At 59.2% G+C, this 56,144-nt stretch carries 60 protein-coding genes, 5 tRNA genes and 2 rRNA genes (2 of these 67 running past the window's edge); 5 read left to right on the top strand and 62 right to left on the bottom strand.

Annotation, left to right across the window (positions count from 1 at the left end; all coding sequences use genetic code 11):
- Together JYG36_RS03700 and JYG36_RS03695 are read left to right on the top strand one after the other, a co-directional pair.
- Positions 1-190, top strand: the 3' portion of a protein-coding gene (locus JYG36_RS03700) for a TSUP family transporter (protein WP_045199995.1). It extends 605 nt beyond the left edge of the window; only the last 190 of its 795 coding nucleotides appear in the window; its start codon lies beyond the left edge, outside the window; the stop codon is at positions 188-190.
- A 9-nt stretch (positions 191-199) separates the two neighbouring features.
- A complete protein-coding gene (locus JYG36_RS03695) occupies positions 200-1,039 on the top strand; it encodes an alpha/beta hydrolase (RefSeq protein ID WP_093379020.1) in 840 nt (279 codons plus the stop codon).
- Between the two features lie 5 nt (positions 1,040-1,044).
- On the opposite strand, the gene JYG36_RS03690 is transcribed toward JYG36_RS03695, so the two are convergent.
- Positions 1,045-1,863 carry a helix-turn-helix domain-containing protein gene (locus tag JYG36_RS03690; protein ID WP_045199998.1) on the bottom strand — a complete coding sequence of 273 codons (819 nt, stop codon included), beginning with the start codon at positions 1,861-1,863 and terminating at the stop codon, positions 1,045-1,047.
- Between the two features lie 175 nt (positions 1,864-2,038).
- On the opposite strand from JYG36_RS03690, the gene JYG36_RS03685 reads away from it, so the two are divergent.
- Together JYG36_RS03685 and JYG36_RS03680 are read left to right on the top strand one after the other, a co-directional pair.
- Complete coding sequence (locus JYG36_RS03685; protein WP_045200000.1) at positions 2,039-3,481, top strand: alanine/glycine:cation symporter family protein; 1,443 nt, start codon at positions 2,039-2,041, stop codon at positions 3,479-3,481.
- 1 nt (position 3,482) lies between these two features.
- Positions 3,483-4,475 carry an asparaginase gene (locus JYG36_RS03680; protein ID WP_093379017.1) on the top strand — a complete coding sequence of 331 codons (993 nt, stop codon included), beginning with the start codon at positions 3,483-3,485 and terminating at the stop codon, positions 4,473-4,475.
- A gap of 3 nt (positions 4,476-4,478) precedes the next feature.
- Here JYG36_RS03680 and JYG36_RS03675 read toward each other — a convergent pair.
- The 9 genes from JYG36_RS03675 to JYG36_RS03635 all read right to left on the bottom strand — a co-directional run bounded on the left by JYG36_RS03675 (position 4,479) and on the right by JYG36_RS03635 (position 15,695).
- A tRNA-Sec gene (locus JYG36_RS03675) sits at positions 4,479-4,574 on the bottom strand.
- A gap of 9 nt (positions 4,575-4,583) precedes the next feature.
- Entirely contained in the window at positions 4,584-6,503 is a 1,920-nt protein-coding gene (selB, locus tag JYG36_RS03670; RefSeq protein ID WP_213603130.1) for a selenocysteine-specific translation elongation factor, read from the bottom strand.
- The gene (gene selA / locus JYG36_RS03665) at positions 6,500-7,915 is read right to left on the bottom strand and encodes an L-seryl-tRNA(Sec) selenium transferase (RefSeq protein ID WP_213603128.1); all 1,416 of its coding nucleotides are present in this window, start codon (positions 7,913-7,915) and stop codon (positions 6,500-6,502) included. Before selA ends, selB begins: the two co-directional genes overlap by 4 nt.
- Positions 7,916-7,977: 62 nt before the next feature.
- On the bottom strand, positions 7,978-8,901 hold the full coding sequence (gene fdhE / locus JYG36_RS03660) for a formate dehydrogenase accessory protein FdhE (RefSeq protein WP_213603126.1): 924 nt from the start codon (positions 8,899-8,901) through the stop codon (positions 7,978-7,980).
- Positions 8,902-8,905: 4 nt separating this feature from the next.
- Entirely contained in the window at positions 8,906-9,559 is a 654-nt protein-coding gene (locus tag JYG36_RS03655; RefSeq protein ID WP_045200010.1) for a formate dehydrogenase subunit gamma, read from the bottom strand.
- Positions 9,556-10,506, bottom strand: a complete 951-nt coding sequence (gene fdxH, locus JYG36_RS03650; RefSeq protein WP_045200013.1) for a formate dehydrogenase subunit beta — start codon at positions 10,504-10,506, stop codon at positions 9,556-9,558. Before fdxH ends, JYG36_RS03655 begins: the two co-directional genes overlap by 4 nt.
- Positions 10,506-13,571 (bottom strand): formate dehydrogenase-N subunit alpha, encoded by a 3,066-nt coding sequence (gene fdnG / locus JYG36_RS03645; RefSeq protein ID WP_213603124.1) that lies wholly within the window; start codon positions 13,569-13,571, stop codon positions 10,506-10,508. The genes fdxH and fdnG overlap by 1 nt, the downstream gene beginning before the upstream one ends.
- A 207-nt stretch (positions 13,572-13,778) precedes the next feature.
- Positions 13,779-14,291, bottom strand: coding sequence for a single-stranded DNA-binding protein (locus tag JYG36_RS03640; RefSeq protein WP_045200019.1), 513 nt, complete (start codon positions 14,289-14,291; stop codon positions 13,779-13,781).
- Between the two features lie 9 nt (positions 14,292-14,300).
- On the bottom strand, positions 14,301-15,695 hold the full coding sequence (locus tag JYG36_RS03635; RefSeq protein ID WP_045200021.1) for an MFS transporter: 1,395 nt from the start codon (positions 15,693-15,695) through the stop codon (positions 14,301-14,303).
- Between the two features lie 129 nt (positions 15,696-15,824).
- Between JYG36_RS03635 and uvrA the strand changes: the two genes are divergently transcribed.
- On the top strand, positions 15,825-18,659 hold the full coding sequence (gene uvrA / locus JYG36_RS03630) for an excinuclease ABC subunit UvrA (protein ID WP_213603122.1): 2,835 nt from the start codon (positions 15,825-15,827) through the stop codon (positions 18,657-18,659).
- Positions 18,660-18,719: 60 nt separating this feature from the next.
- On the opposite strand, the gene bfr is transcribed toward uvrA, so the two are convergent.
- From bfr to JYG36_RS03370, 52 genes are all read right to left on the bottom strand, one after another.
- On the bottom strand, positions 18,720-19,184 hold the full coding sequence (gene bfr / locus JYG36_RS03625; protein ID WP_045200027.1) for a bacterioferritin: 465 nt from the start codon (positions 19,182-19,184) through the stop codon (positions 18,720-18,722).
- Positions 19,185-19,339: 155 nt separating this feature from the next.
- Positions 19,340-20,788, bottom strand: coding sequence for a catalase (locus tag JYG36_RS03620; RefSeq protein WP_213603120.1), 1,449 nt, complete (start codon positions 20,786-20,788; stop codon positions 19,340-19,342).
- Between the two features lie 173 nt (positions 20,789-20,961).
- A complete protein-coding gene (rplQ, locus tag JYG36_RS03615) occupies positions 20,962-21,348 on the bottom strand; it encodes a 50S ribosomal protein L17 (protein WP_002555463.1) in 387 nt (128 codons plus the stop codon).
- Between the two features lie 43 nt (positions 21,349-21,391).
- Entirely contained in the window at positions 21,392-22,393 is a 1,002-nt protein-coding gene (locus JYG36_RS03610) for a DNA-directed RNA polymerase subunit alpha (protein WP_003186012.1), read from the bottom strand.
- 22 nt (positions 22,394-22,415) lie between these two features.
- On the bottom strand, positions 22,416-23,036 hold the full coding sequence (gene rpsD, locus JYG36_RS03605) for a 30S ribosomal protein S4 (protein ID WP_010220321.1): 621 nt from the start codon (positions 23,034-23,036) through the stop codon (positions 22,416-22,418).
- 15 nt (positions 23,037-23,051) lie between these two features.
- A complete protein-coding gene (rpsK, locus tag JYG36_RS03600; RefSeq protein WP_002555466.1) occupies positions 23,052-23,441 on the bottom strand; it encodes a 30S ribosomal protein S11 in 390 nt (129 codons plus the stop codon).
- 30 nt (positions 23,442-23,471) lie between these two features.
- Positions 23,472-23,828, bottom strand: coding sequence for a 30S ribosomal protein S13 (gene rpsM, locus JYG36_RS03595; RefSeq protein ID WP_010220320.1), 357 nt, complete (start codon positions 23,826-23,828; stop codon positions 23,472-23,474).
- A 131-nt stretch (positions 23,829-23,959) separates the two neighbouring features.
- On the bottom strand, positions 23,960-24,076 hold the full coding sequence (gene rpmJ / locus JYG36_RS03590; RefSeq protein ID WP_002555468.1) for a 50S ribosomal protein L36: 117 nt from the start codon (positions 24,074-24,076) through the stop codon (positions 23,960-23,962).
- Positions 24,077-24,104: 28 nt separating this feature from the next.
- Positions 24,105-25,436 carry a preprotein translocase subunit SecY gene (gene secY, locus JYG36_RS03585; protein WP_010220319.1) on the bottom strand — a complete coding sequence of 444 codons (1,332 nt, stop codon included), beginning with the start codon at positions 25,434-25,436 and terminating at the stop codon, positions 24,105-24,107.
- Positions 25,437-25,871, bottom strand: a complete 435-nt coding sequence (gene rplO / locus JYG36_RS03580) for a 50S ribosomal protein L15 (protein WP_010220318.1) — start codon at positions 25,869-25,871, stop codon at positions 25,437-25,439. It abuts the gene before it with no gap.
- 3 nt (positions 25,872-25,874) lie between these two features.
- Positions 25,875-26,051, bottom strand: coding sequence for a 50S ribosomal protein L30 (gene rpmD / locus JYG36_RS03575; protein ID WP_010220317.1), 177 nt, complete (start codon positions 26,049-26,051; stop codon positions 25,875-25,877).
- Between the two features lie 2 nt (positions 26,052-26,053).
- Positions 26,054-26,554 carry a 30S ribosomal protein S5 gene (rpsE, locus tag JYG36_RS03570; protein ID WP_010220316.1) on the bottom strand — a complete coding sequence of 167 codons (501 nt, stop codon included), beginning with the start codon at positions 26,552-26,554 and terminating at the stop codon, positions 26,054-26,056.
- Positions 26,555-26,557: 3 nt separating this feature from the next.
- Positions 26,558-26,908: a 50S ribosomal protein L18 gene (gene rplR, locus JYG36_RS03565; RefSeq protein WP_009397496.1), complete on the bottom strand. Its 351-nt coding sequence runs from the start codon at positions 26,906-26,908 to the stop codon at positions 26,558-26,560.
- Positions 26,909-26,918: 10 nt separating this feature from the next.
- On the bottom strand, positions 26,919-27,452 hold the full coding sequence (gene rplF, locus JYG36_RS03560) for a 50S ribosomal protein L6 (protein ID WP_010220314.1): 534 nt from the start codon (positions 27,450-27,452) through the stop codon (positions 26,919-26,921).
- Positions 27,453-27,464: 12 nt separating this feature from the next.
- Positions 27,465-27,857 carry a 30S ribosomal protein S8 gene (gene rpsH, locus JYG36_RS03555; RefSeq protein ID WP_010220313.1) on the bottom strand — a complete coding sequence of 131 codons (393 nt, stop codon included), beginning with the start codon at positions 27,855-27,857 and terminating at the stop codon, positions 27,465-27,467.
- A 209-nt stretch (positions 27,858-28,066) separates the two neighbouring features.
- Positions 28,067-28,372: a 30S ribosomal protein S14 gene (gene rpsN / locus JYG36_RS03550; RefSeq protein ID WP_010220312.1), complete on the bottom strand. Its 306-nt coding sequence runs from the start codon at positions 28,370-28,372 to the stop codon at positions 28,067-28,069.
- Between the two features lie 13 nt (positions 28,373-28,385).
- Positions 28,386-28,925 carry a 50S ribosomal protein L5 gene (gene rplE, locus JYG36_RS03545; protein WP_010220311.1) on the bottom strand — a complete coding sequence of 180 codons (540 nt, stop codon included), beginning with the start codon at positions 28,923-28,925 and terminating at the stop codon, positions 28,386-28,388.
- A 20-nt stretch (positions 28,926-28,945) separates the two neighbouring features.
- Positions 28,946-29,260 (bottom strand): 50S ribosomal protein L24, encoded by a 315-nt coding sequence (gene rplX / locus JYG36_RS03540; RefSeq protein WP_009397501.1) that lies wholly within the window; start codon positions 29,258-29,260, stop codon positions 28,946-28,948.
- Positions 29,261-29,271: 11 nt separating this feature from the next.
- Positions 29,272-29,640: a 50S ribosomal protein L14 gene (gene rplN, locus JYG36_RS03535; RefSeq protein WP_002555479.1), complete on the bottom strand. Its 369-nt coding sequence runs from the start codon at positions 29,638-29,640 to the stop codon at positions 29,272-29,274.
- A gap of 23 nt (positions 29,641-29,663) precedes the next feature.
- The gene (rpsQ, locus tag JYG36_RS03530; RefSeq protein WP_008374160.1) at positions 29,664-29,930 is read right to left on the bottom strand and encodes a 30S ribosomal protein S17; all 267 of its coding nucleotides are present in this window, start codon (positions 29,928-29,930) and stop codon (positions 29,664-29,666) included.
- 2 nt (positions 29,931-29,932) lie between these two features.
- Complete coding sequence (gene rpmC / locus JYG36_RS03525; protein WP_002555481.1) at positions 29,933-30,124, bottom strand: 50S ribosomal protein L29; 192 nt, start codon at positions 30,122-30,124, stop codon at positions 29,933-29,935.
- Positions 30,124-30,537, bottom strand: coding sequence for a 50S ribosomal protein L16 (gene rplP / locus JYG36_RS03520; RefSeq protein WP_003255479.1), 414 nt, complete (start codon positions 30,535-30,537; stop codon positions 30,124-30,126). Before rplP ends, rpmC begins: the two co-directional genes overlap by 1 nt.
- A gap of 12 nt (positions 30,538-30,549) precedes the next feature.
- Positions 30,550-31,236, bottom strand: a complete 687-nt coding sequence (gene rpsC, locus JYG36_RS03515) for a 30S ribosomal protein S3 (RefSeq protein ID WP_010220308.1) — start codon at positions 31,234-31,236, stop codon at positions 30,550-30,552.
- Positions 31,237-31,249: 13 nt separating this feature from the next.
- Entirely contained in the window at positions 31,250-31,582 is a 333-nt protein-coding gene (gene rplV, locus JYG36_RS03510) for a 50S ribosomal protein L22 (RefSeq protein ID WP_003103908.1), read from the bottom strand.
- Between the two features lie 11 nt (positions 31,583-31,593).
- On the bottom strand, positions 31,594-31,869 hold the full coding sequence (gene rpsS / locus JYG36_RS03505) for a 30S ribosomal protein S19 (RefSeq protein WP_002555486.1): 276 nt from the start codon (positions 31,867-31,869) through the stop codon (positions 31,594-31,596).
- 16 nt (positions 31,870-31,885) lie between these two features.
- On the bottom strand, positions 31,886-32,710 hold the full coding sequence (gene rplB / locus JYG36_RS03500; RefSeq protein ID WP_038606161.1) for a 50S ribosomal protein L2: 825 nt from the start codon (positions 32,708-32,710) through the stop codon (positions 31,886-31,888).
- Positions 32,711-32,724: 14 nt separating this feature from the next.
- Positions 32,725-33,024 (bottom strand): 50S ribosomal protein L23, encoded by a 300-nt coding sequence (rplW, locus tag JYG36_RS03495; protein ID WP_010220306.1) that lies wholly within the window; start codon positions 33,022-33,024, stop codon positions 32,725-32,727.
- Entirely contained in the window at positions 33,021-33,623 is a 603-nt protein-coding gene (rplD, locus tag JYG36_RS03490) for a 50S ribosomal protein L4 (protein ID WP_010220305.1), read from the bottom strand. The genes rplW and rplD overlap by 4 nt, the downstream gene beginning before the upstream one ends.
- A 12-nt stretch (positions 33,624-33,635) precedes the next feature.
- On the bottom strand, positions 33,636-34,271 hold the full coding sequence (gene rplC, locus JYG36_RS03485) for a 50S ribosomal protein L3 (protein ID WP_010220304.1): 636 nt from the start codon (positions 34,269-34,271) through the stop codon (positions 33,636-33,638).
- A gap of 80 nt (positions 34,272-34,351) precedes the next feature.
- Positions 34,352-34,663, bottom strand: a complete 312-nt coding sequence (gene rpsJ / locus JYG36_RS03480; protein ID WP_003186070.1) for a 30S ribosomal protein S10 — start codon at positions 34,661-34,663, stop codon at positions 34,352-34,354.
- A 142-nt stretch (positions 34,664-34,805) separates the two neighbouring features.
- The gene (gene tuf / locus JYG36_RS03475) at positions 34,806-35,999 is read right to left on the bottom strand and encodes an elongation factor Tu (protein ID WP_010220303.1); all 1,194 of its coding nucleotides are present in this window, start codon (positions 35,997-35,999) and stop codon (positions 34,806-34,808) included.
- A gap of 30 nt (positions 36,000-36,029) precedes the next feature.
- Positions 36,030-38,177: an elongation factor G gene (gene fusA / locus JYG36_RS03470; RefSeq protein ID WP_045202252.1), complete on the bottom strand. Its 2,148-nt coding sequence runs from the start codon at positions 38,175-38,177 to the stop codon at positions 36,030-36,032.
- Between the two features lie 30 nt (positions 38,178-38,207).
- Positions 38,208-38,678 (bottom strand): 30S ribosomal protein S7, encoded by a 471-nt coding sequence (gene rpsG / locus JYG36_RS03465; RefSeq protein WP_008089143.1) that lies wholly within the window; start codon positions 38,676-38,678, stop codon positions 38,208-38,210.
- 120 nt (positions 38,679-38,798) lie between these two features.
- Positions 38,799-39,170, bottom strand: a complete 372-nt coding sequence (gene rpsL, locus JYG36_RS03460; RefSeq protein ID WP_003186084.1) for a 30S ribosomal protein S12 — start codon at positions 39,168-39,170, stop codon at positions 38,799-38,801.
- Between the two features lie 210 nt (positions 39,171-39,380).
- The gene (gene rpoC / locus JYG36_RS03455; protein ID WP_045202248.1) at positions 39,381-43,580 is read right to left on the bottom strand and encodes a DNA-directed RNA polymerase subunit beta'; all 4,200 of its coding nucleotides are present in this window, start codon (positions 43,578-43,580) and stop codon (positions 39,381-39,383) included.
- A 64-nt stretch (positions 43,581-43,644) separates the two neighbouring features.
- A complete protein-coding gene (gene rpoB / locus JYG36_RS03450; protein ID WP_045202245.1) occupies positions 43,645-47,718 on the bottom strand; it encodes a DNA-directed RNA polymerase subunit beta in 4,074 nt (1,357 codons plus the stop codon).
- Positions 47,719-47,937: 219 nt separating this feature from the next.
- The gene (rplL, locus tag JYG36_RS03445; RefSeq protein WP_043861936.1) at positions 47,938-48,303 is read right to left on the bottom strand and encodes a 50S ribosomal protein L7/L12; all 366 of its coding nucleotides are present in this window, start codon (positions 48,301-48,303) and stop codon (positions 47,938-47,940) included.
- Between the two features lie 78 nt (positions 48,304-48,381).
- Complete coding sequence (gene rplJ / locus JYG36_RS03440) at positions 48,382-48,882, bottom strand: 50S ribosomal protein L10 (protein ID WP_045190247.1); 501 nt, start codon at positions 48,880-48,882, stop codon at positions 48,382-48,384.
- 199 nt (positions 48,883-49,081) lie between these two features.
- The gene (gene rplA, locus JYG36_RS03435; RefSeq protein ID WP_045202241.1) at positions 49,082-49,777 is read right to left on the bottom strand and encodes a 50S ribosomal protein L1; all 696 of its coding nucleotides are present in this window, start codon (positions 49,775-49,777) and stop codon (positions 49,082-49,084) included.
- Positions 49,777-50,208 (bottom strand): 50S ribosomal protein L11, encoded by a 432-nt coding sequence (gene rplK / locus JYG36_RS03430; protein ID WP_010220295.1) that lies wholly within the window; start codon positions 50,206-50,208, stop codon positions 49,777-49,779. Before rplK ends, rplA begins: the two co-directional genes overlap by 1 nt.
- A 119-nt stretch (positions 50,209-50,327) precedes the next feature.
- The gene (gene nusG, locus JYG36_RS03425) at positions 50,328-50,861 is read right to left on the bottom strand and encodes a transcription termination/antitermination protein NusG (protein ID WP_010220294.1); all 534 of its coding nucleotides are present in this window, start codon (positions 50,859-50,861) and stop codon (positions 50,328-50,330) included.
- Between the two features lie 9 nt (positions 50,862-50,870).
- Positions 50,871-51,239: a preprotein translocase subunit SecE gene (secE, locus tag JYG36_RS03420; RefSeq protein ID WP_045202238.1), complete on the bottom strand. Its 369-nt coding sequence runs from the start codon at positions 51,237-51,239 to the stop codon at positions 50,871-50,873.
- Positions 51,240-51,284: 45 nt separating this feature from the next.
- Positions 51,285-51,360 (bottom strand) — tRNA-Trp (locus JYG36_RS03415).
- Positions 51,361-51,413: 53 nt separating this feature from the next.
- Positions 51,414-52,607 (bottom strand): elongation factor Tu, encoded by a 1,194-nt coding sequence (gene tuf, locus JYG36_RS03410; RefSeq protein ID WP_010220303.1) that lies wholly within the window; start codon positions 52,605-52,607, stop codon positions 51,414-51,416.
- 85 nt (positions 52,608-52,692) lie between these two features.
- Positions 52,693-52,768, bottom strand: a tRNA-Thr gene (locus tag JYG36_RS03405).
- A 26-nt stretch (positions 52,769-52,794) separates the two neighbouring features.
- Positions 52,795-52,868, bottom strand: a tRNA-Gly gene (locus tag JYG36_RS03400).
- Between the two features lie 24 nt (positions 52,869-52,892).
- Positions 52,893-52,976: transfer RNA gene (locus JYG36_RS03395), tRNA-Tyr, on the bottom strand.
- Positions 52,977-53,128: 152 nt separating this feature from the next.
- Positions 53,129-53,557: a hypothetical protein gene (locus JYG36_RS03390; protein WP_045202405.1), complete on the bottom strand. Its 429-nt coding sequence runs from the start codon at positions 53,555-53,557 to the stop codon at positions 53,129-53,131.
- Between the two features lie 7 nt (positions 53,558-53,564).
- Positions 53,565-54,311 (bottom strand): pantothenate kinase, encoded by a 747-nt coding sequence (locus JYG36_RS03385; protein ID WP_045202403.1) that lies wholly within the window; start codon positions 54,309-54,311, stop codon positions 53,565-53,567.
- Entirely contained in the window at positions 54,301-55,260 is a 960-nt protein-coding gene (gene birA, locus JYG36_RS03380) for a bifunctional biotin--[acetyl-CoA-carboxylase] ligase/biotin operon repressor BirA (protein ID WP_213603118.1), read from the bottom strand. The genes JYG36_RS03385 and birA overlap by 11 nt, the downstream gene beginning before the upstream one ends.
- Positions 55,261-55,424: 164 nt before the next feature.
- Positions 55,425-55,540 (bottom strand): 5S ribosomal RNA (gene rrf / locus JYG36_RS03375).
- A gap of 134 nt (positions 55,541-55,674) precedes the next feature.
- Positions 55,675-56,144, bottom strand: a 23S ribosomal RNA gene (locus tag JYG36_RS03370); it runs 2,420 nt beyond the window's last position.

Below are 56,144 nucleotides of genomic sequence, written 5' to 3'. Positions count from 1 at the left end.
CTGGCCGCTGGCCCTGGCGATGGCTTGCGCGGCCTTCGTCGGCGCGCAACTGGGGGCTCGCTGCGCGGTGCATTTCGGTCCTAAACTGATCAAGCCGCTGCTGGTCTGCGTGTGCTGCATCATGGCCCTCAAGCTGCTGCTCAGCGCCGGCAACCCCCTTGGCGAATGGCTGCAACATCAGTTTCTATAGGCGGTGTCCATGCACCTGGAAGCAATTTCGACTCAACGCTCCACCTGGCAGTACGACGAACCCGCGCCGGCTACCGAGCGCTTCATCAGCGAAACCTTCGACGGTTTCCAGCAACAGGCGCGGCTGCTTATACCTGACCAGGAGCGCGCTGCGCCGATGTTCGTGATCGGTGGCGCGCGCTCGGACTTCACCCGCCTCAACCCGCTGCTGTATCGCCTGCAGCAGCAGGGGATCGGCTCACTGACCGGCAACCTCTCCGGCCACAGCCTGGCCGCCGAGCCCGGCGCGCCGCAGCCGTCGCTGACCACCAACCTGGAAGAAGCGCAGCGCTTTCACCGGCATATCGCCGAGCGCTGCCAGACCCTGCTCGGCCACAGCCTGGGCGGCGCCATCGCGCTGAAACTGGCAGCGCAAACGCCCGCCATCGACAAACTGGTGCTGATCTGCCCGGCGGTTTACCCGGACGCCGCCCACCAGGCGCCGTTCGGCCCGGCCTTCAGCGCAGCGATCCGCCAGCCCTACGGCTTTCTCGACTGCGACAGCTACGAGTTTCTGCGCTCGTTTGCGGGCCGGGTGCTGCTGGTGATCGGCGAATTCGACGGGCTCAACTCCAAAGCCTACGGGCAAGCCGAAGGCACCTCGGCCGGCACCTTGTGGCTGGCCGGCGCCCAGCGCTATAGCCCGATCCCTGAAGAAGTCACCCAGGCCCTGCTGCGCGCCGTGCCGGCACCGCACCTGGAATGCCTGCTGCTGACCGACTGCGATCACGGCATTGCCGCACACCTGCGCGACAAGCCGGCGGTGGCCAATCAGGTGGCGCAGGTGGTGGCCGAGTTCATTCTCGGCTAAGCGGGTTATTCAATCTCGAACAGGCCGTTGCGGATCGGCCCGGCGCTCAGGCGTTCACGCACGTCGTCGTCGATCCGTGGATCGTCCGGGCGGTACAGCTTGACCTGGCGGTAGGCGCTGATGCGGTTGATCTCGGTGCCGAGGAACTCCCACACCACCCGGGTGCAGGCCGGGGTGCGCCGGTCACCGCTGGAAACCCCGGTCTTGAGACCGTTGAGGCGGGTGATGCGACTCTTGAAGCTGGGAATGAGGATGGTCTGGCTCATCTCGTTGACCGTCAGCGATTCGTAATCGAGCAGAAACAGGCGGTCCTGCAACTGGAACGCCGCGCCCAGGTAACGGCAGCGCACCCAGTCTTCGGCCTGCACATCGGTACTGCTGGAGCGCTCCTGACGCTCCTGGCGCTCGAACAGAAAACTGCCGCGCTCTTCGCGCAGGTGCACCAGCGACAGCAGGATGGAGCCGGGTACCGACATGCAGTTGGAGTATTCGAAGTAGTAACCGCAATAGCGCGACAGGTTGCCGGCGTGTTCGCGCAACGGCCGCAGCAGCTCGGCCAGCGGATCGTTGTGGCTGAGCGCCTGGTTGGCGGTACTGCGCGCACCAATCAGGCGCGCGAACTGCTCCGGCGGCAAACCCAGTTCGTAATCCTCGACACCGAAGAAATCGCCGATGCGCTTGAGGTTGTACGCCGTCGGCTGGCTTTGCCCGCTCAGGTACTTGTTGAACTGTGCACGATTGATCGACAGCTGCCGGCAAACTTCCGAGATAGAGCGGTAGTGGCTGCAGGCGAGCTTGAGATTGGCGCCGAGATGTTCGCTCATGTGAGCTGTTCCAGGTGATGCGACAGGCGCCAGTTTAGCATCAAGTCGCATCAACTGAGAGCAACCCGCGAAATTGTAACCAGTCTTGTCATGACCAACCATGCGCCCCACGGACACGGCGCATCGACGCCGGCCTGTCGTCTTTCATGCGAAGAATAAGAATCGAGGTCATTTCATGCTCGAAGCGCTCAACGATTTCCTCTCGGGGAAACTCCTCATCGTGCTTATCGTCGGACTCGGCAGCTACTTCACCCTGCGCTCCCGTTTCGTCCAGTTCCGCCATTTCGGCCACATGTTCAGCGTCTTCAAGGAATCCCTGCGCGGCCAGGCAGGCCAGCTGAGCTCGTTCCAGGCGCTGATGCTGAGCCTGGCCGGCCGCGTCGGTGCCGGTAACATCGCCGGTGTCGGCATCGCCGTGACCCTCGGCGGCCCGGGCGCGGTGTTCTGGATGTGGGTGACCGCGCTGGTGGGCATGTCCAGCAGCTTTTTCGAGTGCACCCTGGCCCAGGTCTACAAACGTAGCGACGGCGACGGCCTGTACCGTGGCGGCCCGGCCTACTACATCCAGCACGGCCTGAAGCTGCGCTGGATGGCGATGGTGTTCGCGATTCTGCTGCTGGTGACCTACGGCTTTACCTTCAATGGCCTGCAGTCCTACACCGTGACCCACTCGCTGCAGAACGCCTTCGGCTTCGAGCCGAAATACACCGGTATCGCCCTCGCCGCCCTGCTCGGCCTGGTGTTCATCGGCGGTATCAAGCGTATCGCCTCGGTGTCCGACCTGCTGGTCCCGGTCAAGACCCTGGCCTACATCGGCGTGACCCTGTACGTGATCTTCACCCAGATCGAACACGTGCCGGCCATGCTCGAAACCATCGTCAAGAGCGCTTTCGGCCTTGATCCGGCCTTTGCCGGCCTGCTCGGCAGCGCTATCGTCATGGGCGTCAAACGTGGCGTGTTCGCCAACGAAGCCGGCCTTGGCAGTGCGCCGAACGTCGCCGCCGTGGCCGCGGTGAAACACCCGGCCGCCCAAGGTGTGGTCCAGGCGTTCAGCGTGTTCCTCGACACCTTCGTGATCTGCACCTGCACCGCACTGCTGATCCTGCTGTCGGGCTTCTACACCCCAGGCTTTGAAGGTGACGGCATTGCCCTGACCCAGAACTCCCTGGCTGCGGTAGTCGGTGACTGGGGACGGATTTTCGTCAGCGTCGCGCTGTCGCTGTTCGTCTTCACCTGCATCCTCTACAACTACTACCTGGGCGAAACCAGCCTGCAGTTCTTCACCCGCAACCGCCTGGTGCTGCTGGGCTACCGCGGCCTGGTACTGCTGCTGATTCTCTGGGGTTCGGTGCAAAACCTGTCGACCGTGTTCGCTTTCGCCGACATCACCATGACCTGCCTGGCGTTCGTCAACCTGGTAGCCCTGGCGCTGCTGTTCAAGGTCGGCCTGCGGGTGATGCGCGACTACGACGAACAGCGCCGCGCCGGTATCGCCCAGCCAGTGTTCGATGCGTCGAAGTTTTCCGACCTGGACCTGGACCCGGCCGCCTGGCCAGTGAATCCGCAGGTCGAGACCCGGACCGACGTCAACGTCGCCAACGCACAGACGCAGAGCTGACATGCGCGCCGTCAACAACCTTCTGGTGCTGTACACCGGCGGCACCATCGGCATGCTGCAAACCCCGCAGGGTCTGGCGCCTGCCGGCGGCTTTGAAGCGCGTATGCGCGAGCACCTGGAGCAAATGGCCGATGCACCGCTGTTGAGCTGGCGGCTGCGCGAACTGCGGCCATTGATCGACAGCGCCAACATGCAGCAAAGCAACTGGCTGGCCATGCGCGAGGCGATTGTCGAAGCGGTGGAGCGCGATGGCCACGACGGTATCCTGCTGCTGCACGGCACCGACACCCTGGCCTACACCGCAGCGGCGCTGTCGTTTTTGCTGCTCGGCCTGCCAGTACCGGTACTGCTGACCGGCTCGATGTTGCCGGCCGGCACCGCCGACAGCGACGCCTGGGACAACCTTTGCGGCGCCCTGCGGGTGATGGCATCCGGTATCGACAATGGCGTGCAGCTGTATTTCCACGGCCAGCTGCTGCACGGCGCGCGCACGTCGAAGCTGCGCAGCGAAGCCTTCGATGCCTTCGCCGCGCTGCCGCGTGAGCGCGATGGACAACGCGCCGAGTCGCTCCCGGCCTGCCTGGATTACCGCCAGCCACGCCAACCGGTAAACCTGATGGTGCTGCCGGTGTTCCCCGGGCTGCAGGTCGGCCATCTGCGCGGCCTGCTCTCTAGCGGCGTGCAGGGCTTGCTGCTGGAGTGCTACGGCAGCGGCACCGGGCCATCGGACGATCAGGACCTGCTCGATGCGCTGCACGACGCCCGCCAAGGCGGGGTGTTGATTGCGGCCATCAGCCAGTGTCCGGAAGGCGCGGTGCACTTCGACACCTATGCGGCCGGCAGCCGCCTGCGCGATACCGGCCTGGTCAGCGCCGGCGGCATGACCCGCGAAGCGGCGCTGGGCAAGATGTTCGCTTTGCTCGGTGCCGGGCTCGATGTGCAAGCGGCGGAACACTGGTTCGCCCAGGACCTGTGCGGCGAGCGCGCCCAGTAGAAATGGCGGAAGGCAGCGGGAGTCGAACCTGCCCGGGAACGGCTGCCGTCCCCAACCGGGTTTGAAGCCCGGCCGCGCCACCGGGCGCGATTGCCTTCCTTGAACGGGTTACTGCCCCGGCGCCTGGGCCAGGGCATTGTCGGCGCGAACCTGGCGTCGGTCACCGACACGCCGGGTCAGGCCGATGCGGTCGAAGTACTCGAGTATCTGCACACTGCGCTTGCGCCCGATCCCCAGCACATCGCGAAACGCCGCCACCTGCACCACCGGATCGTCGCTGGCCAGCTGCAAGAGCATAGCCGCCATTTGCCGGATCGTGGCCTCAGGATAGAACAGATCGCGCACCACCTGGTGCACCTGGCCCAAACGCCCAAGCTTGCGCAGCAACAGGCGCACCTCGGCTTCATCGACTTGTAGCGACCTGGCCAGGTCGCGTACCCAGGGCGGGTCGAACAGCCCCTCGACCAGCAATGGCTGCACCTGGCTCCACAGCTGCGAGTCAGCATCGCTCAAGCGTATCTGGTGCTCGGGCAGGTGCAGCCAGGGCCCGCTGCTGACCAACCTGCCGCTGGCGAGCAGTTCATCCACCAGGCTGATGAAGGCCGGGCGCTCAAGGGTCAGGCCAACAAAGCGGCGCAAGCGATCACGATCAGGACCGAGCTGGTCCGGCTCCTGTTCATGAAACCGCGCCAGCCCCTCCAGCAACGCCGTTTGCAATGTTTGCCAATGCTCATCGGTGAACAGCAGCGGGCCTTGGCGAGTGGCGATTACCTGGACATTGGCCGGCAGTTGCCAGCGGCTGCGCAGGCGATTGAACTGGCGCTCCAGGCGTTGCGGGTCGAGGCCCAGGTCATCACTGGCCAGCAGCGCCGGCAAGGCCTGCTCAAGGCTGTCGGCGCCAGCCAGGGCCTGCAACTGGGCAATGCGCGCCTCGCTGCGGCGCTGGCGCGCAGGTGCAAAGGGATCGAGCACCCGGCCGCCACCGAGGGTACGTTGCGCACGCTGGTCACGCAGCACCAGGCGATCACCGTGCACCGCCTGTACCGGTGCATTGGTGAGCAGTTGGGCGAACATGCGCTTGCCCGGTAGCACATGCTCGCCCTGCAACAACGCTACCCGGGCGGTGACATCCTGGGTGCCCAGGTGCACATGCACCGGGCTGAAGTGCTCGAAGGCGCGCAGTTCGCTGGCCAGCAGTTGCAGCTCGATGTCCACGCGCTGGGTCGGCGCATGCAGCCACTCGGCAAGCAGCCAGTCACCGCGGTGAATCTGCTCAAGGGCCAGGCGCTCGGCACTGATGTTCAAGGCCACCCGCTGCCCGGCTTGGGCCTCGACGGCGGCCTGGTTCTGCGCATGCAGGCCACGCACCCGCACCGGCTTGCCGGCTTTGCCGAGCAGCAGGCTGTCGCCCAGTTGCACACGCCCGTCCAGCGCCGTGCCGGTGACCACGATGCCGGCACCGGCAACCGCAAAAGCGCGGTCAATGGCCAGGCGAAAACCGCCCTGGCTGCTGCGCTGGCTAACCTCAGCCTGAGCCGCCAGCAAGGCCTGGCGCAGCGCCTCGATGCCCTCGCCAGTGACGCTGGAAACTGCAAACTGCAATGCCCCCGCATACGGCCCGGCAGCCAGCAGCACGCTGACCTGGGCTTGCACTTCCTGCAGCCGCTGCGGCTCGACCCGGTCGCATTTGCTGATCACCACCAAGGCCTGGGGAATGCCCAGCAGCTCGACAATCGCCAGGTGCTCGCGGGTCTGCGGCATCACCCCGTCATCGGCGGCCACGACCAGCAGCACCAGGTCGATGCCCTGGGCGCCAGCGAGCATGTTGTGGATAAACCGCTCGTGACCGGGCACGTCGATAAAGCCGGTTAGAGCTGCGCCAGGGCTGAGGGCGGCATAACGATAACCGAGGTCGATGGTCATGCCGCGCTCGCGCTCTTCCCGGCGCTGGTCGCCCGCCTGGCCGGTCAGGGCCTCGAGCAAAGCGGTCTTGCCGTGGTCGATATGCCCGGCGGTACCGATAATCACGCCTGCACCTGCGCCAGTTGCGCCAGCCACGCGGCTTCATCATCGAGCTGGCGCAGGTCCAGCCACAGCGCATCGTCATCGATGCGCCCGAGCACTGGAATCGGCAAGGCCCGCAGCGCGCGTTCCAGGCCATGCAAGGCGCGACCGCGCAGGCGCTTGGACACCTGCGGGCGCACACACAAGGCCGCACTAGGCAAGCGCGCCACCGGCTGGCTGCCACTGCCGATCATGCCCAATGCAAGCTCTGCGCTGACCGTCCACTGCTCGCCCAGCTGTTGCGCCAACGCTGGCTGCAAGCGCTCGGCCTGCTGGTGGATCTCGGCCTGCGGCCGGGTCAGCAGGCGCAGGCTGGGCAGGCGCTCGGCCAGTTGATCAGGATTACGGTACAAGCCCAGCACCGCCTCAAGCGCTGCGAGGGTGAGCTTGTCGACCCGCAAGGCGCGCTTGAGCGGGTTCTTTTTGATCCGCGCGATCAAGTCCTTGCGCCCGACAATGATGCCAGCCTGTGGCCCGCCCAACAGCTTGTCGCCGCTGAAGGTGACAAGATCGGCGCCATCGGCCAGGGCCTGGCGCACAGTCGGCTCGGCCGGCAGGCCCCAGCGGCTCAAGTCGAGCAGGCTGCCGCTGCCGAGGTCTTCGAGCAGGGGCAAATCATGGCGATGAGCCAAGCGCGCCAGTTCTGCGGTCGGCACCTGGGTGGTGAAGCCTTGAATGCTGTAATTGCTGCAATGCACGCGCATCAACAGGCCGCTGCGCGGGCCGATGGCCGCCTCGTAATCGCGGGCATGGGTGCGATTGGTGGTGCCCACCTCATGCAGCTTGACCCCGGCGCGGGCCATGATGTCGGGAATGCGAAAAGCGCCACCGATCTCGATCAACTCACCGCGCGAGATGATCCCCTCTTTGCGCGCACCGAGGCTATTGAGCGCCAGCAGTACGGCAGCGGCGTTGTTGTTGACCACGGTGACGGCTTCGGCGCCGGTGAGCTCGCGGATCAAGCCTTCAATCAGGTCATCGCGATCGCCGCGCTTGCCGCTGGCCAGGTCGAACTCGAGGTTGAGCGGATAGCGGGCCGCCAGTTGCACCGCATCGATAGCTTCCTCGGGCAGCAAGGCCCGGCCCAGGTTGGTGTGCAGCACCGTGCCGGTGAGGTTGAAGACCCGCCGCACCTGGCTGCGGTGGCGAACCACCAGGCGCTCGCCGGCGCGGCCGAGCAGCACCGGCGCGGCCAGTTCGGCGGCGTCCAGCAGACCAAGCCGGGCGTCCTCGCGCAGGTCGTCGAGCAACTGGCGCAAGGTCGCCAGCAGCGCGTCGCGGCCATAGCGCTCGGTCAGCGGCTGGCTGGCGGGGTGACGCAACAGAGTGTCGATGGAGGGCAGGCGGATCGGGAGCTTGGCGAGGTTGGACGGCATGCAGACGGTTCTCAACTTCAGTGGGCGCTGGCCATGGGCAAAACCTCAGTGTAGACCCGATCTCACTCCCCTCCCGGCGCCAGCAAAAGGTTCGGCGCCAGGCGCTGGAAGCCTTCCTGATCCAGGCGCAGGTCCAGCGCCAGGCTGGCAAGGTCGGCCGACAGTGCTTCGGCATCGGCGTCGTTTTCCAGGTAGATATGCTTGAGGTAGGTGTTGCAGCCCGGACAGCATTCGGCCTGCAGCGGCGCCTTGGCGCTGGCGTAGTGGTCATCCTCGAAGCTGAAGTACTTGAGGCCCTTGCTCTGTTCGCAGTACACGCATTTGACCCGCACCACATGCCATTCGCAGGCACACAGCGAACACACCAGGTAACGTAGGCCGTTGTACTTGCCGCGATGGCGGATGACCCCGGCCATGGCCGGCGAGCCACAGGCCGGGCATTGGCAGAGGCTGTCCGCCGCTTTCAGTTCGCCCCCCTGCAGGCTCAGCAGCCAATGGCTCCAGGCCGCCTGCAGTGCCGCGCCCAGGAACGGCACCAGCGCCGCCGGCACCAGGCTGTACGAACCTGTGAGCAAGGCGATGGCCCACAGCTTGCGCTGCTCATCGGCGGCGCATTGCAGCACAGACACGGCATCGGCCACGGCGCCACTCGAAGCCGGATAGCGCTGCAACAACGCCTGTAGATAAGCCAGCCAGTGTCCGTCGCGCACCAGGCTGTCGGCAGCCAGCGGCGGCAAGCCATGCTCGACACACAGGCGCTGGCGTTCGCTGTCGCTGGGAGCTGCGGCAGGCGGCTGGTCGAGCAGGCTCTGTTGCACATGGCAGAGGCCGGCCAGCAGACGCAGGTAATCCGCCAGCGGGTTGCCCTCGGCCAGTTGCTCCAGGCGCTGCGCACGCAGGGCGAACAGGTTCTTCGGCGGCAGGTAGAGAAACGGCGGCGTGCTGGCCGCCGCTTCGATCTGCCCGGGTTCCAGAAGAGTACTCAAGCGCTCATCCTTTTTTATTGATCGGCGGTGGCGGCTGTTTGTCGCCGGTCACTTCCCGATACCACAACTCATGGTGTTTTTTCGCCCAGGCGCGGCTGACCCAGCCATGCAGCATGGCGCTGACCGAACCCTTGATCCAGATCCCGGCGTAAATATGGACGATGATGCTCAGCACCAGCACGAACGCCGCCAGGGCGTGCGCCAGGGTCGCCAGGCGAATCGAACCGATACCGAAATAACTGCTGAAGTAGGCCCGCCAGATCACCACGCCGCTGATCAACAGCACCAGCATGCACAGCAGCAAGGTCCAGAACAGCAGCTTCTGCCCGGGGTTGTACTTGCCGATTGGCGGTACGCCCTCCTCTTCGTTGCGCATCACCCGGTCGATACGCTTGAGCCATAGGCGGTCGTTGGCGATGAAGTAGTTCGCCCGCCAGAAACGCAGCACCAGGCCAACAAAAAACACGAACATCAACACGCCCATGAACGGATGCAAAATCCGTGTCCACGGCCCGCCGCCGAACAGATGGCTGAGCCAGAACAGTGCCGGGTGAAACAGTGCCAGCCCCGACAACCCGGCCATGATGAACAGGATCGCCACCAGCCAGTGATTGGTCCGTTCGTTGGCGTTGTAGCGCAGGATAGGTTTGTCGTTCATGGTCGTTCCTCCCCTTGCCCGCCCGGCCGGTTCGGGTCATAGACATGCACCGCCGGGTCGACCACCTGCACACTGGTATCCGCAGGGCTCGGGTGCTCGTCCTCTTCGACCCGCTGCGGGCCGACGCGCACATAGTGGAAGAACCCGGCGAGCACCGCCGCGCCCATGGCCAGCAGCGCCAGCGGCTTGGTCACGCCTTTCCACAGGCCTACCAGCGGGCTGATGATCGGCTGGTCCGGCAGGCCCGCGTACAAACGCGGGGTATCGGCATGGTGCAGCACGTACATCACGTGGGTGCCGCCGACACCATCGGGATCGTACAGGCCGGCGTTGTCGAAACCCCGCGACTTGAGGTCGACGATGCGCTCGGCGGCGTGCTCCTTCATGTCCTGCTTGCTGCCGAAGACAATGGCGCCGGTCGGACAGGTTTTCACACAGGCCGGCTCCAGCCCCACCGACACCCGGTCGGAACACAGGGTGCACTTGTAGGCCTTGTGGTCCTTCTGCGAGATTCGCGGGATGTTGAACGGGCAGCCGGTGATGCAGTAGCCGCAGCCAATGCAGTGGTCCTGGTTGAAATCGACGATGCCGTTGGCATGCTTGATGATTGCCCCCGGGCTCGGACAGGCCTTCAGGCAACCGGGATCGGCGCAGTGCATGCAACCGTCCTTGCGGATCAGCCACTCCAGGTTGCCGTCGCCGGTTTCGTGCTCGGTAAAGCGCATCAGCGTCCAGGTTTCGGCGCTCAGGTCCTGGGGGTTGTCGTAGGTGCCATGGTTGTGACCGACCTCGTCTCGCAGCTCGTTCCACTCCGAACAGGCCACCTGGCAGGCCTTGCAACCGATGCACTTGGTGGTGTCGATCAGCTTGGCCACCTCCTCCAGCTGGCGGATCGACGAGGGCGGCGTGGTGGTGGCCGAACGGGCGATGATGTCTTGGCTAGCCATCAGATTTTCTCCACGTTGACCAGGAACGACTTCGATTCCGGCGTCTGCGTATTACCATCACCGAGGAACGGCACCAGGGTGTTGGTCAGGTAGCCGTGGCGGGTACTGCCGGTGAAGCCCCAGTGCAGCGGAATGCCGATCTGGTGCACGGTCTGGTTGTTGACCTGCAGCGGCCGGATGCGCTTGGTGACCACCGCCACCGCCTCGATATGCCCGCGCTTGCAGGTGACCCGCACGCGGTCGCCGGCGACGATGCCCTTCTCTTGCGCCAGCACTTCGCCGATCTCGACAAACTGCTCGGGCTGGGCAATGGCGTTGAGCTTGCAGTGCTTGCTCCAGAAGTGGAAATGCTCGGTCAGCCGGTAACTGGTCGCCGCGTAAGGGAAATCCTTGGCCTGGCCAAGGGTGTCCCACACCGAATCGAAGATGCGCCCGGCCGGGTTGCTGGTCGCCTGCTTGTTGTTCGGGTGCAGCGGGTTGATGCCGATCGGCGTTTCGAAAGGCTCGTAGTGCTCGGGGAACGGGCCTTCGTTCATCTTGTCGACGGCAAAGAAGCGCGCCACCCCTTCAGGGTTCATGATGAACGGGTTCATGCCGGCCTCTGGCGGCACGTCTGCCTTGTAGTCCGGGGTATCGGTGCCGCCCCAGGCTTTGCCGTTCCACCACACCAGGCGCTTGTTCGGGTCCCACGGCTTGCCTTGCGGGTCGGCCGAGGCGCGGTTGTAGAGGATCCGCCGGTTGGCCGGCCAGGCCCAGGCCCAGCCGAGGTTCTGCTTCATGCCGAATGGGTCGCTGTTGTCGCGCCGGGCCATCTGGTTACCCTGCTCGGTCCAGCTGCCGCAGAAGATCCAGCAGCCAGAAGCAGTACTGCCGTCATCCTTGAGCTGGGCAAAACCGGACAACTGCTGGCCGGCCTTGAGGGTAGCGCCAGTGGCATCAGTGAGGTCGCTGACGGCGTTGCCGTTGAGCTCCCTGGCCAGTTCTTCGGGCGACGGTTCATCGGCTACCTTGTAGGGCCAGCTGAGGTTCAACAGCGGCTCGGCAAAGGCGCCGCCTTCGGTCTGGTAGCGTTTGCGCAGGCGCAGGAACAGCTCACTCATGATGCGCACGTCGGTGCGGGTTTCCCCCGGGCCGTCGGCGCCCTTCCAGTGCCATTGCAACCAGCGGCTGCTGTTGACCAGCGAGCCGTCCTCTTCGGCAAAGCAGGTGGTGGGCAGGCGGATGACTTCGGTCTGGATAGCCTCGCTCTGCACGTCGTTATAGGGCCCGACGTTGCGCCAGAACTCCGAGGTCTCGGTGGCCAGCGGGTCCATCACCACCAGCCACTTGAGCTTGCTCAGGGCCGCAGTCACGCGGTTTTTGTCCGGCAACGCGGCAATCGGGTTAAAGCCCTGGCACATGTAGCCGTTGACCTTGCCCTGGCCCATCAGGTCGAACATCTTCAGCACGTCGTAACCGGGAATATCCAGCTTCGGCAGCCAGTCGTAGCCCCAATGGTTCTCGGCGCTGGCATTGGCGCCATACCAGGCCTTCATCAGGCTGACGTGGAACTTGCCGTAGTTCTGCCAGTACGACAGCTGCCCCGGCCGCAACGGTTTGAGCGCCCGCTTGGCGATGTAGGCGTCGTAGTCCTGCTCGGCATCGCCCGGCAGGGTCAAGTAGCCCGGCAGCGAGTTGGACAGCAAGCCGAGGTCGGTCAGGCCCTGGATGTTGGAGTGCCCGCGCAGGGCATTGACGCCGCCACCGGGCATGCCGACGTTACCCAGCAGCAGTTGCACCATCGCCGCACTGCGAATGATCTGCGCACCGATCGAGTGCTGGGTCCAGCCCAGGGCATAGAGGATCGTCATGGTCTTGCCCGGTTGCGAGCAAGTGGCGATCTCTTCCCAGATCTTCAGCATGCGGTCTTGCGGCATGCCGCAGGTCATGCTCGCCAGTTCCGCGGTGTAGCGGCTGTAGTGCAGCTTCATCAGCTGGTAGACGCAGCGCGGGTCCTGCAGGGTCGGGTCGACCTTGGCAAAGCCGTCCTCGCCCAGCTCGTAACCCCAGCCGGACTTGTCGGTGTAGCTGCGCTTGGCCGCGTCATAGCCACTGAACAGGCCATCCTCGAAGCCAAAGCCGGCTTTGACGATAAACGACACGTCGGTGTAGTTGCGCACGTACTCGTGCTGGATCTTGTCGTTACTCAGCAGGTAATTGATCAGGCCCCCCATGAAGGCGATATCGCTACCGGTGCGAATCGGCGCGTAGTAATCGGCCACCGACGCGGTACGGGTAAACCGCGGGTCGACCACGATCAGCCGGGCCTTGTTATGGGCCTTGGCTTCGGTCACCCATTTGAAGCCGCACGGGTGCGCTTCTGCAGCGTTGCCGCCCATCACCAGGATCAGATTCGCGTTGGCGATATCGGTCCAGTGGTTGGTCATGGCACCACGGCCGTACGTCGGGGCAAGACTTGCCACCGTCGGGCCATGTCAGACACGCGCTTGGTTATCGAACCCCAGCATGCCCAGGCTGCGAATGACCTTGTGGGTCAGGTAACCGGCTTCGCTGGACGCCGCCGATGCCGCCAGAAAACCCGTGGTCAGCCAACGGTTGACCGTCTGCCCCTGGGCGTTCTTCTCGATGAAGTTGGCATCGCGGTCGGTCTTGACCAGATCGGCGATACGGTCCAGCGCCTCATCCCAGGACACCCGCGTCCACTCGCTGCTGCCGGGCTTGCGCACTTGCGGGTACTGCAGGCGGCTGGGGCTGTGGATAAAGTCGAGCAGGCCGGCGCCTTTCGGGCACAGCGTACCGCGGTTCACCGGATGGTCGGCGTCGCCTTCGATATGGATTATGTTCTGCGTAACGTTCTTGCCGCCGTCCCCCTGGCTGTACAGGATCAGGCCACAGCCGACCGAGCAATAGGGGCAGGTGTTGCGCGTTTCCTTAGTGTGCGCCAGCTTGAAGTGGCGCACCTGCTCGGCGAAGGCAGGTGTCGGGGCCATGCCCAACGCTGCCAGGCTCGAGCCTCCAAGGCCAACTGCTGCGACCTTGAAGAACTGCCGACGGTTGAGATCCATCGTGCACTCCTGATCAGGTGGTGGACGCGCGGGACGTTGCCGGCGTCTCTTGAAACGATCACGGTGGCGGCAGATTGATGGCCGCCAACTGTCACTCTAGTCAAGATTCCCGGGAGCGGGATGAAAACGGATTGTCGGTCGACAAAAAGCAAAACGCCCGATGCGATGCACCGGGCGTTTTGAGGGTATTGCGGTCAGCGTGGCGAATCAGAACGGAATATCGTCATCGAAGCTGTCGAAGTCCGGAGCCGGCTGCGGTGCGGCCTGCTGAGGCGCCGGGCGCTGTTGCGGCGCGGACTGCTGTGGACGCGGAGCCTGTTGGCGTGGCGCCTGGTTGTAATTGTTGCCGCCTTGCGGGGCGCCGTCCTGGTTCTGCGGGCGGCCGCCGAGCAGCTGCATGGTGCCCTGCATGTCGACAACGATTTCGGTGGTGTAACGCTTGATGCCGTCCTTTTCCCACTCGCGGGTCTGCAGCTTGCCTTCGATGTAGACTTGCGAGCCTTTGCGCAGGTATTCACCGGCGATTTCGGCAACTTTGCCGAACATCGATACGCGGTGCCATTCGGTGCGCTCGACCTTCTGGCCGGTCTGCTTGTCGGTCCACTGCTCGCTGGTAGCCAGGCTCAGGTTGGTCACGGCGTTACCGTTGGGCAGGTAGCGGACTTCGGGATCCTGGCCGCAGGTACCGACCAGAATGACTTTGTTAACCCCACGGGCCATAACGTTCTCCTAGGCTTCGCACGCGGAGGAAGCCGGGTTTACCAGGCGTTCCAGGGTCGTGCGATCCAAAATTTGTGTATCAAGTTTGATATAGATGGCGGCTTCATCGGCCACCACCACTGCGTCGGTCACACCCGGGACGGCCATCAGCCGCTCGGTCAGCCCCGCTTCCCGTACCGCCTCGGCCGATAACGGCATGCGCAGGCTGGTCACGTACGGCGGTTCACGCATGCTCAGCGCCACGACCCACCACAGGGCACACAACGCTGCGCAGCCAAGGAACACCGTGCTCAGGCCACCGTGCTGGAACAACCAGCCACCGAGAATTCCTCCCAACGCGGCACCAAGGAACTGGCTGGTGGAATATACCCCCATGGCCGTGCCCTTGCCGCCGGCGGGCGACACCTTGCTTACCAGTGAAGGCAAGGATGCCTCCAGCAGGTTGAAGGCGGTGAAGAATATCACGGTGCCGATCACCAGTTCGTGCAAGTTGTCTGCTGACAGCCAGAAGAATAGCTCGGTGAGCATCAACACACTGACCGCGCCCAGCAGGACACGTTTCATCTTGCGCTTTTTTTCGCCGTAGATGATGAACGGGATCATTGCAAAGAATGAAATCAGCAAGGCGGTCAGGTACACCCACCAGTGCTCTTCTTTCGGCAGGCCGCCGCGCTCGACGAAAGCCAGCGGCAAAGCGATGAAACTGGCCATCAGAATGGCATGCAAGACGAAGATGCCCACGTCCAGGCGCAGCAGGTCCGGGTGGCGCAGGGTCGGCATCAGCGCCTGCTTGGCGACCCCGGACTCACGATGCTGCAACGCGCCGTGGGACGGCGGCACGACAAAGGCAATGATCGCAATACCGACTACGGCCATGGCCGCGGTGGCCAGGAACAACCCCGAGAGGCCAAAGGCACGGGTGACCAGCGGGCCGACGACCATGGCCACGGCAAACGACAGGCCGATGCTCATGCCGATCATGGCCATGGCCTTGGTGCGGTGCTGTTCGCGGGTCAGGTCCGAGAGCAAGGCCATGACCGCGGCAGAAATCGCCCCGGCGCCTTGCAGGATGCGTCCGGCAATCACCCCCCAGATCGAGTCGGCCTGGGCCGCCAGCACGCTGCCCAGGGCAAAGATCACCAGGCCCAGGTAAATCACCGGGCGACGGCCGATGCGATCGGAAATCACCCCGAACGGGATCTGCAGGAAAGCCTGGGTCAGGCCGTAGGCACCAATGGCCAGGCCGATCAGTGCCGGGGTGGCACCGGCCAGGTCCATGCCATAGGTCGCCAGTACCGGCAGGACCATGAACATGCCCAGCATACGGAAGGCGAACACCAGGGCCAGGCCGCCTGCGGCGCGGGTCTCGCTGCCACTCATGCGTTCGCTGTGGGGATCGTGCATGGATAAACCTCGTGTGAACCGGCGGCGATTCTACCAGTCCCATCGCATAACGGCATATACGCGACGCTTTGCCGCGTAATGGCATGGAGCCGTATACTCAACCGTTTATGCCCGCCGAGCGAGGCCGCAGTGGACAAGATCCTGATTCGTGGGGCACGTACCCACAACCTGAAGAACATCGACCTGACCCTGCCCCGGGACAAGTTGATCGTCATCACCGGCCTGTCCGGTTCCGGCAAGTCGTCCCTGGCCTTCGATACCCTGTACGCCGAAGGCCAGCGCCGTTATGTCGAATCCCTGTCGGCGTACGCCCGGCAGTTCCTGTCGATGATGGAAAAGCCCGACGTCGATACCATCGAAGGCCTGTCGCCAGCGATCTCCATCGAGCAAAAGTCGACCTCGCACAACCCGCGTTCGACCGTCGGCACCATCACCGAAATCTACGACTACCTGCGCCTGCTCTACGCCCGCGTCGGTACCCCGCGCTGCCCGGACCACGACATCCCGCTGGAAGCGCAGACCGTCAGCCAGATGGTCGACCTGGTCCTGGCCCAGCCCGAAGGCAGCAAGCTGATGCTGCTGGCGCCGGTGATTCGCGAGCGCAAGGGTGAACACCTGGCGGTATTCGAAGAGCTGCGCGCCCAGGGCTTCGTCCGCGCGCGGGTCAACGGCAAGCTGTTCGAGCTCGATGAACTGCCCAAGCTCGACAAGCAGAAAAAGCACACCATCGAAGTAGTCGTCGACCGCTTCAAGGTGCGTGATGACCTGCAGCAGCGCCTGGCCGAGTCGTTCGAAACCGCGCTGAAACTGGCCGACGGCATCGCCCTGGTCGCTTCGATGGACGACCATCCGTTCGAAGAAATGATCTTCTCCGCCCGCTTCGCCTGCCCGATCTGCGGCCATGCGATCAGCGAGCTGGAGCCCAAGCTGTTCTCCTTCAACAACCCGGCCGGCGCCTGCCCGACCTGCGACGGCCTGGGGGTCAAGCAGTTCTTCGACATCAAGCGCCTGGTCAATAGCGAGCTGACCCTGGCTGAAGGTGCGATTCGCGGCTGGGACCGGCGCAACGTCTATTACTTCCAGATGCTAGGCTCGCTGGCCGCGCATTATGACTTCAGCCTCGAGATCCCCTTCGGCGAACTACCGGCCGAGCAGCAGAAAGTCATCCTCCACGGCAGCGGCAAGCAGAACGTTGATTTCAAATACCTCAACGACCGCGGCGACATCGTCAAGCGCTCGCACCCGTTCGAAGGCATCGTGCCGAACCTGGAGCGCCGCTACCGCGAGACCGAGTCGGCGACCGTGCGCGAAGAGCTGGCCAAGTTCCTCAGCACCCAGCCCTGCCCGGATTGCCGTGGCACGCGCCTGCGCCGTGAAGCGCGGCACGTGTGGGTCGGCGAGAAGACCCTGCCGGCAGTCACTTGCCTGCCGATCGGCGATGCCAGCGGTTACTTCGGCGGCCTCAAGCTGACCGGTCGCCGGGGCGAAATTGCCGACAAGATCCTCAAGGAAATCTGCGAGCGCCTGCAGTTTCTGGTCAACGTCGGTCTCGACTACCTGACCCTCGATCGCAGCGCCGATACCCTCTCCGGCGGTGAAGCCCAGCGTATCCGCCTGGCCAGCCAGATCGGCGCCGGCCTGGTCGGGGTCATGTACATCCTCGACGAGCCGTCCATCGGCCTGCACCAGCGCGACAACGACCGCTTGCTCGGCACCCTCAATCACCTGCGCGACATCGGCAACACGGTGATCGTGGTCGAGCATGACGAGGACGCCATTCGCCTGGCCGACTACGTCGTCGACATTGGCCCGGGCGCCGGCGTGCATGGCGGCCAGATCGTCGCCGAAGGCACCCCGGCCGAGGTCATGGCCCATCCCGACTCGCTGACCGGCAAGTACTTGTCTGGCCGAGTGAAGATTGCCGTACCGGCCAAGCGTACGCCGCGTAACAAGAAGCTCTCGATCAAGCTCAAGGGCGCGCGCGGCAACAACCTGCAGAACGTCGACCTGGAAATTCCGATCGGCCTGCTGACGTGCGTGACTGGCGTGTCCGGCTCCGGCAAATCGACCCTGATCAACAACACCTTGTTCCCGCTCAGCGCCACCGCCCTCAACGGTGCCAGCACCCTGGAAGCGGCGCCGCACGACAGCTGCGATGGCCTGCAGCACCTGGACAAGGTGGTCGACATCGACCAGAGCCCGATCGGCCGTACCCCGCGCTCGAACCCGGCGACCTACACCGGACTGTTCACGCCAATTCGCGAGCTGTTCTCCGGCGTGCCGGAGTCGCGCTCGCGCGGCTACGGCCCGGGTCGTTTCTCGTTCAACGTCAAGGGCGGGCGCTGCGAAGCGTGCCAGGGCGACGGCCTGATCAAGGTCGAGATGCACTTTTTGCCGGACATCTACGTGCCGTGCGATGTGTGCAAGAGCAAGCGCTACAACCGCGAAACCCTGGAGATCAAGTACAAGGGCAAGAACATCCACGAGGTCCTGGAAATGACCATCGAGGAAGCCCGCGAGTTCTTCGACGCGGTACCGGCGCTGGCGCGCAAGCTGCAGACACTGATGGATGTCGGTCTGTCCTACATCAAGCTCGGCCAGTCGGCGACCACCCTCTCCGGTGGCGAAGCGCAGCGGGTCAAGCTGTCACGCGAGCTGTCCAAGCGTGACACCGGCAAGACCCTGTACATCCTCGACGAACCGACTACCGGCCTGCACTTTGCCGATATCCAGCAGTTGCTCGATGTGCTGCACCGCCTGCGCGATCACGGCAACACCGTAGTGGTGATCGAGCACAACCTGGACGTGATCAAGACTGCCGACTGGATCGTCGACCTCGGCCCCGAGGGCGGTTCCAAAGGCGGACAGATCATCGGCTTCGGTACACCGGAACAAGTGGCCGAGATGAAGCAGTCGTATACCGGCTACTACCTCAAGCCGCTGCTGGAACGTGACCGCGCCTGATTCGGCCCGCTCGCACATGAAAAAGCCCCGCACTGGCGGGGCTTTTTTTGCTCCGGAAAATTACATCTGCGATTGCAGGTAGTTCTCCAGACCGATCGACTTGATCAGGCCCTGCTGTTTTTCCAGCCAGTAGGTGTGATCTTCTTCGGTATCGGCCAGCTGCAGGCGCAGGATGTCGCGGCTGATGTAGTCCTTGTGCAGTTCGCACAGCTCGATGCCTTTGCACAGTGCGGCGCGCACCTTGTACTCCAGGCGCAGGTCGGCGGCGATCATGTCCGGCACGGTGGTGCCGACGTCCAGGTCATCAGGACGCATGCGCGGGGTGCCTTCGAGCATGAGGATACGACGCATCAGGGCATCGGCGTGTTGCGCCTCTTCTTCCATTTCGTGGTTGATACGCTCGTAGAGCTTGCTCAAGCCCCAGTCCTCGTACATCCGCGAGTGGATGAAATATTGGTCACGTGCCGCCAGTTCGCCCGTCAGCAACGTGTTGAGATAATCGATTACGTCCGGGTGACCTTGCATCGCCCTGCCTCTCCCTGTGTGAAAGTCATAGTTTGAACCAGGATGACCGGAAGGTCACTGAGAATTGGGCAAAAAAGTGCAAAAAAGCGGGTAAACGGTAGTGATATTCATTGAAAAACCGCCCAAATGAGGGCGGTTCTTCTTATCACTTCGACTTAGGCGAGATTTATGCCCAAAGCCTTGGCAATCCCTTCGCCATAGGCCGGATCGGCCTTGAAGAAGTGCTGCAACTGACGCTGGACCACCTCTTCAGAAACTCCGCCCATGGCGCCGGCGATGTTGCTGATCAGCAGCGCCTTCTGCTCCGGGTTCATCAGGCGGAACAGCGCACCGGCATGGCTGTAGTAGTCGGTGTCTTCGCGGTGATCGTAACGATCGGCGACACCGTTGAGCGCCAGTGGCGGCTCAGCGTACTGCGGCGCTTGCTTGGGCGCATTGGCGTAGCTGTTCGGCTCATAGTTCGGCGCCGCACCACCGTTGCTGCCAAACGCCATAGAACCATCACGCTGGTAGCTGTTTACCGGGCTGCGTGGGGCGTTTACCGGCAGTTGCTGGTGGTTGGTACCGACGCGGTAGCGATGGGCGTCTGCGTAAGCGAACACGCGCCCCTGCAGCATGCGGTCTGGCGACAGGCCGACACCGGGCACCATGTTGCTCGGGCCAAACGCGGCTTGCTCGACTTCGGCAAAGTAGTTCAGCGGGTTGCGGTTGAGTTCCAGTTCGCCGATCTCGATGAGCGGGTAGTCCTTCTGCGACCAGGTCTTGGTCACATCAAACGGGTTCTCGTCGCGGCTGGCCGCTTCTTCTTCGCTCATGACCTGGATGCACACGGCCCATTTCGGGAAGTCACCGCGCTCGATCGCTTCGAACAGGTCGCGCTGGGCGTAATCCGGATCGGTACCGGCCAGGCGCGCGGCCTCGGCAGGAGCCAGGTTCTTGATGCCCTGCTTGGTCTTGAAGTGCCATTTGACCCAGGTGCGCCGGCCCTGAGCGTTGATCAGGCTGTAGGTATGGCTGCCAAAACCATGCATGTGCCGGTAGCCGTCCGGAATGCCGCGGTCGGAGAACAGGATAGTGACCTGGTGCAGCGCTTCAGGCGAGTGCGACCAGAAGTCCCACATCATCTGCGCGCTTTTCAGGTTGCTTTGCGGCAGGCGTTTCTGGGTGTGGATGAAGTCGGGGAATTTCAGCGGGTCACGGATGAAGAACACCGGGGTGTTGTTGCCAACGATGTCCCAGTTGCCTTCCTCGGTGTAGAACTTCAGGGCGAAACCACGCGGGTCGCGCTCGGTATCGGCCGACCCCCGCTCGCCACCGACGGTGGAGAAACGCAGGAAGGTTTCGGTCTGCTTGCCGAGGTTGCTGAACAGCTTGGCGCAGCTGTACTGGGTGATATCACGGGTAACGGTGAAGGTGCCATAGGCACCCGAGCCTTTGGCGTGTACGCGGCGTTCAGGGATGTTCTCGCGGTTGAAATGCGCGAGCTTCTCGATGAGATGGAAGTCATCCAGCAACAGCGGGCCGCGTGGGCCTGCCGAACGCGAATTCTGGTTGTCGGCTACCGGGGCGCCGCTGGCGGTGGTCAGTATTTTGTTCTGGCTCATGCTCTCTCTCCCTATCGGTCTTGAACGGCCGGCTAATCGGCTTGGGAGGAGTATCGACCACAACTATGACAACAACAAATTCATTAGCTGATTCAGATCAATAGATTATTACAATACATATAGACACAAAAAACCGGGCACTAGGCCCGGTTTCTTGTTACAGACTGTTCGCCTTACTCAGCAGCTTCAACCGAGCCACCAACAGGACGATCAACCAGCTCGACGTACGCCATAGGTGCGTTATCGCCAGCGCGGAAGCCGCACTTGAGGATACGCAGGTAGCCGCCCTGACGGGTGGCATAGCGCTTGCCCAGATCGTTGAACAGCTTGCCGACGATTTCTTTCGAACGGGTACGGTCGAAAGCCAGACGACGGTTAGCAACGCTGTCTTCCTTGGCCAGGGTGATCAGCGGCTCGGCAACGCGGCGCAGTTCCTTGGCTTTTGGCAGAGTAGTTTTGATCAGCTCGTGCTCGAACAGCGACACCGCCATGTTCTGGAACATGGCCTTACGGTGAGAGCTAGTACGGCTCAGGTGACGTCCACTTTTACGATGACGCATGGGTTCATTCCTTACCAAACACTACGTTCGGTGATTACGACGATCAGGCAGTCGCCTTGTCGTCCTTCTTAAGACTTGCAGGCGGCCAGTTGTCGAGGCGCATGCCGAGGGACAGACCACGGGAGGCCAGAACGTCCTTGATTTCGGTCAAGGATTTCTTGCCCAGGTTCGGAGTCTTCAACAGTTCTACTTCGGTGCGCTGAATCAGGTCGCCGATGTAGTAAATGTTCTCCGCCTTAAGGCAGTTGGCCGAACGCACGGTCAATTCCAGATCGTCAACCGGACGAAGCAGGATCGGATCGATCTCGTCTTCCTGTTCGACTACCACTGGTTCACTGTCACCTTTGAGGTCGACGAACGCAGCCAGCTGCTGTTGCAGGATGGTTGCGGCACGACGGATGGCCTCTTCAGGATCCAGGGTACCGTTGGTTTCCAGATCAATTACCAGCTTGTCCAGGTTGGTACGCTGCTCGACACGGGCGTTTTCCACCACGTATGCGATACGGCGAACCGGGCTGAACGAAGAGTCGAGCTGCAAGCGACCAATGCTGCGGCTTTCGTCTTCATCGCTCTGACGCGAATCGGCCGGCTCATAACCACGACCACGAGCTACGGTGAGCTTCATGTTCAAGGCGCCATTCGACGCCAGGTTAGCGATTACGTGATCGGGGTTAACGATCTCGACATCATGATCCAGCTGAATATCGGCAGCGGTAACCACCCCCGAACCCTTCTTCGACAAGGTCAGCGTAACTTCGTCACGACCGTGCAGTTTGATAGCCAGGCCTTTCAGGTTCAACAGGATTTCAATGACATCTTCCTGTACACCTTCGATTGCCGAGTACTCGTGGAGTACACCGTCAATCTCGGCCTCGACTACTGCACAGCCAGGCATGGAGGACAACAGGATGCGGCGCAGCGCGTTGCCCAGGGTATGGCCAAAGCCACGCTCGAGAGGCTCGAGCGTGATTTTAGCGCGGGTTGGACTGACGACCTGCACATCGATGTGGCGGGGCGTCAGGAACTCATTTACCGAAATCTGCATGGATGCACCTATTTTCTAGCCCTTACTTGGAGTAGAGCTCGACAATCAGGCTTTCGTTGATGTCGGCGGACAGGTCGCTGCGAGCAGGAACGTTCTTGAAAACGCCCGACTTCTTGGCAGCATCCACATCTACCCACTCAACGCGGCCACGCTGGGCGCACAGTTCAAGGGCTTGAACAATGCGCAGCTGGTTCAGCGACTTCTCGCGAACCGCGACCACGTCACCCGGACGAACTTGGTAGGACGGAACGTTTACAGTCTTGCCGTTTACGCTGATCGCTTTGTGCGAAACCAGCTGACGGGATTCGGCACGAGTAGCGCCAAAGCCCATACGATAAACGACGTTATCCAGACGGCACTCGAGCAGTTGCAGCAGGTTCTCACCAGTAGCGCCCTTCTTGGAGGCCGCTTGCTTGTAGTAACCGCTGAACTGACGCTCAAGTACGCCGTAGATACGACGGACTTTTTGTTTCTCACGCAGCTGGGTGCCGTAGTCGGACTGACGACCGCGGCGCTGACCGTGGATACCTGGGGCTGCTTCGATGTTGCACTTCGATTCCAGAGCGCGAACGCCGCTCTTCAGGAACAGATCGGTGCCTTCACGACGAGACAGTTTGCATTTTGGACCAATGTAACGTGCCATTTATCTGTCTCCTGATTACACGCGGCGCTTCTTCGGCGGACGGCACCCGTTATGCGGGATTGGCGTCACGTCGGTGATGCTGGCGATCTTATAGCCACAGCCGTTCAGAGCACGAACAGCGGACTCACGACCTGGACCTGGACCCTTGACGTTGACGTCGAGGTTCTTCAGACCATATTCCAGCGCAGCTTGACCAGCACGTTCAGCAGCTACCTGAGCAGCGAACGGGGTGGACTTGCGGGAACCGCGGAAACCCGAACCGCCGGAGGTAGCCCAGGACAGAGCGTTACCTTGACGATCGGTGATGGTCACGATGGTGTTGTTAAAAGAGGCATGGATGTGGGCGATGCCATCAACCACTGTCTTTTTGACTTTTTTACGAGGACGAGCAGCAGGTTTTGCCATTTCTAAATTCCTGTCGATTCGCTGGTGCGATTACTTGCGGATCGGCTTACGCGGGCCCTTACGGGTACGCGCGTTGGTCTTGGTACGCTGACCGCGTACTGGCAGACCCCGACGATGACGCAGGCCGCGGTAGCAACCCAGGTCCATCAACCGCTTGATTTTCATGTTGATGTCACGGCGCAGATCACCTTCGGTGATGTACTTCGCGACTTCAGTACGCAGCGATTCAACCTGCTCGTCGCTCAGATCCTTGATCTTTGCGGCTGGGTTGACCCCAGTCTCTGCACAGATTTTCTGTGCAGTAGTGCGACCAACACCATAGATGTAGGTCAGCGAGATAACAGTGTGCTTGTTATCTGGAATGTTGACGCCTGCAATACGGGCCATTCAGTGGGACTCCAATTGACAGCTACCTACGCCCCGGAAGCCAAGAAATAGGGCGCGAGATAATATCGCTGTAGAAACAAATAATCAACCCAGCAGCGCACTAGCTGCTGGGTTTGTAGCGCAGATCACAATCAGCCTTGGCGCTGCTTGTGACGTGGTTCCGCACTGCAAATTACTCGAACGACACCTTCGCGGCGAATAATTTTGCAGTTACGGCACAGCTTTTTCACCGATGCACGAACTTTCATCACCAACTCCTCGAACCTTAAGGGTCAATCAGCGCAGCAGACCGCTGCCACCGTAGCCTTTCAGGTTGGCTTTCTTCATCAGGGATTCGTACTGGTGCGAAACGAGGTGCGATTGTACTTGGGACATGAAGTCCATCACAACCACTACCACAATCAGCAACGAGGTCCCGCCAAGGTAGAACGGAACGTTTGCCGCGACCACCAGGAACTGGGGAAGCAGACACACGGCCGTCATATAAAGAGCACCGAACATGGTCAAGCGGGTCAGAACGCCATCAATGTAGCGCGCCGACTGCTCACCTGGACGGATGCCCGGAATAAAGGCACCGGACTTCTTCAGGTTTTCCGCTACGTCTTTCGGATTGAACATCAACGCCGTATAGAAGAAGCAGAAGAAAATAATCCCTGCACTAAACAGCAGAATATTCAACGGCTGACCAGGAGCGATCGACTGCGAGATGTCCTGCAACCAGCCCATACCTTCGGACTGACCGAACCAGGCACCCAGCGAAGCCGGGAACAGCAAGATGCTGCTCGCGAAAATGGCAGGGATTACACCCGCCATGTTCACTTTCAACGGCAGGTGGCTGGTCTGCGCAGCGAAGACCTTGCGGCCCTGCTGACGCTTGGCGTAGTGAACGGCGATACGACGCTGACCACGCTCAATGAACACCACGAAACCGATAATCGCTACTGCCAGCAAACCGATAGCGACCAGGGCGAAAATGTTGATATCGCCTGTGCGTGCAGACTCGAAAGACTGCCCGATTGCTCTCGGAAGACCGGCGACGATACCTGCGAAAATCAACATCGAGATACCGTTGCCTACACCGCGCTCGGTGATCTGCTCGCCCAGCCACATCATGAACATCGCGCCGGCCACGAACGTGGACACCGCAACGAAATGGAAGCCAAAGTCAGCAGAAAACGCCACGCCCTGACCGGCCAGGCCAATGGACATGCCAATGGCCTGGACCAGCGCCAGGATAACGGTGCCGTAGCGGGTGTACTGGCTGATCTTGCGACGGCCAGCTTCACCTTCCTTCTTCAACTGCTCCAGCTGCGGGCTGACGGCGGTCATCAGCTGCATGATGATCGATGCCGAAATGTACGGCATGATCCCCAGTGCAAAGATGCTCATCCGTTCCAGCGCGCCGCCGGAAAACATGTTGAACAAGCTAAGAATGGTCCCCTCATTCTGTCGAAACAGTTCCGCCAGCCGGTCCGGGTTGATACCTGGAACTGGGATGTGTGCGCCTATCCGGTAGACGATGATCGCCAGGAACAGAAAACGCAGACGAGCCCAGAGTTCAGACATCCCGCCTTTGCCGAGCGAAGAGAGAGCACCTTGCTTAGCCATTTATTCCTCGAACTTGCCGCCAGCTGCTTCGATAGCCGCACGCGCACCTTTGGTGGCTGCGATACCCTTGATGGTGACCGCGCGAGTAACTTCGCCGGACAGCATGATTTTCACACGCTGTACGTTTTGGTTAATCACGTTGGCATCCTTCAGGGATTGCACGGTGACAACGTCGCCTTCCACTTTGGCCAGCTCGGACAGACGCACTTCTGCGCGGTCCATGGCTTTCAGGGAAACGAAGCCGAATTTCGGCAGACGACGGTGCAGCGGCTGTTGACCGCCTTCAAAGCCTGGAGCAATGGTGCCACCGGAACGGGAGGTCTGACCTTTGTGGCCGCGGCCACCAGTCTTACCCAAACCGCTACCGATACCACGGCCCGGACGATGCTTCTCGCGACGGGAACCCGGCGCTGGACTCAGATCATTGAGTTTCATCGATTAACCCTCGACGCGCAGCATGTAGTAAGCCTTGTTGATCATCCCGCGATTCTCGGGAGTATCCAGGACTTCTACAGTGTGACCGATGCGGCGCAGACCCAGACCCTTAACACACAGTTTGTGGTTAGGGAGACGGCCGGCGGTGCTTTTGATCAGCGTTACTTTAACGGTAGCCATGATCAGCGGATCTCCTCAACGCTCTTGCCGCGCTTGGCAGCAATGGACTCAGGAGATTGCATAGCCTTCAGACCCTTGAAAGTGGCATGAACCACGTTCACTGGGTTGGTCGAGCCGTAGCACTTGGCCAGGACGTTCTGAACGCCAGCAACTTCCAGGACGGCACGCATTGCGCCACCGGCGATGATACCGGTACCTTCCGAGGCAGGCTGCATGTACACCTTCGACGCGCCATGGGCGGACTTGGTGGCGTACTGCAGAGTAGTGCCGTTCAGGTCTACCTGAATCATGTTGCGACGGGCAGCTTCCATGGCTTTCTGGATCGCAGCAGGTACTTCGCGCGATTTGCCACGGCCGAAGCCAACACGACCTTTACCATCACCCACCACGGTCAACGCGGTGAAAGTGAAGATACGGCCGCCTTTGACGGTTTTAGCAACGCGGTTAACTTGAACCAGCTTCTCGATGTAGCCTTCGTCGCGCTTTTGATCGTTATTTGCCATAACTTAGAACTCCAGCCCGCCTTCACGAGCAGCATCAGCCAGCGCTTTGACGCGGCCATGGTACTTGAAGCCGGAACGGTCAAAGGCAACTTGAGATACACCGGCGGCTTTCGCGCGCTCAGCTACCAGCTTGCCAACCTTAGTGGCCGCGTCGATGTTGCCGGTGGCACCATCACGCAGTTCTTTGTCCAAGGTCGAGGCACTGGCCAGAACCTTGCTGCCGTCGGCCGAAATGACCTGGGCGTAGATGTGCTGCGAGGAGCGGAACACGCAGAGACGCACGACTTCGAGTTCGTGCATTTTCAGGCGTGCTTTGCGAGCGCGACGCAGTCGAGTAACTTTTTTGTCGGTCATTTGCTAGGCCCTACTTCTTCTTGGCTTCTTTACGACGGACGACTTCGTCCGCGTAACGCACACCCTTGCCTTTGTACGGCTCTGGTGGACGGAAGTCGCGGATTTCAGCGGCCACCTGACCTACCAGCTGCTTGTCGATACCCTTGATCAGGATATCGGTCTGGCTTGGGGTCTCTGCGGTGATACCGGCCGGCAGTTCGTAATCCACTGGATGCGAGAAGCCGAGTGCCAGGTTCAGCACGGTGCCTTTGGCTTGTGCTTTGTAACCAACACCGACCAGCTGGAGCTTACGCTCGAAGCCTTGGCTTACGCCCTGGACCATGTTGTTCACCAGGGCGCGGGTAGTACCGGCCATAGCGCGAGTTTGTTGATCGCCATTGCGAGCAGCGAAACGCAGCTCACCAGCTTCTTCAACGATTTCAACCGACGAGTGAACGTTCAGTTCGAGAGTGCCCTTGGCACCCTTCACCGAAAGCTGTTGGCCGACGAATTTGACTTCGACACCGGCTGGCAGCTTAACGGGGTTCTTAGCGACGCGAGACATGCTTATCCCCCCTTAGAACACTGTGCAGAGAACTTCGCCGCCGACACCGGCAGCGCGCGCAGCACGATCAGTCATCACACCTTTGTTGGTGGAGACGATAGACACGCCCAGACCGCCACGTACTTTCGGCAGTTCTTCGACGGACTTGTACTGACGCAGGCCTGGACGACTTACGCGCTTGACTTCCTCGATGACCGGACGGCCTTCGAAGTATTTCAGCTCGATGGAAAGCGATGGTTTTACTTCGCTGCTGACTTGGTAGCCAGCGATGTAACCTTCATCTTTCAGAACTTTGGCTACCGCAACCTTCAGAGTCGACGAAGGCATGCTTACGACGGACTTTTCAGCCATCTGGGCATTACGGATGCGAGTTAGCATGTCCGCTAACGGGTCCTGCATACTCATGGGCTAGACGCTCCTGATACAAGAAAAATTAGCCTCTCGGCTACTACAGTCCCCTGAAATCGCCGGGCGTAAAAACCCGGGCTCAGGAGAGCCGGTCATTCTAGACAGTTCCCAGAAACGAAACAAGCCCCAGAAGGGGCTTGTTTCGTTGCAAGGTCACCGGTGGTCGGAAGATTGCTCCCCCGCCACCTGGACGCTGCCGGTACGTCTTACCAGCTGGCTTTAACCAGACCTGGAACGTCACCGCGCATTGCTGCTTCACGCAGCTTGTTACGGCCGAGGCCGAACTTGCGGTAAACGCCGTGTGGACGACCGGTGATGCGGCAACGGTTACGCAGGCGCGAGGCGCTGGCGTCACGTGGTTGCTTCTGCAGAGCTACGACAGCGGCAAAACGCTCTTCTGGAGTTGCTTCCAGGTTGACGATGGTCGCTTTCAGCTCGGCACGCTTCTTGGCGTACTTGGCAACAGTGAGCTGACGCTTCAGCTCACGGTTTTTCATGCTCTTCTTGGCCATTTTCCTACTCCAATCAGTTGCGGAACGGGAATTTGAAAGCACGCATCAGAGCGCGGCCTTCGTCATCGTTCTTGGCAGTGGTGGTCAGGGTAATGTCCAGACCGCGCAGAGCATCGATCTTGTCGTAGTCGATTTCCGGGAAGATGATCTGCTCTTTCACGCCCATGCTGTAGTTGCCACGACCGTCGAAGGACTTGGCATTCAGGCCGCGGAAGTCGCGAACCCGAGGCAGGGAGATCGCCAGCAGGCGGTCCAGGAATTCGTACATACGATCACGGCGCAGGGTAACTTTAACGCCGATCGGCCAGCCCTCACGGACTTTGAAGCCCGCGATGGATTTCCGAGCGAAAGTCACAACGGCTTTCTGACCGGTGATCTTCTCCAGGTCAGCAACAGCGTGTTCGATGACTTTTTTGTCGCCGACAGCTTCGCCCAGACCCATGTTCAGGGTGATCTTGGTAACGCGCGGAACTTCCATCACGTTCGCCAGCTTAAGTTCTTCCTTAAGCTTGGGAGCAATCTCGTTCCGGTAAATCTCTTTCAGTCGTGCCATGGTCTTCTACCTAGCAGTGTTCAAGCATCAACCGCTTTTTGGGTCGACTTGAAGACACGAATTTTTTTGCCGTCTTCTACTTTGAAACCAACGCGGTCAGCCTTGTTGGTTTCGCCGTTGAAAATGGCGACGTTGGAAGCGTGCAGTGGCGCTTCTTTCTCGACGATACCGCCCTGTACGCCCGACATCGGGTTAGGCTTGGTATGACGCTTCACCAGGTTGATCCCACCAACGACCAGACGGTCGTCAGCGAGAACCTTGAGCACCTTACCGCGCTTACCTTTGTCTTTGCCGGCGATCACGATGATCTCGTCGTCACGACGAATCTTTTGCATGTCGGATCTCCTTACAGCACTTCTGGGGCGAGCGAGACGATCTTCATGAACTTCTCAGTACGAAGTTCACGGGTCACTGGCCCAAAGATACGGGTGCCGATCGGCTCTTGCTTGTTGTTCAACAGAACAGCAGCATTGCCATCAAAGCGGATGATGGAGCCGTCAGCACGACGGACACCGTGGCGAGTGCGGACTACAACAGCAGTCATCACTTGGCCTTTCTTCACTTTACCGCGAGGAATTGCTTCCTTGACGGTTACCTTGATGATGTCACCGATGCCGGCGTAACGGCGGTGCGAACCGCCGAGAACCTTGATGCACATGACGCGACGAGCGCCGCTGTTATCGGCCACATCGAGCATGGATTGAGTCTGAATCATAAAATTTCTCCGACCCTTAGCCCTTAGACTTCAACAGCGCGTTCGAGAACTTCAACCAGTGCCCAGGACTTGGTCTTGGCCAGCGGACGGGTCTCACGGATGGAGACCTTGTCGCCGATATGGCACTGGTTGGTTTCGTCGTGCGCGTGCAGCTTAGTCGAACGCTTAACGTATTTACCGTAGATCGGGTGCTTTACGCGACGCTCGATCAGTACGGTGATGGTTTTGTCCATCTTGTCGCTGACGACACGGCCAGTCAGCGTACGGACGGTTTTTTCAGCTTCAGCCATGATCACTTACCTGCCTGCTGGTTGAGCACAGTTTTCACGCGAGCGATGTCACGCTTAACTTGCGAGAGCAGGTGCGACTGCCCCAACTGGCCAGTTGCTTTCTGCATACGCAGATTGAACTGGTCGCGCAGCAAGCCGAGCAGTTGCTCGTTCAGCTGCTGTGCTGATTTTTCACGAAGTTCATTCGCTTTCATCACATCACCGTCCGCTTAACAAAGGAGGTGGCGAGAGGCAGCTTTGCAGCCGCCAGGGCGAAAGCCTCACGCGCCAGCTCTTCAGAAACACCCTCGATCTCGTACAGGACTTTGCCTGGCTGGATCTGGGCAACCCAGTACTCCACGGAACCTTTACCTTTACCCATCCGCACTTCGAGAGGCTTCTTGGAGATCGGCTTGTCCGGGAACACACGGATCCAGATTTTACCGCCACGTTTTACGTGACGGGTCAGAGCACGACGTGCCGACTCAATCTGGCGGGCGGTGAGACGACCGCGAGCAACAGCTTTCAGAGCAAACTCGCCGAAGCTGACTTTGCTACCGCGCAGTGCCAGACCACGGTTGTGGCCAGTCATCTGCTTGCGGAATTTTGTACGCTTTGGTTGCAACATTTGGCGTACCCCTTACTTAGCAGCTTTTTTACGAGGCGCTGGTGCTTGTGGTTTCAGTTCTTCTTGGCGACCACCAATTACTTCGCCTTTGAAAATCCAAACCTTCACACCGATCACACCGTAAGTGGTGTGAGCTTCGTAGGTGGCATAGTCGATATCGGCACGCAGGGTGTGCAGCGGCACACGACCTTCGCGATACCATTCAGTACGTGCGATTTCAGCACCGCCGAGACGACCGCTCACTTGGATCTTGATGCCTTTGGCACCAATGCGCATGGCGTTCTGTACGGCGCGCTTCATGGCGCGACGGAACATCACACGACGCTCCAGCTGCTGAGCTACGCTCTGAGCTACCAGCATACCGTCGAGTTCCGGCTTGCGGATCTCTTCGATGTTGATGTGCACAGGCACACCCATTTGCTTGGTCAGGTCCTGACGCAGTTTCTCAACATCTTCACCTTTCTTCCCGATAACGATACCTGGACGAGCGGTGTGGATGGTGATGCGTGCAGTTTGGGCCGGACGATGGATATCGATACGGCTAACGGACGCGCTTTTTAGTTTGTCTTGGAGGTACTCACGCACATTCAGATCTGCGAGCAAATAGTCCGCATAAGTCCGACCGTCTGCGTACCAGACGGAGGTGTGCTCCTTGACGATTCCCAGGCGAATGCCAGTGGGATGTACTTTCTGACCCATCTGATCGACTCCGTTACTTGTCCGCAACCTTGACAGTGATATGGCAAGACCGCTTGACGATGCGATCAGCGCGGCCTTTGGCACGCGGCATGATGCGCTTCAGCGAACGCCCTTCGTTGACGAAAACGGTGGAGACCTTCAGGTCATCAACGTCTGCGCCTTCGTTATGCTCGGCGTTGGCTACGGCCGACTCGAGGACTTTCTTCATGATTTCAGCGGCTTTTTTGCTGCTGAAAGCCAACAGGTTGAGCGCTTCGCCCACCTTCTTCCCGCGGATCTGGTCGGCGACCAAGCGGGCTTTCTGGGCGGAGATTCGAGCGCCCGACAACTTAGCGGCTACTTCCATTTCCTTACCCCTTAACGCTTGGCTTTCTTGTCAGCCACGTGCCCACGATAAGTGCGGGTACCGGCAAACTCGCCCAGTTTATGGCCGACCATGTCTTCGTTCACGAGAACTGGGACGTGTTGGCGACCGTTGTGTACCGCGATGGTCAGACCGACCATTTGTGGCAGGATCATGGAACGGCGCGACCAGGTCTTAACTGGTTTGCGATCGTTCTTTTCCGCCGCCACTTCGATCTTCTTCAGTAGGTGAAGATCGATAAAAGGACCTTTTTTCAGAGAACGTGGCACTGTCGTATCCCTCTATTTACTTGCGACGACGGACGATCATGTTGTCGGTACGCTTATTACCACGAGTCTTCGCGCCCTTAGTCGGGAAGCCCCATGGCGATACCGGATGACGACCACCGGAGGTACGACCTTCACCACCACCATGTGGGTGGTCAACCGGGTTCATGGCAACACCACGAACGGTTGGGCGAACGCCACGCCAGCGTTTGGCACCAGCTTTACCCAGCGAACGCAGGCTGTGCTCGGAGTTCGAGACTTCACCCAGGGTCGCACGGCATTCAGCCAGGACTTTACGCATTTCACCAGAGCGCAGACGCAGGGTCACATAGACACCTTCGCGAGCGATCAGCTGAGCCGAAGCACCAGCGGAACGAGCGATCTGTGCACCTTTGCCCGGCTTCAGTTCGATGCCGTGAATGGTGCTACCCACTGGGATGTTGCGCAGTTGCAGGGAGTTGCCTGGCTTGATTGGAGCCAGAGCGCCTGCGATCAGCTGGTCGCCAGCAGCAACGCCTTTAGGGGCGATGATGTAGCGGCGCTCGCCGTCTGCGTAGCACAGCAGTGCGATGTGAGCAGTACGGTTTGGATCGTATTCGATACGCTCGACAGTGGCGACGATGCCATCTTTGTCGTTGCGACGGAAATCGACCATACGGTAATGCTGCTTATGACCACCACCTACGTGACGAGTAGTGATACGGCCATTGTTGTTACGACCACCAGACTTCGATTTCTTCTCGAGCAGCGGTGCGTGAGGAGCGCCTTTATGCAGCTCCTTGTTGACCACCTTGACCACGAAACGGCGGCCAGGGGAAGTCGGTTTGCATTTAACGATTGCCATGATGCACCCCTTCCTTACTCAGCACTGCTGCTGAAATCGAGATCTTGGCCTGGCTGAAGCGAAACGATCGCTTTCTTCCAGTCATTGCGCTTGCCCAGACCACGTGCGGTACGCTTGGTTTTACCCAGAACGTTTACAGTCGACACGTTTTCGACTTTTACGCCGAACAGGCCTTCGACAGCTTTCTTGATTTCCAGCTTGGTTGCGTCAGTAGCAACCTTGAATACGAACTGGCCTTTTTTCTCAGCCAGAACGGTAGCCTTCTCGGAAACATGCGGGCCAAGGAGGACTTTAAATACGCGTTCCTGGTTCATCCCAGCAGCTCCTCGAATTTCTTCACGGCCGACACAGTGATCAACACTTTGTCGTATGCGATCAGACTGACCGGATCGGAACCCTGTACGTCACGTACGTCGACGTGCGGCAGGTTACGAGCAGCCAGGTACAGGTTCTGATCAACAGCGTCCGAAACGATCAGAACGTCGCTCAGACCCATGCCGTTCAGCTTGTTCAGCAGGTCTTTGGTTTTCGGTGCTTCAACAGCGAAGTCCTGAACCACGACCAGACGGTCGGTACGCACCAGCTCAGCGAGGATGGAACGCATTGCTGCGCGGTACATCTTCTTGTTGAGCTTCTGCGAGTGATCCTGAGGACGAGCTGCGAAAGTGGTACCGCCGCCACGCCAGATTGGGCTACGGATAGTACCGGCACGAGCACGGCCAGTGCCTTTCTGACGCCATGGGCGCTTACCGCCACCAGCAACGTCGGAACGGGTTTTCTGCTGTTTGGTGCCCTGACGGCCGCCGGCCATGTAGGCCACGACTGCTTGGTGTACCAGCGTCTCGTTGAATTCGCCGCCGAAAGTCAGTTCGGAAACTTCGATCGCTTGAGCGTCATTTACATTTAGTTGCATGTCAGCTTCCCCTTAACCGCGAGCCTTGGCAGCCGGACGCACAACCAGATCGCTGCCAGTTGCGCCTGGAACGGCACCCTTGACCAGCAACAGATTGCGTTCAGCGTCGACGCGCACTACTTCGAGGGACTGAACGGTCACGCGCTCGGCGCCCATGTGACCGGACATTTTTTTGCCCTTGAATACACGACCAGGAGTCTGGCACTGGCCGATAGAGCCCGGGACGCGGTGGGAGACGGAGTTACCGTGGGTGTTATCTTGACCGCGGAAATTCCAGCGCTTGATGGTACCGGCAAAGCCTTTACCCTTGGACTGGCCGGTAACGTCTACCAGCTGACCTGCAGCGAAGATTTCAGCGTTGATCGAATCACCGGCCTGGAACTCACCTTCTTCAAGGCGGAACTCCCAGACACCGCGACCCGCGGCAACGTTCGCCTTGGCGAAGTGACCTGCTTGAGCAGCAGTCACGCGCGAAGCGCGACGCTCACCGACAGTGACTTGCACTGCACGATAGCCATCGGTTTCTTCAGTTTTGAACTGGGTGACGCGATTCGGCTCGATCTCAATGACCGTGACCGGAATGGAGACACCTTCTTCGGTGAAAATACGGGTCATACCGCATTTACGACCGACTACACCAATAGTCATGTTGTAAACCTCATGAGTGTACGGGGCTTTCACCCGCTATGGCCGCCCATTTCAGAGCGTTACACGACTAAGACCGTGTCTTAGCCGAGGCTGATCTGCACTTCCACACCGGCCGCAAGATCAAGCTTCATAAGAGCATCAACGGTTTTATCCGTTGGCTGGACGATGTCCAGTACGCGCTTATGAGTACGGATCTCGTACTGGTCACGCGCGTCTTTGTTGACGTGCGGGGAGACCAGAACGGTGAACCGCTCTTTACGGGTAGGCAGTGGAATTGGACCACGCACTTGAGCACCAGTACGTTTCGCGGTTTCCACGATTTCCTGGGTGGATTGGTCGATCAGGCGATGGTCAAAAGCCTTCAACCTGATACGGATTTGCTGATTTTGCATTGGATTTCAGACTCCAGGCTGCTATTCCCACCGGGCGCACTACGCCCGTTAAAAGGAGGCGTGATTCTATAGAGGGCCCCACTGAGTGTCAACCCAATAAAAAAGCCCCCGCTGAGCGGGGGCCTTTTTAAGCGATCAACGATTACTCGATGATTTTGGCTACGACGCCGGCGCCGACGGTACGACCGCCTTCACGGATAGCGAAACGCAGACCGTCTTCCATCGCGATGGTTTTGATCAGGGTAACAGTCATCTGAATGTTGTCACCTGGCATTACCATTTCAACGCCTTCTGGCAGCTCGCAGTTACCAGTCACGTCAGTAGTACGGAAGTAGAACTGTGGACGGTAGCCTTTGAAGAACGGAGTGTGACGGCCGCCTTCTTCTTTGCTCAGAACGTAAACTTCTGCGGTGAACTTGGTGTGCGGCTTGACCGAACCTGGCTTGACCAGAACCTGGCCACGCTCAACGTCGTCACGCTTGGTGCCGCGCAGCAGCACGCCGCAGTTCTCGCCAGCACGACCTTCGTCCAGCAGCTTGCGGAACATCTCAACACCGGTGCAGGTGGTGGTGGTGGTGTCACGCAGACCAACGATTTCCAGGGCGTCTTGAACGCGGACGATACCACGCTCGATACGACCGGTAACAACAGTACCACGACCCGAGATCGAGAATACGTCTTCGATTGGCATCAGGAACGGCTTGTCGATAGCGCGCTCAGGCTCTGGGATGTAGCTATCCAGAGTCTCAACCAGCTTCTTGACAGCGGTGGTGCCCATTTCGTTGTCGTCTTTGCCTTCCAGCGCCATACGAGCCGAACCGATGATGATCGGGGTGTCGTCGCCTGGGAAGTCATAGGTGGACAGCAGGTCGCGAACTTCCATCTCGACCAGTTCCAGCAGCTCAGCGTCGTCTACCAGGTCAGCCTTGTTCAGGAAGACCACGATGTACGGAACGCCAACCTGACGGGACAGCAGGATGTGCTCACGGGTTTGTGGCATCGGACCATCGGCGGCCGAGCAAACCAGGATCGCGCCGTCCATCTGGGCAGCACCGGTGATCATGTTCTTCACGTAGTCAGCGTGACCTGGGCAGTCGACGTGAGCGTAGTGACGAATGTTCGAGTTGTACTCGACGTGTGCGGTGTTGATGGTGATACCGCGAGCTTTCTCTTCTGGAGCGCTGTCGATCTTGTCGAATTCGACGACGGCCGAACCGAAAACTTCGGAGCAGACGCGAGTCAGAGCTGCAGTCAGAGTGGTTTTACCGTGGTCAACGTGACCGATGGTGCCAACGTTGACGTGCGGAAGGGAACGATCAAATTTTTCTTTAGCCACGACAGTGAACCTCTTGCCTAAAGGGCTGGATTAGCCTTGTTTTTTAACGAGTGCTTCGACGATATTCGACGGAGCTTCGGCGTATTTGGAGAATTCCATGGAGTAGCTCGCGCGACCCTGAGACATGGAACGAACGTCGGTCGCATAACCGAACATTTCTCCGAGCGGAACTTCAGCACGGACAACCTTGCCGGACACCGAATCTTCCATACCCTGGATCAGACCACGACGACGGTTCAGGTCACCCATCACGTCACCCATGTAGTCCTCAGGGGTCACAACTTCTACCTTCATGATCGGCTCAAGCACTTTACCGCCGCCTTTGGCTGCGAGTTGCTTGGTCGCCATGGAGGCCGCCACCTTGAACGCCATCTCGTTGGAGTCGACGTCGTGGTAGGAACCATCAAACACGGTAGCCTTCAGGCCGATCAGCGGATAGCCGGCAACGATGCCGTTCTTCATCTGCTCTTCGATACCCTTCTGGATCGCCGGGATGTATTCCTTAGGAACCACACCACCTACAACCTCGTTGGTGAATTCCAGGCCTTCGGTGATGTTGCCTTGTGCGTCCACTGTTGGCTGCGAGAAGCGAATCCAGCAGTGACCGAACTGACCGCGACCACCGGACTGACGAACGAACTTACCTTCGATCTCGACGTTGTCCTTGGTGATCTGCTCGCGGTACGAAACCTGTGGCTTACCAATGTTGGCTTCGACGTTGAACTCGCGCTTCATGCGGTCAACGAGGATGTCCAGGTGAAGCTCACCCATACCGGAGATGATGGTCTGGCCGGTTTCTTCGTCGGTTTTGACGCGGAACGACGGGTCTTCCTGAGCCAGCTTGCCCAGTGCGATACCCATCTTTTCCTGGTCTTGCTTGGTCTTCGGCTCAACAGCTACCGAGATCACAGGCTCCGGGAAGTCCATACGCTCGAGGATGATCGGCTTGTCGGCGTTGCACAGGGTGTCACCGGTGGTGACGTCCTTCATGCCGATCAGAGCAGCGATGTCGCCTGCCAGTACTTCTTTGATTTCTTCACGCTGGTTGGCGTGCATCTGCACCATACGACCAACGCGCTCTTTCTTGCCCTTGACCGAGTTGATCACGGAGTCGCCGGACTGCAGCATACCCGAGTAAACGCGGACGAAGGTCAGAGTACCCACGAACGGGTCGGTGGCAATCTTGAACGCCAGAGCCGAGAACGGCTCGTTGTCGTCGGCATGACGCTCGTCGTAGTCGGCGTCAACCAGCTCTTCTTTCGGCTTCTCGATCAGATCAGGGTGGATACCCTTGATCGCCGGGATTTCGGTCGGAGCAGGCAGGAAGTCGATAACGGCGTCGAGAACCAGGGGAACGCCCTTGTTCTTGAACGACGAACCGCAGACAGCCGGAACGATCTCGCTGGCCAGGGTGCGCGCGCGCAGACCGGCTTTGATTTCTTCGACGGTCAGCTCACCTTCTTCAAGGTACTTGTTCATCAGCTCTTCGTTAGCTTCGGCAGCGGCTTCGACCATATTGGCGCGCCACTCTTCAGCCAGCTCCAGCATATCGGCAGGAATTTCTTCCTCGCGATAAGTGGTGCCTTTGTCGTCGTCGTTCCAGTAGATAGCCTTCATCTTGATCAGGTCGACCTGACCCTGGAAGTTATCTTCCGAACCGATGGCCAGCTGAACAGGAACCGGGGTGTGACCCAGACGGTTCTTGATCTGACCTACGACGCGCAGGAAGTTGGCACCGGCACGGTCCATCTTGTTCACGTAAACAACACGTGGAACGCCGTACTTGTTGGCTTGACGCCATACGGTTTCGGACTGTGGCTCAACGCCGGAAGTGCCGCAGAACACAACGACCGCGCCGTCGAGTACGCGCAGCGAACGTTCTACTTCAATGGTGAAGTCAACGTGGCCGGGGGTATCGATGACGTTTACGCGGTAGTTGTCATACTGGCCACGGGAACCCTGCCAGAAGGTGGTAACAGCAGCGGAGGTAATGGTAATACCCCGCTCCTGCTCCTGCACCATCCAGTCGGTGGTCGCGGCGCCGTCATGCACCTCGCCCATCTTGTGGCTCAGGCCTGTGTAGAACAGGATCCGCTCGGTAGTGGTAGTTTTGCCCGCGTCAACGTGCGCGCAAATACCGATGTTACGGTAGCGGTTGATTGGTGTAGTACGAGCCATAGAGCCCTCGCAAAAATAGTGATGCCAGAATTAGAAGCGGTAGTGCGAGAACGCTTTGTTGGCTTCGGCCATACGGTGTACGTCTTCACGCTTCTTGACTGCAGCACCTTTGCCTTCAGCAGCATCCAGCAGCTCGCCAGCCAGGCGCAGAGCCATGGACTTCTCGCCACGCTTGCGGGCGTAGTCTACCAACCAGCGCATTGCCAGGGCGTTACGACGGGATGGACGAACTTCAACAGGAACCTGGTAAGTGGCACCGCCAACACGGCGCGACTTAACTTCGACCAGCGGAGCGATGGCGTCGAGAGCTTTCTCGAAGATTTCCAGGGGATCGCTGTTCTTGCGTTCTTTAACCTTGTCCAGTGCACCGTAAACGATACGCTCGGCAACGGCTTTTTTGCCGCTTTCCATTACGTGGTTCATGAACTTGGCGAGGATCTGGCTTCCGTATTTTGGATCGTCCAGAATCTCACGCTTGGCTGCTACACGACGTCTTGGCATTGATAAGCCCTCAAACGGTCTTCAGGTTAGCCCGGGACAGTGCCCCTTAAGGGTGCGTGCCCGACCTTACTCTTATCGACTCAATAAAATTGATAACTGCAAACTGCGACAAACGGCCGATTACTTCGGACGCTTGGTACCGTACTTCGAACGACCTTGGTTACGACCTTTGACGCCGGAGGTATCCAGGGAGCCGCGAACGGTGTGGTAACGAACACCTGGCAAGTCTTTTACACGACCGCCACGGATCAGTACGACGCTGTGCTCTTGCAGGTTGTGGCCTTCACCGCCGATGTACGAGGAAACCTCGAAACCGTTGGTCAGACGCACACGGCAAACTTTACGCAGTGCCGAGTTAGGTTTTTTCGGCGTGGTGGTGTACACACGGGTGCACACGCCACGACGTTGCGGGCAGTTCTGCAGCGCAGGAACGTCGGATTTCTCGACGATACGCTTACGCGGCTGACGTACCAGCTGGTTGATAGTTGCCATCTACTAGCTCCACTGTTGTCTTGCGACGCTATTGTCTTGCAAGAAAAGCAAAAATTGGCAGGACGGAGTCCCACCAAATTTAGGGGTACAAGAGTCTAAAGAGGATCTTGCCCCCAGTCAAGACAAGGCCCCGGCCCTCCCCTTCCAGTCATCGGCAACAAATTATGTCGCCGATGGCCAAAACAGGTTTGCCGGGGCCCTATCCTACTTTCAGTTACCGCTGGAATTCAGCGCTTCGGTCAGTGCGGCTTCCACCTCACTGGCACTTACGCGCAGCGGTTTGTCGGCATCACGGCGACGCTTGCGCTCGCTGTGGTAGGCCAGACCGGTACCGGCCGGGATCAGACGACCCACGACCACGTTTTCTTTCAGGCCGCGCAGGTAATCGCGCTTGCCGGTTACCGCCGCTTCGGTCAGTACGCGGGTGGTTTCCTGGAAGGAAGCCGCCGAGATGAACGATTCGGTGGACAGCGAGGCCTTGGTGATACCCAGCAGTACGCGCGAGAACTTGGAGATGAACTTGTCATCTGCGCCGAGACGCTCGTTCTCTACCAGTACCTGGGTCAGTTCCATCTGGTCGCCCTTGATGAAGCTGGAATCGCCGGACTCGGTGATCTCAACTTTACGCAGCATCTGACGCAGGATGGTCTCGATGTGCTTGTCGTTGATCTTCACGCCTTGCAGACGGTAAACGTCCTGAATCTCGTTGACGATGTACTTGGCCAGCGCGCTTACACCCAGCAGACGCAGGATGTCGTGCGGATCGCTTGGACCGTCGGAGATAACTTCGCCGCGGTTAACCTGTTCGCCCTCGAAGACGTTCAGGTGACGCCACTTCGGAATCAGCTCTTCGTACGGATCGCTGCCATCGTTCGGGGTGATGACCAGACGGCGCTTGCCCTTGGTCTCTTTACCGAAGGCGATGGTGCCGCTGACTTCAGCCAGAATCGAGGCTTCTTTCGGACGACGGGCTTCGAACAAGTCGGCAACCCGTGGCAGACCACCGGTGATGTCACGGGTCTTCGACGTTTCTTGCGGGATACGCGCGATAACGTCACCGACGCCGATCTGGGCACCGTCAGCCACACCAACCAGGGCGTTCGCCGGCAGGAAGTACTGAGCCGGTACGTCGGTACCTGGCAGCAGCAGATCCTTGCCATTGGCGTCGACCATCTTGATTGCAGGGCGGATTTCCTTACCTGCAGCCGGACGGTCTTTGACGTCCAGAACCTCAATGTTGGTCAAACCAGTCAATTCGTCAGTCTGACGCTTGATGGTGATGCCTTCTTCCATGCCCACGAAGGTCACGGTACCTTTCATTTCGGTAACGATCGGGTGGGTGTGCGGGTCCCACTTGGCGACGATTGCGCCAGCGTCGACCTTGTCGCCTTCCTTCACGGAAATGACCGCACCGTAAGGCAGCTTGTAACGCTCACGCTCACGACCGAATTCGTCGGCAATCGCCAACTCACCGGAACGCGATACGGCAACCAGGTTACCGTCGGCACGCTCAACCTGTTTCAGGTTGTGCAGGCGAACCATACCGCCGTTCTTCACCTGGACGCTGTCGGCAGCCGAGGTCCGGCTTGCAGCACCACCGATGTGGAACGTACGCATGGTCAGCTGGGTACCCGGCTCACCGATCGACTGGGCAGCGATAACGCCGACAGCTTCACCGATGTTCACCTGGTGACCGCGAGCCAGGTCGCGACCGTAGCACTTGGCGCAGATGCCGTAGCGGGTTTCGCAGCTGATCGGCGAACGCACGATCACTTCGTCGATGCTGTTCAGCTCGATGAATTCGACCCACTTCTCGTCGACCAGGGTACCAGCCGGAACGATAACGTCGTCGGTGCCTGGCTTGAACACGTCACGGGCGATAACACGACCCAGTACACGCTCACCCAGTGGCTCTACAACGTCGCCGCCTTCAATGTGCGGCGTCATCAGCAGGCCTTGCTCGGTGCCGCAGTCGATCTCGGTAACCACCAGATCCTGGGCAACGTCTACCAGACGACGAGTCAGGTAACCGGAGTTCGCGGTTTTCAGCGCGGTATCCGCCAGACCCTTACGAGCACCGTGAGTCGAGATGAAGTACTGGAGTACGCTCAGACCTTCACGGAAGTTCGCGGTGATCGGCGTCTCGATGATCGAGCCGTCCGGCTTGGCCATCAGACCACGCATACCGGCCAGCTGACGAATCTGAGCTGCCGAACCCCGGGCACCGGAGTCAGCCATCATGTACATCGAGTTGAAGGACTCTTGCTCGACTTCGTCGCCGTTGCGGTCGATGACTTTCTCTTTCGAGAGGTTGGCCATCATCGCTTTGGAAACTTCGTCGTTCGCCTTGGACCACAAGTCGATGACTTTGTTGTACTTCTCGCCCTGGGTTACCAGGCCGGAGGCGTACTGGCTCTCGATCTCTTTCACTTCGTCGGTAGCGGTACCGATGATGCGGGCTTTTTCATCCGGGATAACGAAGTCGTTAACACCGATGGAAACGCCGGAGATGGTCGAGTAGGCAAAACCGGTGTACATCAGCTGGTCAGCGAAGATCACGGTCTCTTTCAGACCAACCACGCGGTAGCACTGGTTGATCAGCTTGGAGATCGCCTTTTTCTTCATTGGCTGGTTGACCACGTCGTACGACAGACCTGGCGGTACAACCTGGAACAGCAGCGCACGGCCGACAGTAGTGTCGACGATACGGGTGTTCTTGACGCTGCCGCCATCACGATCGTTTACGGTTTCGTTGATACGAACCTTGATCTTGGCGTGCAGGGCAGCTTCGCCGGCGCGGAATACGCGGTCGACTTCCTGCAGGTCGGCGAACACGCGACCTTCGCCCTTGGCGTTGATGGCTTCACGGGTCATGTAGTACAGACCCAGTACAACGTCCTGCGACGGAACGATGATTGGCTCACCGTTGGCTGGCGACAGAATGTTGTTGGTCGACATCATCAGCGCGCGCGCTTCGAGCTGGGCTTCCAGCGTCAGCGGCACGTGAACGGCCATTTGGTCACCGTCGAAGTCGGCGTTGTACGCAGCACAGACCAGCGGGTGCAGCTGGATAGCCTTACCTTCGATCAGTACCGGTTCAAAGGCCTGGATACCCAGACGGTGAAGGGTCGGCGCACGGTTGAGCAGTACGGGGTGTTCGCGAATCACTTCGGCGAGAACGTCCCAGACCTCTGGCAGCTCGCGCTCGACCATCTTCTTGGCGGCCTTGATGGTGGTCGCCAGACCACGCATTTCCAGCTTGCCGAAAATGAACGGCTTGAACAGCTCGAGAGCCATTTTCTTCGGCAGACCGCACTGGTGCAGACGCAGGGTCGGACCTACGGTAATTACCGAACGGCCGGAGTAGTCAACGCGCTTACCGAGCAAGTTCTGACGGAAACGACCTTGCTTACCCTTGATCATGTCGGCCAGGGATTTCAGAGGACGCTTGTTCGAGCCGGTGATGGCACGACCGCGACGGCCGTTATCCAGCAAGGCGTCGACCGCTTCCTGCAGCATGCGCTTTTCGTTGCGCACGATGATGTCCGGCGCGGACAGGTCGAGCAGGCGCTTCAGACGGTTGTTACGGTTGATCACCCGACGATACAGGTCGTTCAGGTCGGAAGTCGCGAAGCGACCGCCATCCAGCGGAACCAGTGGACGCAGGTCTGGCGGCAGAACCGGCAGAACGGTCAGGACCATCCACTCAGGCAGGTTGCCCGAGCCCTGGAAGGCTTCCATCAGTTTCAGACGCTTGGACAGCTTCTTGATCTTGGTTTCCGAGTTGGTCTGCGGAATCTCTTCGCGCAGGCGACCGATCTCGTGCTCCAGGTCGATAGCGTGCAGCAGCTCGCGGACAGCCTCGGCACCCATGCGGGCGTCGAAGTCGTCACCGAACTCTTCCAGCGCTTCGAAGTACTGCTCGTCGTTGAGCAGCTGGCCTTTTTCCAGGGTGGTCATGCCCGGGTCGATAACGACATAGCTCTCGAAGTAGAGAACGCGCTCGATATCACGCAGGGTCATGTCCATCAGCAGGCCGATACGGGACGGCAGCGACTTCAGGAACCAGATGTGGGCAACCGGCGAAGCCAGTTCGATGTGCGCCATGCGCTCACGACGAACCTTGGCCAGGGCGACTTCAACGCCGCACTTCTCGCAGATCACGCCGCGGTGTTTCAGGCGCTTGTACTTACCGCACAGGCACTCGTAGTCCTTGACTGGGCCAAAGATCTTGGCGCAGAACAGGCCGTCACGCTCGGGTTTGAACGTACGGTAGTTGATGGTTTCCGGCTTTTTAACTTCACCGAACGACCACGAACGGATCATCTCAGGCGAGGCCAATCCGATACGGATGGCGTCGAACTCTTCGACTTGACCCTGGTTTTTCAGCAAATTCAGTAGGTCTTTCAAGGCCTTTCCTCCTGGCGGAGCAGGGAGCGGGCTTTTCAGCCACGCTCCCGATTCGCGTCACGTGTTATTCGGTTTCCAGATCGATATCGATACCGAGCGAACGAATCTCTTTGATCAACACGTTGAAGGACTCGGGCATGCCCGGCTCCATACGGTGATCGCCGTCCACGATGTTTTTGTACATCTTGGTCCGACCGTTCACGTCGTCCGACTTCACTGTGAGCATTTCTTGCAGGGTGTATGCCGCGCCGTATGCTTCCAGCGCCCACACTTCCATCTCCCCGAAACGCTGACCACCGAACTGCGCCTTACCACCCAGCGGCTGCTGGGTAACCAGGCTGTAAGAACCAGTGGAACGCGCGTGCATCTTGTCGTCCACCAAGTGGTTCAGCTTGAGCATGTACATGTAACCAACGGTCACATGACGCTCGAACTTGTTGCCGGTACGACCGTCGAACAGCTGCATCTGACCGCTTTCTGGCATGTCTGCCAGCTTCAGCATGGCCTTGATCTCGCTTTCCTTGGCACCGTCGAAGACTGGAGTGGCCATTGGCACACCGCCTTTGAGGTTCTTCGCCAGGTCCAGGATTTCCTGGTCGGAGAAGGTCTCCAGTTGTTCCTGACGACCACCGATCTCGTTGTAGATCTCGGTGAGGAACTTGCGCAGCTCGATGACCTTGCGCTGCTCTTCGAGCATGCGGTTGATCTTCTCGCCCAGACCTTTGGCCGCCAGGCCCAGGTGGGTTTCGAGGATCTGACCGACGTTCATACGCGATGGTACGCCCAACGGGTTGAGGACCACGTCGACCGGAGTACCGTTGGCGTCGTGCGGCATGTCTTCGACCGGCATGATCACCGAGACCACACCTTTGTTACCGTGACGGCCGGCCATCTTGTCGCCCGGCTGGATGCGGCGACGGATTGCCAGGTAGACCTTGACGATCTTCAGTACGCCCGGTGCCAGGTCATCGCCCTGCTGCAGCTTGCGCTTCTTGTCTTCGAACTTGTCGTCCAGCAGACGGCGACGATCAACGATGTAGGCCTGGGCCTTCTCGAGCTGCTCGTTCAGCGCGTCTTCGGCCATGCGCAGCTTGAACCACTGGCCGTGCTCCAGACCGTCCAGGACTTCGTTGGTGATCACAGTGCCTTTCTTCAGGCCTGCACCACCGTCGACAACCTGGCCGTTCAGGGCCGAACGCAGACGTTCGAAGGTTGCGCCTTCGACGATGCGGAACTCTTCGTTGAGGTCCTTGCGGATCTCGTCCAGCTGCATCTTCTCGATGGACAGCGCACGGCTGTCGCGCTCGACGCCATCACGGGTGAAGACCTGTACGTCGATGACAGTACCTTTGGTGCCGGTAGGCACGCGCAGGGAGGTGTCTTTAACGTCGCTGGCTTTCTCACCGAAGATTGCGCGCAGCAGTTTTTCTTCCGGAGTCAGCTGGGTTTCGCCTTTTGGCGTGACCTTGCCGACCAGGATGTCGCCAGCGCCAACTTCAGCACCAACATAAACGATACCGGCTTCGTCCAGCTTGTTCAGCGCAGCTTCACCGACGTTCGGGATGTCCGCGGTGATTTCCTCTGGGCCAAGCTTGGTGTCACGGGCCACACAGGTCAGTTCCTGGATGTGGATCGTGGTGAAGCGGTCTTCCTGAACAACACGCTCGGACAGGCAGATGGAGTCTTCGAAGTTGAAGCCGTTCCACGCCATGAACGCGATGCGCATGTTCTGACCCAGCGCCAGTTCACCCATGTCGGTGGACGGGCCGTCGGCCATGATGTCGCCACGCTGAACCGCGTCACCCTTGTTAACCAGCGGACGCTGGTTGATGCAGGTGTTCTGGTTCGAACGGGTGTATTTGGTCAGGTTGTAGATGTCGACACCGGCTTCACCGGTTTCAACTTCGTCATCGGCAACGCGAACAACGATACGGCTGGCATCGACAGAGTCGATCACGCCGCCACGACGGGCCACGACGCAAACGCCGGAGTCACGGGCAACGTTGCGCTCCATGCCGGTACCGACCAGCGGCTTGTCGGCGCGCAGGGTTGGTACAGCCTGACGCTGCATGTTCGAACCCATCAACGCACGGTTGGCGTCGTCGTGCTCGAGGAACGGAATCAGCGACGCTGCAACCGAAACTACCTGCTTCGGCGAAACGTCCATCAGGGTGACGTCTTCCGGCGCCTTGACGGTGAATTCGTTCAGGTGACGAACAGCTACCAGCTCATCGATCAGGTGCTTCTTCTCGTTCATCGTGGCCGAAGCCTGGGCGATGACGTGATCAGCTTCTTCGATCGCCGACAGGAACACGATGTCGTCGGTAACCACGCCCTCTTTCACCACGCGGTACGGGCTTTCCAGGAAGCCGTACTGGTTGGTGCGAGCGTATGCCGCCAGGGAGTTGATCAGACCGATGTTCGGACCTTCAGGGGTCTCGATCGGGCACACGCGGCCGTAGTGGGTCGGGTGTACGTCACGGACTTCGAAGCCTGCGCGCTCACGGGTCAGACCACCAGGGCCGAGTGCAGAGACACGACGCTTGTGGGTGATCTCGGACAGCGGGTTGTTCTGGTCCATGAACTGCGAGAGCTGGCTGGAGCCGAAGAACTCTTTCACCGCCGCCGCAACCGGCTTGGCGTTGATCAGGTCCTGAGGCATCAGGCCTTCGCTTTCTGCCATCGACAGACGCTCTTTGACCGCGCGCTCTACACGCACCAGGCCAACGCGGAACTGGTTCTCGGCCATCTCGCCGACACAGCGGACGCGACGGTTACCGAGGTGGTCGATGTCGTCGACGATGCCTTTGCCGTTACGGATGTCGACCAGGGTCTTGAGGACCTCGACGATATCTTCCTTGCTCAGCACGCCCGAACCTTCGATCTCGGTGCGACCGATACGACGGTTGAACTTCATGCGGCCAACGGCCGACAGGTCGTAACGCTCGGCGCTGAAGAACAGGTTGTTGAACAGGGTCTCGGCGGCATCCTTGGTTGGCGGCTCGCCAGGACGCATCATGCGATAGATCTCGACCAGCGCTTCCAGTTGGTTGCTGGTGGAGTCGATCTTCAGGGTATCCGAGATGAACGGACCGCAGTCGATGTCGTTGGTGTACAGGGTCTCGATGCGAACAACCTGGGCCTTGGCGATTTTCACCAGGACGTCGGTGCTCAGCTCGGTGTTGCACTCAGCCAGGATCTCGCCGGTAGCCGGGTGCACGATCGCCTTGGCGGTAGTGCGGCCCAGGACGTATTCCAGCGGCACGTCCAGCTGCTTGACGCCAGCTTTTTCCAGCTGGTTGATGTGGCGAGCAGTGATACGACGACCTTGCTCGACAATGACCTTGCCGGTTTCGTCATGGATGTCCATGACCGCAACTTCACCACGCAGGCGCTGAGGCACCAGCTCCAGGCTGAGCTTCTCGCCCGACACGTGGAAAACGTTGGTGGTGTAGAAAGCGTCCAGCACTTCTTCAGTGCTGTAGCCCAGCGCGCGCAGCAGAACCGACGCAGGCAGTTTGCGACGACGGTCGATACGGACGAATACACAGTCTTTCGGATCGAATTCGAAGTCCAGCCACGAGCCGCGGTAAGGAATGATCCGCGCCGAGTACAGCAGTTTGCCAGAGCTGTGCGTCTTGCCGCGGTCGTGATCGAAGAACACGCCCGGCGAACGGTGCAGCTGGGAAACGATAACACGCTCGGTACCGTTGATTACGAAGGTACCGTTTTCAGTCATCAGGGGGATTTCACCCATGTAGACTTCTTGCTCTTTGATGTCCTTGATCGCTTTGTTCGACGATTCTTTGTCGAAAATGATCAGGCGGACTTTTACCCGCAGCGGCACCGCGTAGGTCACGCCACGCAGTACGCATTCTTTGACATCAAAAGCCGGTTCGCCCAGACGATAGCCAACGTACTCCAGGGCAGCATTGCCGGAGTAGCTGATGATCGGGAAAACCGATTTGAAGGCCGCATGCAGGCCCACGTCGCGGAACTGATCTTTGGTCGCTCCCGCTTGCAAGAATTCACGATACGAATCCAGCTGGATGGCCAGGAGGTAAGGCACATCCATGACGTCCGGCAACTTGCTAAAGTCCTTGCGGATACGTTTTTTCTCAGTGTATGAGTAAGCCATCAGCGTTCCCCAGCTTGGTCACCTGCTTGTTTGGCTTCTCCCGACGGGAGCAGCCAGAAAATCGTGCAAACCCCTTGGTTTGCGCCACCATCATTGGTGGTTGCAGCTCGTTATCAGCGCCGACCTGGTCAGCTGCCAATAACGGAAAAAGGCCGGTGGCAAGAGCCACCAGCCATCAGCCTTTCGCTTGTCGCTCGGGCTGGAGACGCACAGTCGAAATTATTTCAGTTCGACGGTAGCGCCTGCTGCTTCCAGGTCAGCTTTAGCTTTGTCAGCGGCTTCTTTCGAAACGCCTTCAGCAACAACCTGAGGAGCGGTATCAACCTTTTCCTTGGCTTCTTTCAGGCCCAGGCCGGTCAGTTCGCGAACAGCCTTGATCACGTTTACTTTCTTGTCGCCAGCGGCAACCAGAACAACGTTGAACTCGGTTTGTTCTTCAACAACGGCAGCGGCAGCAGCTGGGCCAGCAGCGGCAACAGCAGCGGTAACGCCGAAGGTTTCTTCCATTGCTTTGATCAGCTCAACAACTTCCAGAACGGTTTTCTGGCCGATTGCTTCGATGATTTGCTCGTTAGTCAGAGACATGACTTAAATCCTGTATTGGGGTGACAGCCTACGCAGCCATCAAATTAAACGTATGATTTCGAAAGTGCTTTCTGCGCCTTAGGCTGCAGCAGCTTCTTTCTGGTCGCGAACGGCTGCCAGAGTACGAGCCAGCTTGCTGGTAGCGCCTTGGATCACGCTCATCAGCTTTGCAATAGCTTCGTCGCGGGTCGGCAGCGAAGCCAACACGTCGATCTGGTTTGCGGCAAGGAACTTGCCGTCGAACGCAGCTGCCTTGATCTCGAACTTGCTCTGACCCTTGGCGAATTCTGCGAACAGACGGGCAGCAGCGCCCGGGTGTTCGTTGGAGAACGCGATCAGGGTAGGGCCGGTGAAGGCGTCGTTGAGGACACTGAATTCAGTGTCAGCAACAGCGCGCTTGAGCAGGGTGTTACGTACAACACGTACGTAAACGCCAGCTTCACGAGCCTCTTTACGGAGTCCGGTCATTGCGCCTACAGTCACGCCACGGGCATCAGCCACGACAGCAGACAGAGCGACTTTGGCAGCCTCGTTGACTTCAGCGACGATGGCCTTCTTGTCTTCGAGTTTAATTGCCACGGGTAAAACTCCTGCTTGTTACCGTTTCATCCAGCCGGGGCCGGATGTCGTTTTGGTGTCTGATTCGGTAAGGAACCAGGGGCACCATCTGCGTAGGCTTGTGGTTTAAGACTTGCGTCGCCTACGGTCTTGGATAGCCCCCGCCAGGCAGGGACCCCAATTTTTCAACCTGGTGCGATCACTCGCACCGGGTTTTGTCTTACGCGTTCAGCGAGCTCTGGTCGATGACCAGACCTGGGCCCATGGTGGTGCTCAGGGTAACGCGCTTGACGTAGATACCTTTCGAGGAAGCTGGCTTGATACGCTTCAGATCAGCGATCAGGGCTTCAACGTTTTCCTTCAGCTTGCCAGCTTCAAAGCCGATTTTGCCAACGGAGGTGTGGATGATGCCGTTTTTGTCGGTGCGATAACGAACCTGACCAGCCTTGGCGTTTTTAACCGCGGTGGCTACGTCTGGAGTTACGGTACCGACTTTCGGGTTAGGCATCAGGCCGCGAGGACCCAGAACCTGACCCAGCTGACCTACAACACGCATTGCGTCCGGGGAAGCAATAACGACGTCATAGTTCAGGTCGCCGCCTTTCATTTCGGCAGCCAGATCGTCCATACCAACGCGGTCAGCGCCGGCAGCCAGAGCGGCCTCGGCAGCAGGACCCTGGGTGAAGACAGCTACACGTACGGTCTTGCCAGTGCCGTGTGGCAGCACGGTAGCGCTACGTACGACCTGGTCGGATTTACGTGGGTCAACACCGAGGTTGACAGCAACGTCGAAGGATTCGCTGAACTTCACGGTGGACAGTTCGGCCAGCAGCACTGCTGCTTCTTCGAAGTTGTAGACTTTGCCTGCTTCGATTTTCGAAGCAATGGCCTTTTGGCGCTTGGTCAGCTTAGCCATTACACACCCTCCACGTTGAGGCCCATGCTGCGAGCGGAACCGGCGATGGTACGCACGGCCGCATCCATGTCAGCAGCGGTCAGATCAGCATTTTTGGTTTTTGCGATCTCTTCCAGCTGAGCACGGGTCACAGTACCGACTTTAACGGTGTTCGGACGTGCAGAACCGCTGGTCAGGCCAGCTGCTTTCTTCAGCAGAACCGAAGCAGGGGTGCTTTTGGTTTCGAAGGTGAAGCTGCGGTCACTGTAAACAGTGATGATCACAGGAGTCGGCAGGCCGGCTTCTTGACCCTGGGTACGGGCGTTGAAGGCCTTGCAGAATTCCATGATGTTCACACCGTGTTGACCCAGTGCTGGACCAACGGGTGGGCTTGGGTTGGCCTGGCCGGCCTTTACTTGCAGCTTGATGTAAGCCTGAATCTTCTTAGCCATGAGCTACTCCAATATCGGGTACGAACGCCAGATGGCTCCCCGGATGACTTGCGTTTTATCCCAGTGACGACAAAACCCCGCAGCACATAGGGCTGCGGGGTATGGGATGCTTTGTTCGGCTAGACCTTCTCGACCTGGCTGAACTCGAGCTCTACCGGGGTAGAGCGACCGAAAATAAGCACGGCCACTTGGATCCGGCTCTTCTCGTAGTTAACTTCTTCAACGGTACCGTTGAAATCAGCAAACGGACCATCGATAACACGGACCACTTCGCCCGGCTCGAACAGAGTCTTCGGCTTCGGCTTGTCGCTGCCATCGGCAACGCGACGCAGAATGGCCTCGGCTTCCTTGTCGGTGATCGGTGCAGGCTTGTCTGCAGTACCACCGATGAAGCCCATGACGCGAGGGGTGTCCTTGACCAAGTGCCAAGTCCCTTCGTTCATGTCCATTTGGACCAGCACATAACCTGGGAAGAACTTACGCTCGCTTTTGCGCTTCTGGCCATTGCGCATCTCAACCACTTCTTCAGTGGGGACCAGAATTTCGCCGAAGCCATCTTCCATGCCAGCCAGCTTTACGCGCTCGATCAGCGAGCGCATGACATGCTTCTCGTAACCCGAGTAAGCATGCACAACGTACCAACGCTTAGCCACGGGACACCCTTAGCCAACAATCAAGGAAATCAACCAACCCAGCAGGGAGTCGAGACCCCACAGCAGCAACGCCATCACCAGGACAACCGCCACTACGATGAGCGTGGTCTGCGTGGTTTCTTGGCGGGTTGGCCATACGACTTTACGAATCTCGGTGCGAGCTTCCTTTGCCAGCGCAAAGAACGACTTGCCTTTGGCGGTCTGCAGGGCAACAAAGCCAGCTACAGCAGCAAGGGCAAGCAGTGCAAGTACGCGGTACAGAATCGGCGAAGCAGAGTAATACTGGTTACCCACAACACCAACGACTACCAAAGCGACAACAGCCAGCCACTTGAGCAGATCAAAACGAGAGTCTTGGGCTTCAGCCTTGGGAGTCATCTAGGAAGATCCTGTGAAAAGAAAGCCAGACACACGAGGTGAATCTGGCAGGTCAGGAGGGAATCGAACCCCCAACCTACGGTTTTGGAGACCGTCGCTCTGCCAATTGAGCTACTGACCTAAAAGCTTATCAGGCCGACCATTATGCCGGCCTGATCGAGAGAAATCAACTACTTATTCGATAATCTTCGCTACTACGCCAGCGCCGACGGTACGACCGCCTTCACGGATAGCGAAACGCAGACCGTCTTCCATCGCGATGGTTTTGATCAGGGTAACAGTCATCTGAATGTTGTCACCTGGCATTACCATTTCAACGCCTTCTGGCAGCTCGCAGTTACCAGTCACGTCAGTAGTACGGAAGTAGAACTGTGGACGGTAGCCTTTGAAGAACGGAGTGTGACGGCCGCCTTCTTCTTTGCTCAGAACGTAAACTTCTGCGGTGAACTTGGTGTGCGGCTTGACCGAACCTGGCTTGACCAGAACCTGGCCACGCTCAACGTCGTCACGCTTGGTGCCGCGCAGCAGCACGCCACAGTTCTCGCCAGCACGACCTTCGTCCAGCAGCTTGCGGAACATCTCAACACCGGTGCAGGTGGTGGTGGTGGTGTCACGCAGACCAACGATTTCCAGGGCGTCTTGAACGCGGACGATACCACGCTCGATACGACCGGTAACAACGGTACCACGACCCGAGATCGAGAATACGTCTTCGATTGGCATCAGGAACGGCTTGTCGATAGCGCGCTCAGGCTCCGGGATGTAGCTGTCCAGAGTCTCAACCAGCTTCTTGACAGCGGTGGTGCCCATTTCGTTGTCGTCTTTGCCTTCCAGCGCCATACGAGCCGAACCGATGATGATCGGGGTGTCGTCGCCTGGGAAGTCATAGGTGGACAGCAGGTCGCGAACTTCCATCTCGACCAGTTCCAGCAGCTCAGCGTCGTCTACCAGGTCAGCCTTGTTCAGGAAGACCACGATGTACGGAACGCCAACCTGACGGGACAGCAGGATGTGCTCACGGGTTTGTGGCATCGGACCATCGGCGGCCGAGCAAACCAGGATCGCGCCATCCATCTGGGCAGCACCGGTGATCATGTTCTTCACGTAGTCAGCGTGACCTGGGCAGTCGACGTGAGCGTAGTGACGAATGTTCGAGTTGTACTCGACGTGTGCGGTGTTAATGGTGATACCGCGAGCTTTCTCTTCTGGAGCGCTGTCGATCTTGTCGAATTCAACGACGGCCGAACCGAAAACTTCGGAGCAGACGCGGGTCAGTGCCGCAGTCAGCGTGGTCTTGCCATGGTCAACGTGACCAATGGTGCCGACGTTTACGTGCGGCAGACTACGATCGAACTTTTCCTTAGCCATCGAGACAATCCTCAGCAATAAGAAACAAGCAAGTCAATATGACCATTAAAACAAAGGCAGATATTTTCATATCTGCCTTGTTATATGGAGCTCTTGAGCGGATTTGAACCGCTGACCTCACCCTTACCAAGGGTGTGCTCTACCAACTGAGCTACAAGAGCGTAACACTGTGCAACAACAGCAAACCTGGAGCGGGTAGCGGGAATCGAACCCGCATCATCAGCTTGGAAGGCTGAGGTTCTACCACTAAACTATACCCGCGGAGCTTGCAGCTCTCGCTAAAACTGGTGGAGGGAGAAGGATTCGAACCTTCGAAGCTCTCGCAACGGATTTACAGTCCGTCCCCTTTGACCGCTCGGGAATCCCTCCAGAATTGGCCGGCATTCTATTCAGATACCGATCAAGTGTCAAGCGTTTTTTCAAATTTTTTCAATCAAATCTGAAACTTAGCTGCTTTGACACCACTTCCAGCTCTACCACCTCAGTGGTGTTCCCTGTGAAGCGGGCGCCATTCTATCAAGCTATTCGCCAGTTGCAATACCCTCGCACAACATTATTTTATGTTTTAAGTCTTTGAAATCATGGGAAAGTGTCCCGAGCACGGTTTGGTCCAGCAAACGCTGGCTCTGGGGCGCAATCTGCAACCACAAACCCGTGCTGTCCCCCAGGCGGCCGGTCACCGGAGCAGCAGCGATATCCAGGGTCAGCAAGCGCTGACGCAGCGCTTTAAGCTGATCCTGGCCCACCAAGCCACCTACATAGAGGCACTCCTGGCCACGCTCGGGCGCAGTTTTACCCTTGCTCGACTCGCTCAGCAGACGAATATCTTGCTGATTTCCCTTGTACAGCGACAACGGCGCCACTTCCTTGGCCTTCAACGGCGCTTCCTGCTGGTGCCAGACGTAATAAAAGACGTTGAGCACCACCAACAACAGAAACAACCAACGCATAGGCACCTCAATCCAGGGGACAAGCCATGGCCAGGCCAACAAATACCAGGTCCGGAACCACCCGGGCCTGTGGAGCGGCCTTTTGCACCAGGAGCGCATCGCCCCCGGTCAGCAACACAGTGAAATCATCACCCCACAACTCATGGGCATGCTCAAGCTGCGAGCGGACAAAGCCCTGAAGCATGTGCACGCAGCCACGCTCTACCGCCTCGACGGTAGAACGCCCAGGGGCAAGGCTCGACAGTGCGCGCTCAGCGGAGGCATCGTCATAGCGGATGCGTCGGGTGTGGGTACGCAGCTGGCTACGCATCAACGGCATGCCCGGGCAGATGAAGCCACCCAGGTGCTCGCCGTCGGCCGAAACGAAGTCAGCCTTGGCCGCCGTACCGAAATCCATCACCAGACACGCGCCACGGGCCAAGTGAAAGCCGCCCAGCACCGCAAGCCAGCGATCCAGGCCGAGGCGCTGGTAATCTTCATAGCCATTGCGTACGCCAGCGACCTCCCTGGCAGGCTGAGCCACCACGACGCTCAAGCCAAAATGCTGGGCGAGCAGCGCCGAAAGGCCAGCGGTCTCCTCCTCACTTCTGACACTGACCAGGCGGCAGCGCCGGGGCGCTGCAGGGAGCGCCGTGACGGCAGCCACCAGGGCCTGATCGGAGTCCACAATGCCGCCGGCAACAACGGCGCCCTCAGTAGCGCTGATGACTCGCCACTTGATAAAGCTGTTGCCACAATCGAGCTCAAGAATCATCACGCAACCTCAAACTGAGCTCACCACCGCTAAAGCTCTTTTCAACACCATCGACCTCGAGGCGCAGCGCCCCTTGCCGGTCAATGCCTAGAACAATTCCGTCAATCCGGTTGACTCCGGCAATCAAGGACACCGCAGCCCCCTGCCACAGATGGGATTGTTCCCACTCGGCCTGGAACGCGGCGAATCCGGATTGCCGATGGCGCTGCAGATCCTGCTGCAGGGTCTGACTGAGCGCAGCCACCAGTTTATTACGATCGACTGCCACCCCTGTCTCACGACGCACTGACGTCCACAACTGATCGATCTGCTCATTGACCTGCATGTTGACGTTGATACCAACCCCCAGCACGACGTGACAGACGTCCGCAGGATCTCCGACCAACTCCAGGAGGATACCGGCGATCTTCTGATTGTTTACCAGAACATCATTCGGCCATTTCAGTCCCGCGCCGGCAACACCAAAGGCCTGCAGCGTACGCATTACCGCCAGGCCAACCACTAGGCTCAGACCTTCCAGCTGGCGCATGCCGCCTTCAATACGCAGCACCAGGCTGTAATAGAGGTTTTCCGCGAATGGGCTGACCCACTGACGACCGCGTCGGCCGCGCCCCGCCGCCTGACGCTCAGCCAGCACCAGGAACGGCGCAGCCTGGCCTTCGCTGATTGAGCGCAGGGCCTGGGCATTGGTCGAGTCGATGGATTCGAATATCAATACTGGCCATTGTTCGCCCTGGGAAAGCTCGGCTATGGCCGATTCTTCCAGCAACGACAACGGCGTGGCCAACTGGTAGCCGCGGCCACGGACTTTATGAATGGGCAGGTTCAGTTCAGCCTCAAGAAGCTGTAATTGCTTCCAGACAGCGGCGCGACTGACGCCCAAGGCTGCGCCCAGGTCTTGCCCGGAATGGAACCGGCCATCCTTGAGGAGCTTCAACAACTTCAGCATGCCAATCTCGACTCACAATGAGGAGGGCATGATAGCCATGCAGGTGGGGATTGCATAGAAAACTGAGCTGTAGGAATGGCCCTCTGTGGTCATCGCCCACAGAGGAAACAGCCAGAAAGACAAAACCCCTACCTGCATGCGCAGATAGGGGTTTCGGAATTTAATCTTGACGATGACCTACTCTCACATGGGGAAACCCCACACTACCATCGGCGATGCATCGTTTCACTGCTGAGTTCGGGATGGGATCAGGTGGTTCCAATGCTCTATGGTCGTCAAGAAATTCTGTTGCCAGAAGGTCTTGTTAGACACTCCAGCGAATCGGGTATGTGATGTTTGTGAGTTACAAATCTTCGGCTGTGCAGTCTTCACAACACCGCAATCTGGCTTTCGCTCAAATTGCTTGGGTGTTATATGGTCAAGCCTCACGGGCAATTAGTATTGGTTAGCTCAACGCCTCACAGCGCTTACACACCCAACCTATCAACGTCGTAGTCTTCGACGGCCCTTCAGGGAGCTCAAGGCTCCAGTGAGATCTCATCTTGAGGCAAGTTTCCCGCTTAGATGCTTTCAGCGGTTATCTCTTCCGAACATAGCTACCCGGCAATGCCACTGGCGTGACAACCGGAACACCAGAGGTTCGTCCACTCCGGTCCTCTCGTACTAGGAGCAGCCCCTCTCAAATCTCAAACGTCCACGGCAGATAGGGACCGAACTGTCTCACGACGTTCTAAACCCAGCTCGCGTACCACTTTAAATGGCGAACAGCCATACCCTTGGGACCGGCTTCAGCCCCAGGATGTGATGAGCCGACATCGAGGTGCCAAACACCGCCGTCGATATGAACTCTTGGGCGGTATCAGCCTGTTATCCCCGGAGTACCT

Source organism: Pseudomonas sp. SORT22 (genome assembly GCF_018417635.1).
In the GTDB taxonomy this organism is placed as follows: domain Bacteria; phylum Pseudomonadota; class Gammaproteobacteria; order Pseudomonadales; family Pseudomonadaceae; genus Aquipseudomonas.
The sequence above is the reverse complement of the archived record's forward strand: the minus strand, read 5'-3'. Positions and strand labels throughout refer to the sequence as shown.

Excerpts from the sequence above, each read along its gene's own strand:
- bfr (WP_045200027.1), bottom strand. The coding sequence starts at position 19,184 with ATGCAAGGTCACCCGGACGTAATCGATTATCTCAACACGTTGCTGACG.
- rplC (WP_010220304.1), bottom strand. The coding sequence starts at position 34,271 with ATGACTATTGGTGTAGTCGGTCGTAAATGCGGTATGACCCGTATTTTC.
- rpsK (WP_002555466.1), bottom strand. The coding sequence starts at position 23,441 with ATGGCAAAACCTGCTGCTCGTCCTCGTAAAAAAGTCAAAAAGACAGTG.
- rplE (WP_010220311.1), bottom strand. The coding sequence starts at position 28,925 with ATGGCACGACTGAAAGAGATTTACCGGAACGAGATTGCTCCCAAGCTT.
- rplK (WP_010220295.1), bottom strand. The coding sequence starts at position 50,208 with ATGGCTAAGAAGATTCAGGCTTACATCAAGCTGCAAGTAAAGGCCGGC.
- rpsN (WP_010220312.1), bottom strand. The coding sequence starts at position 28,372 with ATGGCCAAGAAGAGCATGAAAAACCGTGAGCTGAAGCGTCAGCTCACT.
- JYG36_RS03390 (WP_045202405.1), bottom strand. The coding sequence starts at position 53,557 with ATGCGTTGGTTGTTTCTGTTGTTGGTGGTGCTCAACGTCTTTTATTAC.
- rplW (WP_010220306.1), bottom strand. The coding sequence starts at position 33,024 with ATGAACCAGGAACGCGTATTTAAAGTCCTCCTTGGCCCGCATGTTTCC.
- rpsH (WP_010220313.1), bottom strand. The coding sequence starts at position 27,857 with ATGAGTATGCAGGACCCGTTAGCGGACATGCTAACTCGCATCCGTAAT.
- rpsQ (WP_008374160.1), bottom strand. The coding sequence starts at position 29,930 with ATGGCTGAAGCTGAAAAAACCGTCCGTACGCTGACTGGCCGTGTCGTC.
- rpmJ (WP_002555468.1), bottom strand. The coding sequence starts at position 24,076 with ATGAAAGTTCGTGCATCGGTGAAAAAGCTGTGCCGTAACTGCAAAATT.
- JYG36_RS03680 (WP_093379017.1), top strand. The coding sequence starts at position 3,483 with ATGCGCGCCGTCAACAACCTTCTGGTGCTGTACACCGGCGGCACCATC.
- rplF (WP_010220314.1), bottom strand. The coding sequence starts at position 27,452 with ATGTCTCGCGTCGCTAAGAACCCCGTTAAGCTGCCAGCCGGTGTCGAA.
- rplD (WP_010220305.1), bottom strand. The coding sequence starts at position 33,623 with ATGCAACTAAATGTAAATGACGCTCAAGCGATCGAAGTTTCCGAACTG.
- JYG36_RS03640 (WP_045200019.1), bottom strand. The coding sequence starts at position 14,291 with ATGGCCCGTGGGGTTAACAAAGTCATTCTGGTCGGTACCTGCGGCCAG.
- rplB (WP_038606161.1), bottom strand. The coding sequence starts at position 32,710 with ATGGCAATCGTTAAATGCAAACCGACTTCCCCTGGCCGCCGTTTCGTG.
- fdxH (WP_045200013.1), bottom strand. The coding sequence starts at position 10,506 with ATGGCTAGCCAAGACATCATCGCCCGTTCGGCCACCACCACGCCGCCC.
- rplP (WP_003255479.1), bottom strand. The coding sequence starts at position 30,537 with ATGTTGCAACCAAAGCGTACAAAATTCCGCAAGCAGATGACTGGCCAC.
- rpsC (WP_010220308.1), bottom strand. The coding sequence starts at position 31,236 with ATGGGTCAGAAAGTACATCCCACTGGCATTCGCCTGGGAATCGTCAAG.
- JYG36_RS03620 (WP_213603120.1), bottom strand. The coding sequence starts at position 20,788 with ATGAGCCAGAACAAAATACTGACCACCGCCAGCGGCGCCCCGGTAGCC.
- rplN (WP_002555479.1), bottom strand. The coding sequence starts at position 29,640 with ATGATTCAGACTCAATCCATGCTCGATGTGGCCGATAACAGCGGCGCT.
- JYG36_RS03635 (WP_045200021.1), bottom strand. The coding sequence starts at position 15,695 with ATGCACGATCCCCACAGCGAACGCATGAGTGGCAGCGAGACCCGCGCC.
- birA (WP_213603118.1), bottom strand. The coding sequence starts at position 55,260 with ATGCTGAAGTTGTTGAAGCTCCTCAAGGATGGCCGGTTCCATTCCGGG.
- rpmD (WP_010220317.1), bottom strand. The coding sequence starts at position 26,051 with ATGGCTACCGTTAAAGTAACGCTGATCAAAAGCACCGCCGGCCGTCTC.
- rplR (WP_009397496.1), bottom strand. The coding sequence starts at position 26,908 with ATGACCGACAAAAAAGTTACTCGACTGCGTCGCGCTCGCAAAGCACGC.
- JYG36_RS03695 (WP_093379020.1), top strand. The coding sequence starts at position 200 with ATGCACCTGGAAGCAATTTCGACTCAACGCTCCACCTGGCAGTACGAC.
- rpsG (WP_008089143.1), bottom strand. The coding sequence starts at position 38,678 with ATGCCAAGACGTCGTGTAGCAGCCAAGCGTGAGATTCTGGACGATCCA.
- rpoB (WP_045202245.1), bottom strand. The coding sequence starts at position 47,718 with ATGGCTTACTCATACACTGAGAAAAAACGTATCCGCAAGGACTTTAGC.
- secY (WP_010220319.1), bottom strand. The coding sequence starts at position 25,436 with ATGGCTAAGCAAGGTGCTCTCTCTTCGCTCGGCAAAGGCGGGATGTCT.
- selA (WP_213603128.1), bottom strand. The coding sequence starts at position 7,915 with ATGCCGTCCAACCTCGCCAAGCTCCCGATCCGCCTGCCCTCCATCGAC.
- JYG36_RS03690 (WP_045199998.1), bottom strand. The coding sequence starts at position 1,863 with ATGAGCGAACATCTCGGCGCCAATCTCAAGCTCGCCTGCAGCCACTAC.
- secE (WP_045202238.1), bottom strand. The coding sequence starts at position 51,239 with ATGACTCCCAAGGCTGAAGCCCAAGACTCTCGTTTTGATCTGCTCAAG.
- rpmC (WP_002555481.1), bottom strand. The coding sequence starts at position 30,124 with ATGAAAGCGAATGAACTTCGTGAAAAATCAGCACAGCAGCTGAACGAG.
- rplX (WP_009397501.1), bottom strand. The coding sequence starts at position 29,260 with ATGCAAAAGATTCGTCGTGACGACGAGATCATCGTGATCGCCGGCAAA.
- rplA (WP_045202241.1), bottom strand. The coding sequence starts at position 49,777 with ATGGCTAAGCTGACCAAGCGCCAAAAGGCCATTGCTTCGAAAATCGAA.
- JYG36_RS03385 (WP_045202403.1), bottom strand. The coding sequence starts at position 54,311 with ATGATTCTTGAGCTCGATTGTGGCAACAGCTTTATCAAGTGGCGAGTC.
- rpsL (WP_003186084.1), bottom strand. The coding sequence starts at position 39,170 with ATGGCAACTATCAACCAGCTGGTACGTCAGCCGCGTAAGCGTATCGTC.
- rpsD (WP_010220321.1), bottom strand. The coding sequence starts at position 23,036 with ATGGCACGTTACATTGGTCCAAAATGCAAACTGTCTCGTCGTGAAGGC.
- rplV (WP_003103908.1), bottom strand. The coding sequence starts at position 31,582 with ATGGAAGTAGCCGCTAAGTTGTCGGGCGCTCGAATCTCCGCCCAGAAA.
- JYG36_RS03685 (WP_045200000.1), top strand. The coding sequence starts at position 2,039 with ATGCTCGAAGCGCTCAACGATTTCCTCTCGGGGAAACTCCTCATCGTG.
- fusA (WP_045202252.1), bottom strand. The coding sequence starts at position 38,177 with ATGGCTCGTACTACACCAATCAACCGCTACCGTAACATCGGTATTTGC.
- rplQ (WP_002555463.1), bottom strand. The coding sequence starts at position 21,348 with ATGCGTCATCGTAAAAGTGGACGTCACCTGAGCCGTACTAGCTCTCAC.
- rpsE (WP_010220316.1), bottom strand. The coding sequence starts at position 26,554 with ATGGCAAATAACGATCAAAAGCGCGACGAAGGCTACATCGAGAAGCTG.
- rplL (WP_043861936.1), bottom strand. The coding sequence starts at position 48,303 with ATGTCTCTGACTAACGAGCAAATCATCGAAGCAATCGGCCAGAAAACC.
- tuf (WP_010220303.1), bottom strand. The coding sequence starts at position 52,607 with ATGGCTAAGGAAAAGTTCGATCGTAGTCTGCCGCACGTAAACGTCGGC.
- JYG36_RS03655 (WP_045200010.1), bottom strand. The coding sequence starts at position 9,559 with ATGAACGACAAACCTATCCTGCGCTACAACGCCAACGAACGGACCAAT.
- rpsM (WP_010220320.1), bottom strand. The coding sequence starts at position 23,828 with ATGGCCCGTATTGCAGGCGTCAACATTCCAGATAACAAGCACACTGTT.
- rpsJ (WP_003186070.1), bottom strand. The coding sequence starts at position 34,663 with ATGCAAAATCAGCAAATCCGTATCAGGTTGAAGGCTTTTGACCATCGC.
- rplO (WP_010220318.1), bottom strand. The coding sequence starts at position 25,871 with ATGAAACTCAATGATCTGAGTCCAGCGCCGGGTTCCCGTCGCGAGAAG.
- JYG36_RS03610 (WP_003186012.1), bottom strand. The coding sequence starts at position 22,393 with ATGCAGATTTCGGTAAATGAGTTCCTGACGCCCCGCCACATCGATGTG.